Genomic DNA, 48,570 nt, shown 5'->3' with positions numbered 1-48,570 from the left:
GAAATCATACAAATTTTATCAGCATCATTACTTGATAAAACACCTGTAAATGAATTACTTATGAAATCAGATTACAATAATGTCAAAGAACTAAATACTAATCAACTGGTTTTCAACTTGTTTTAAGTGGACACTAGTGATAATTTATTTGTAATTAAAAACTTTGACGAAGATTTTGACCCACAAATTCAGGGTTCAGATCAAGGTTGGGTATACCCACAAACAAAATCGATAACCTTTGGTATTAACGTAACACTTTAAAAAAATGCTTACTATGAAACATATAAATTTAATATTAGCGCTTATAACGCTTACACTATTTAGCTGTGGTGACGATTTTTTGAATGAACCACCATTAGACAGAATAACAGATGCCGATGTATGGAGTGATAAGGCTTTAACAGATGCTTATCTCTTTCAAATTTATGAGAACATGCCTTGGGATTATTTAAAAGATTTTGGTGGGGGCGCTGGAGGTGGTGCACATCGTGATGTGTTATCAGATTTAGCTATGAGCACCTATTCTTGGACGCCAGCAACCAATCAATTTAGACCAGGTATCTGGGGTACAGCAAACAATTCTTGGCCCATGGATTGGTGGGGTTATGGTAATTTATGGAAAATAAATTATGCCATTGAAAACATTGAGAGTGCTGGCAGTGATGTGTTTACTGATGAAGAACGAAATAATAGATTAGGCGAGCTTCATTTTTTAAGAGCTTTTAGTTATTTTGAGATGGCTAAGCGTTATGGAGGTGTTCCAATTATTTTGGAAGCACAAGACCCTGATACGACACCAGAAGCTGAACTTTTTCCTCCAAGAAATACAGAGAAAGAAGTGTACGATCAGGTTCTTTCAGATACGCAATTGGCTTTTGATTTATTACCTAATAGATGGACCGACCAAAAGGGTAGAGCAGACCGATGGGCAGCTAAATCTTTAGAATCAAGATCGGCTTTATATGCGGCTAGTATCGCTAAGTATAGTACGGTTCAGTTAAACGGGTTAGTTGGTGTGCCTGCTTCAGATGCTGATAGCTACTACCAAGTATCGCTAAATGCATCAAACAAAATACTTTCAGAAGGGGGATATACCTTGTTTGATAGGTATCCGAACAAATCAGATAACTATGCAAATCTATTTGTTGATGAAACTGAGGATGAAACTATTTTTAGAAAAATTTGGTTGCCTTTTGAAAAAGGACATTCTTATGATTTACGTAATGTACCTTACAGCTACAGAGTGGATTGGGGTGCAAGTATGTCGCCTACTAAGCAACTCGTAGATAGTTACGAAGTTTTAAGTACAGGGTTATTACCAAGCGAACCAGGATCTGGATATGATGAAAATAATCCATGGGAAAATAGAGACCCGCGTTTAAAAGGCACCATACTAACCAATGCAGATCCGTTCCAAGGATCTCGAGTAGAGATTTGGTACGGTACCGATAGAGGAGATGGTATAGATACAGAGAGCGGAACAGGTATTGGTAAAGATGGTATAGGAGTTCATCCTGATGCTACCAAAACAGGGTTTTATGTTAGAAAATATCTTCAAGATGGAGGCGCTCCTCTATTTATAAAACAATATTACTCTGGTCAAGATTGTATCTTATTTAGATTAGGTGAAATATATCTAAACGCCGCAGAAGCAGCTTTTGAACTAGGATTAGAGGATGCTGCAAGAGATTATATTGAACCTATTAGAACGAGAGCTGGTTTACAACAAAACCTGCGTTTACAAGCACAGTCAGGAATTGAGTTAAGAGATAGAATAAGACATGAAAGAAAGTTAGAATTAGCTTTTGAAGATCAAAGATACTGGGATGTAAGAAGATGGCGAATAGCTACAGAGGCTTTAAGTATTCAAGTTGAAGGCGTTAGAACTTTGAGGTCTATTGATGGATTCGGGAACGAAACATTTACTTATGAAACTTTTGATGCCGAAGCTTTACCAATGAATTTTGATGAGCGTCATTATTACATGCCAATTGGTCAAGGAAGAATAAATAATAACACTAAGTTGATTGAGAATCCTTTATACGATTAAACAATAATTTAAAAAAAAAGACATGAAAACAATACAATTTTTAAGCAGATTATTAATGCTGGGAATTATTTTAATTTCTACTGGCTGTGCTGATGATGATAAATTTACAGCGTATGTTCCTACAAGTGAGGACGCAGCATTTTCATTTACATTTGATCAAGAAAACCCAAATAAAGTCATATTCACTGCGAATACAGACGTAGAAACCTGGTATACACATTGGGATTTTGGCGATAATTCTTCTGCAGAAGGTATGGAGGCTAATAAAACTTTTTTAAGAAAGGGTGATTACGATGTAAGATTTAAAATTTTTACGGATGGAGGTGAGGCTGAATCTATTCAAACCATAGTCATTAACGAAGATTTTCAAGGACCTAATATTTTATTAAATGGCGAATTTAATGGTGGTGAGAATTGGACTATTTTACCTATTTCAGGTGGGGTTGAAGTAAACTTTACCGGAGATAAAGCCGTTTGGACTGGCGGAAGCTGGGGACAAGAAGGCATCTATCAACCGGTGCATGTTGAAGCAGGTGTCCCTTATCAAATTGATATGAAAGTGTCAGGAAACGGATTGTCAGATTCTTGGTATGAGGTATATATTGGGGCAGAAATTCCAGTACCAGGTCAAGATTATGTTGATGGAGGCATCCGTATGGGGCTGAATACTTGGGCTGGATGTGGTAGTGAACCTTTCGATGGCTCACTTATTGATATTAGTTGTGTTGGTGAAGGTGGTGGATTGGTTGAATTCGAGACTACAGGTACAGTATATTTTGTTATTAGAGGTGGTGGAAGTAGCTATAACGATGGCCTATCTTTGGATAATGTTACTATGACGCCATTGGTGCCTGGTATCGAAATAACCCCTCCTTCATTCCCTCCTATCGCAGATTTTGCAATTTCAAAATCTGATTTCACAGTAACTTTTACAAATCAATCTCTTCTTGGGGAATCTTATTTGTGGGACTTTGGAGATAATGTAGGGACTTCTACTGATGAAAACCCAACATATACTTATGCTGAAGAAGGTACATATACCGTTAAATTAACGGTTACTAATGGTGATGGTTCTGATGAATTTTTAAAAGATGTAACCATTGGAACTTCTCTTAATCTTATTCAGAATGGAACGTTTAGTGATGCAAGTGGTTGGACCATTATTAACATAGATGCAACTGATAATGGAAAAGGGGCTGTGGCTATTGCAAACGGAGTAGTGAAATTTACAGAATCAGAAACGCCTACGGACCCATGGAAACATTGGGCGGTCTATACTGCCGTAACTTTAGAGGCAGGAACCTATCAATTTGATATGGATATGACTTATACCAATATCAATGATGTTTGGGGCGAAGTCTATATCGGCGCTGCTCAACCTGTAGATAATGCTGGTCAAGATTACAATGGAGACCAACAAGTATTGAGAGCTTATAACGCTTGGGACTGTGGTAATTTAAAAACCTATTCTGGTTCGGCAGTTGCTGGTGGTTGCGATCCAGAGGCTAACCCTGGTGAATTTGAAATTGCAGCAGCTGGGACATACTATCTGTTATTTAGAACAGGGGGTGCTCAATGGGGTGCTGATGGTATTGTTCTAGATAATTGGTCTTTAACAAAATTATAATTAACGGGAACTAGTTGTTAATTAAAAAGGCGTAGATAGTCTTATTTTGTAGTTTATTTAGTTAGAGTTGTTTTTTTGTCTTTATCGTGTTTTACTGGTAATACTAGTAAAACACTTTAAGGCAATTTTGCCCAGTTACTTTTTAGCTATGGTATAACAATACGCATCTTTTTAAATCCTGCTATAATAAAGCTGTTATACAGATTTATTTAGGTGTTATATCTAAATAATATTCCAGACGACGCCTAGATCTGTACATATAAAATAAAAAAACAAATGGATGAAAAATGCATATTTTTTACCGGCCTAACATCCAAATCAAATTGACTGAACCTAGCGTTTAAAAGCGAATGAAAAATAGATAGTTAGTTAAAAACAAATCATAATTACAAATAAAATCGTATTTGATGAATTCTTTACGATTAAATAAATAAATGACAATGGATTTACACGTCAAAGAAACACAAGGTTGCTTAAAAGTATTACTATTATTGGGATTGTTAAGTTTTGTGCAGTTACCGGCATATTGTCAAATTTTCAATCAGGCCGAAGATTTTGTTGAAATGAATGGTGTTCAAACTGAAAACTGTATAGACTATGATAGAGGATTAAACGTAGGCTTTATAGATAATGAAGATTGGATGGAATATGATATTAATATACCCGTAGCAGGTAATTATATTATTAGTGTTCGTGCCTCTAGTCTAGAAGGTGGTGGTGTTTTAAGTGTTATAAATAATGATAATTTAATAGGTAGCATAAATATTTCAGCAACAGGAGGATGGCAAAACTGGGAAACAATTGAAGGAGACGAAATTACTTTGGTAGAGGGAACACAAAGAATTAGATTGCTGGCTACAACGGGTGGATTTAATTTAAACTGGTTTGAAATTAAGTTATCAAATCCAGTTGACAATGATTTGCCTACAACCCCAACTATTGTAAATAATTATTCAAATGAACGTTCAGTATCGTTATACTGGAATAGTAGTAGCGACGCTACAACATTAGTTACAGGTTATAAAATATACAACAACGGTAATTTTATAGCATTTACAAGCGATAATAGTATTAAACTAAATAATCTTCTTCCTGAGACCGAGTATATTTTCGAAATACATGCCTGCGATTTGGCAGGTAATCAATCTCTTTCAAATCAGTTAGTTGTATTTACCACCACAACAAAACGAGAATTAGTATGGTCAGATGAGTTTGAAGGAACAGAGGTCGATCAAAGTAAATGGAATTTCCAAGTCGGTGGTGATGGTTGGGGAAATGGTGAAGCTCAATATTACACAGATGGAGCAAACTCTCGTGTTGCAAACGGCAACCTAATAATTGAAGCTAGACAAGAAACTGTTGGAAGTAATAATTATACGTCGTCTCGTATGAATACATCTGGCAAAGGTGATTTTTTATATGGTAGAATTGAAGTAAAGGCCAAATTGCCAAGTACTGGGGGAACTTGGCCAGCAATCTGGACATTACCTACCGAATGGGTTTATGGTAATTGGCCAGATGCCGGTGAAATTGATATTATGGAGCACAGGGGGAATCATTTAAATTATGTTTTTGGTACAATTCATACTGGCGCATATAACCATATTGAAGACACGCAACAAAGTGGAGGTAAGGTTTTTAATGATGTTGTTAATACATATCACACCTATGCTTTAGAATGGTACCCCGATCATTTGGATTGGTATTATGATGATGAACTTATATTTACATTTAACAATGAATATAAAACCTTTGCAGAGTGGCCTTTTGATGTTCCTCATCACCTACTTCTTAATGTAGCTATAGGTGGAGGTTTAGGTGGAGTGATAGACCACAATGGAGTTTGGCCACAACAAATGATGGTTGATTATGTAAGAATCTATGATTTTAATTTTGGTCAGGGCGATATAATAGCACCTTCAAATCCAACTAATTTGCAAGCTGAAGTAGATGGCGTAAATGTTCAACTTTCTTGGAACAAATCAGTCGATAATGAGTTTATAGATAAATATTATATTTTTAAAAATGAAAACTTAATTGACTCGACATCAACATTACAGTATATTCCAAAAAATCTAGATCCGTCAACAGCATATAACTTTAGCATTCAAGCTAAAGATTTTGGGGGAAATTATTCCGACCAAGTTAGTATAGTAGTAACTACTGAAGATGTTCAACCTATTACTATTCCAGGTAAAATTGAAGCAGAGAATTTTATTTATATGGAAGGAATGGAGATTGAAACCTGTACTGACCAAGGAGGCGGACTCAATATGGCTTACATAGATGATGGCGATTTTTTAGAATACTTCATAAATGTTCCAAATGATGGCACTTATTATTTGTTTACAAGGGCAGCATCTCAATTGAATGAAGGCAATTTTGAGTTGATAAATGAAAATGAAGAGGTTCTGGTTACTGTTGAAACCCCCATAACTGGAGGATGGCAAACTTGGCGTACAATAGTTTCAGAAGGATTTAATCTAACGGCTGGAGTCCAACGTATTAAAATTAAGTCTCTCACGAATGAATTCAATCTTAACTGGTTTGAAATAAGTAATGAATCTATACAAGCTCCCTTAGGTCAAGGACTTAAAACCGAAGGTAAAAAGATAATCAACTCAAATGGAGAAGAAGTACTCTTGCGAGGAGTAGGCCCTGGAGGTTGGCAAGTTATGGAAGGCTATATGATGAACACTTCCGGAGTTGCAGGGGCTCAACATGAGATTAAAGAAAAGTTAATTGACTTAATGGGAGAAGCAAATACTGAGACTTTTTTTAGCAAATGGAGAGAAAACCACTTTACCAAGCGCGATGTCGATTCTTTAGCTGCTTGGGGATATAACAGTATTCGTATTCCTATGCATTATAATTTGTTTACGCTTCCTATTGAAGACGAACCTATTGCAGGTGAAAACACCTGGATAGAAACAGGTTTTGAGTTAATTGATGATGTGCTTGAGTGGTCTGCACCACATAATATCTATGTTATTTTAGATATGCATGCTACACCAGGTGGTCAAGGTCGAGGTTCAGAGATAAACGATTACGATCCTGATAAGCCTTCGTTGTGGGAAAGTCAGGAAAACCGAGATAAACTAGTTGCTTTATGGACAAGAATAGCAGATAGATACAAAGATAATGAATGGATTGGTGGTTATGATCTCATAAATGAAACCCATTGGGATTTGGGACCTCAGAATACGCTTTTAAGAGAGATCTACGAAGATATTACTGACGGTATTAGAGATGTTGGAGATAATCATATTTTATTTATTGAAGGTAACTGGTACGCAAATGATTTCAGTGGGTTAACACCTGCATGGGATGATAATATAGTGTATAGTTTTCATAAATATTGGAGTTATAATGATATTGCTTCAATTCAATGGGTGTTAGACTTACGAGAAGAACACAATGTGCCTTTATGGATGGGAGAATCCGGCGAAAACTCGAATACATGGTTTACAGATGCGATATCTCTTTTTGAAAATAATAACATAGGATGGGCCTGGTGGACCATGCGTAAAATAGGCGATATAGATAGTCCTTATGCTGTTGATATTAATCCGGGTTATCAAAAAATACTAGATTACTGGAAAGGAGAAGGTCCTAGACCAACATCGCAAGAAACCTTTGATGGAATGATGCAACTTTGCGAAAATTTATTGGTTGAAAATAGCAGTTATAGAAAAGATGTCCCAGATGCATGCGTCAGACAAGTACAAACCGATGAAACCATACCTTATCATGGAACGCCATCCGCAATCCCTGGAGTTGTGCACATGGCAGATTATGACTTAGGGAAAAATAATTTTGCATACTTTGATACTGTTGTTGCAGACTACAACCTATCAACTGGAAACTTTACAGCTTGGAACAGTGGTTGGTCGTACCGAAACGATGGTGTTGATATTGAAAAGAATTCCGATGATATCAATAGTAATGGCTTTCACGTAGGCTTTGTAAATAAAGGCGAATGGATTAAATATACAGTACAAGTTGATGAAACGGCAGTTTACAAAGCAAATGTAAGGGTAGCTACACAGGAAAATGGAGGGGAATTTTATCTTTCATTGGATAACCAGGAAGTTACCACGATACAAACCGTAAGTTCAACAGGAGGTTGGTCTACATTTAGCACCATTGAAGTTTCAGATATAATACTTGAAGAAGGTAAACATGGCCTAAAATTGCACTTTAGTAATGATATCCCATTTAATATAAGTAGTATTGAATTTGAAAAAACAGGCGCTGTTGATGCACTCGAACTAAATGCATTAAACGGTAACACAGGAGAAAATGAAAAGTCTATTGAAATTGCCATTAGTGAAACGTTATTGGCAGCATCTTTAGACGGGACTTTAGGTCAGTTTACAGTTAATGTAAATGGTGAAGAACGAGTTATAACATCGGTTGATAAAAATCCTTTAGAGAATAGAACTTTCGTCCTCACTTTAGATAAATATTTGATTAAAAGCGATGATATTACAGTAAGCTACTCGGGCACGACAATTCAATCTCAGTCAGCTAAAATACTGAATGCATTTACAGATTTACCCATTAATAATGAATCTCCAGATCGTGTTGTAATTCCTAACTTAATAGAAGTAGAAGACTATGATTACATGATTGGAATGGGAATTGAAGATTCGTCGGATGAAGGCGAGGGTAAAAACTTCGGATTTACAGATCCTGGAGACTATGCTGACTATTCCATTTATGTTCCTGAATCGGCAGATTATGGTATAAAATTTAGAGTTGCAGGATTTAGTGAAGGACGTATAGGGCTGTATTCAGTAGATGAAAACGACGTTGAAACTGAATTAGTAGTTGTTTCAACAGTAATTACTAACGGATGGCAAACCTGGGAAACCGTTTCTGATAATTTATTTATTGAAGAAGGTATTCATAAATTACGAATGCGCATTTTATCAGGTGGATTCAATTTTAATTGGATGGAGTTTGATTATCCCGACAGTGATAAAGATGGCATTTTAGATAATAATGATTTGTGTCCAAATACGCCAGCAAATACCATTGTGGATGTTACAGGTTGTGAGTTATTTTCTTTAGCTGCAGATAATTATTTATTAACCGTATCAAGTGAAACCTGTAGGTCTCAAAATAATGGAAGTATTATTTTATCGGCTTCAGAAAATTATGATTATTCAGTAACACTAACTGGCGATGGTTTTTCAGAAACAAAATCATTTACGTCAGAAGTTGAATTTGATGATTTATCTGCAGGAACATACACGCTTTGTATAACGATTGATGGCAATTCTAACTATGAACAATGTTTTACGGTTGTTGTGGTTGAGCCAGATGAATTAACTGTATCTACATCAGGTAGGAGTAGTGGCACCAAAGCAGGTAAAAGTAGTAGTTCAGAAAAGATAACCGTATCCTTAGCAGGAGGCGATTCATACTACGTAACCTTAAATAATAAAGTCACTATTACTAGTGAAAGTGAAATTGAGTTGGAACTATCACAAGGTGTAAATAATTTAAGTGTTAAAACCAATAAAGATTGCCAAGGGGTATACAACGAAACTATAATGTTTAATAGTCAACCTGTTGTGTTTCCCAATCCTATAAAAAATAATACGATACATGTTAATTCGGTTGATTTTTATGAAAACGAAATACCTGTTGAAATTTATGATTTAACAGGAAAATTATTGTTTTCTAAAACATATCAGCCTGCTACAAATCAATTAAAAATTGATGTGTCTAGCATGCCTAAGGGGATTTACGTATTGAAAGTAGCATCAAAAGAAAATACATTTAACTATAAAATTATAAAATAATGAATAGGTTCATAAAAATAATTCCAATATGCTTATTAATCCTATTTATTGGGATATCATGTAGTAGTGATGATGAGCAAGGAGCTGTGGTTAATGCAGTGATACCAGCTGCTGCAAATCTTGTATTTCCCAATAATAATACGGAGTGTAATGAAGGGATAGTAGTTTCAGAGACCGAAACGGATGTTTTATTTGAATGGCAAGAAGCAACAAATGCAAGTTCGTATGTTTTAACCATTACGAATTTGAATGCAGGCACATCCAGAGAGATTAAAACCATTTCGAATAAAGTCTTGATTCGCATTTTAAGAGGTACACCATATTCTTGGGTAGTAAAATCTAAGGGTATTGGTAATGAGACCGCCGATAGCGACACTTGGAAATTTTATAACGCAGGTCTTCCAGAAGAAAGCCATCCACCATTTCCTGCGGATGCTGTAAGTCCAAAAATAGGTTCAAGTGTAGACGAAGGTGCCATCACGTTACAATGGGAAACCACTGATGTTGATAATGATATCGCATCCTATACCGTTTTACTAGATACAACGAATCAACCAGTTACAGAAGCTGGAAATTCAAGTGTTAATAGTTTAAATGTAACAGTAACTTCCGGACAAGTATATTATTGGAAAGTTATAACAACAGATGAAATTGGAAATGCATCGCACTCGCCGGTATTTCAATTTAGAGTAAATTAAATAGTGCTAATGGTAGGCTATAAATAAAAACAGCTAGTGCAATTCAATGCGAAGAATACAATGAAAACACTTAAAGAACAAGTGAGAGACTATTTGGAAGCACAACGACCAGATTATGGAGATGAAGAAGTCGCAGAGAATTTAAAGGTTTTAGAAGAGTTAAATGATGATTTATCAAGTATGGATTCATTGAGAAAAACATTGGTTCTAAGACTTATAGATGATACTGAGTTATATATAGCTATTGAATCTGCATATGTAGAAAAGTAAAAACCAAACTTTATAAAAATAACTAATTATGAAAAAAGCACATTACTTCTATTTGTTAAGTGTTATTTTAGTAGGAACAACTCTGCTATCATGTAAAACAAAAAATAAAGAGAATTCAAATGAAACGGAAATAGCTGAAGTCTGGAAAGTAGATTTCTTGGATGAATTCGATACCTTTAATCCAGACAATTGGCAAGACCAGCGCATATGGGTAAACAACGAAACTCACTGTTATGTGCCAGATAATGAGTACGGCACTAGAGAAGTGAGTGATGGTACAATAAAATTAAAGGTCGTTAAGATTGATGAAAAACAAAGCTGTGATAATTTAGATAAGCACGGTAATCAACATCCCGATACAGAATATGTTGCAGGCCGAATAGCCTCTAAAAACAGAAAAGAGTTCATAAAAGGTAAATGGACCGCGAGATTGAAATTATGGAGCAACGGAGAACCTAGTATGTTCCCTGCTTGGTGGCTATTAGGTGCTCAAAATAACGAACCTCCAGTGCAGGAAGCTGATGAAAATATCTGCTGGCCTTTAACCGGGTCTGGTGAAATTGATATCTTTGAACATCATGGGGATCACCAAAAAGATCATTTTACAACCGGTGCTATAAAAAGTCTTGGAGAATGTGATAAAGGAGACTGGTGGAGTTATCGCAAAGGTTTTGATGCCACCTTAAATGATTACCATGATTACTCAGTAGAATGGGAAGGGAGTGATCTTGTTTACCGTGTTGATGATAAAGAGGTATATCGTAATGTTGGAGAAGGTGATAATTATCCTGAGCCTATGTTTGCCATTTTAAATTTTGCCAAAATTACTGATTCGCCAATGACAAGTAAAGAGTGGGTCATGGAAGTAGACTGGGTAAAGCATGAGTATCGACAATAATCTTTAATATCATATAATGACTAAAAATTATAAAATCATTGGAATACTAGTGTTATTATGCTCTTGTTCCGATGTTAAAGTTCAAGAAGTGTCTAAAACTGAAGCGATGACTATTTCATCAGTAGAAAATTACAATAATAAAACACTTCAAGTATATACAACTGCCAAGGATACAGAACTCAGATTAACCAAAACTGGTGAGCAAAGGTTTAAAAATAAAGTACAACCTTTAGAGGTGGATGTTGCTGTTTTTGTAAATCCAAAAAAAACATTTCAGGAATATTTAGGAGTAGGTGGGGCTATAACAGATGCATCATCCGAAGTGTTTTCTAAGTTGAATGATGTGCAACAAGATAAACTTTTACAAGCATTATACGGAAAAGATGGTATTGGGTATAACATCATTAGAACGAGTATTCATAGTAGTGATTTTGGTCTAGGTAGCCATACCTATATCGAAGAAGGAGATGCTGAATTGAAGACGTTTTCTATCGAAAAAGATAAAGAAAAAAGACTGCCATTCATAAAAAGAGCCATCAATTTAATTGAAGACGATTTGGTTTTTTATGCCAGTCCTTGGAGTCCTCCTGCTTTCATGAAAAGTAATAATAATATGTTGCAAGGCGGAAAATTATTGCCTGAGTTTCGTCAAGCATGGGCTAATTATTACGTAAAATTTATTAAAGCTTATGAAGAAGAGGGTGTTCCAGTTTGGGGGTTAACCATACAAAATGAACCTATGGCGGTCCAAAGATGGGAATCTTGTATTTATACTGCTGAAGAGGAACGCGACTTTTTAAAAAATTACTTAGGCCCAACATTAGAAAAAGAAGGCTTAGGTGATAAAAATATTGTGGTTTGGGATCATAATAGAGATTTAATTACAGACCGAGCAAATATAATTTTTGAAGACCCAGAAGCGTCAAAATATGCTTGGGGTATTGGTTTTCATTGGTACGAAACGTGGACAGGAGGATTGCCAAAATACGATAACCTAAAAAATATTAATGAGTCTTTTCCTTCTAAAAATCTTTTATTCACGGAAGGTTGTCAAGAAGGTTTTGATACAGAAAAATTGCATTATTGGCCAAATGCAGAACGCTACGGAAATTCAATGATAAATGATTTTAATAGTGGTGTTGTAGGTTGGACAGATTGGAATATTCTATTAGATGAACGTGGAGGTCCAAACCATGTTGAAAACTTCTGTTTTGCACCGGTTCACGCCAATACAAAAACAGGAGAACTGATATATACCCCCACTTATTACTATATTGGTCACTTTTCTAAATTCATTAACTCAGGAGCTAAACGAGTAAGTACAACCACAAGTAGAAGTACTATAGAAAGTACGTCGTTTAAAAATAAAGATGGTAATATTATAACTGTAGTAATGAATAAAACAGATAATCCAATAGCTTATAAACTTATTGTAGGTAATAGTGAGGTGCTTTTAGAAATTGAACCACGTGCTATGCAATCCTTAATATATTAATATTTAAGCTTATAAAACCAACACATTATGAACAAGACATATACTATTTTTATAAGCTTTATAGTTGCATTAGGAGGTTTTCTTTTAGGATTTGACAGTGCTGTAATTTCAGGAGCTGTAGGCGGAATAACAGTGTATTTTGATATGTCTGATTGGGAGCTTGGGTTTTCAGTAGGCTGTGTTGTTTTTGGTGCGATGGCTGGAAATATTACAGCAGGCCCATTAAGTGATAAATTTGGTCGAAAAAAAATACTAATTTTAACAGCAATATTATTTACCGTTTCCGCAACATGGTCGGCTTTAGCAACAGGTTATACCGAATTTATTATTGCTAGAATTATCGGCGGTATTGGTATTGGAGGCGCTATATTAATTGCACCAATCTACATAGCAGAAGTGGCGCCACCAAAATTAAGAGGGAGTTTAGTATCTCTAAATCAGCTTAATATCGTTTTAGGGATATCGGTAGCTTACTTTTCTAATTACTTTTTGAAAGATTTAGAAGGCGAGAGTTGGAGATGGATGCTGGGGGTTGAGGCTATACCTGCATTTCTCTACTTTTTAGCACTATTTACGGTTCCAAGAAGCCCAAGGTGGTTAATACAAAAATTAAATCTTGTTGAAATTGCCGAAAAGATTTTAATCAAAATTGGAGGTAAAGACTATGCGTTATCAACCATAGAAGAAATTCAAAGAGGCGTTGCAAAAAAAGAAAAACGAGGAACAATTTCTGAATTGTTTAGTAGCCGAATGCGAACCATTATTATTATCGCATTTGGGATGGCATTTTTTCAACAAATAACAGGCATTAACGCTATTTTTTACTATGCACCAACCATTTTTGAACAGGCGGGCGGAAGCACGGATTCTTCATTTTTACAAGCCATTGTAGTAGGTCTTACAAATTTAGTATTTACACTTGTAGCCATTAGGCTTATAGATCGATTAGGGAGAAAACCACTTTTAATAATTGGTACGGCAACTATGGCAGTTGCATTGTCTATGGCAACCCTTGCGTTTAATAATGCAACTTACGATTTAAATGATGTGTCTATTGATAAAGTTGGAAATACTAAAATAAAAACAGCTATGACAGCACTTAAAGGTATGTCGTTTAAATCTCAGGATGAATTGTTTGCTAATCTAGAACCCATATTAAATGAAAATCAGTTATATGAGTTTAAACGTAATGAAGTGAAAAATTTTATATCTATCAACGCCAACTTGGTGTTAATTGCAATTCTTTTGTATGTAGCGGCATTTGCCATTTCATTAGGCCCTGTAATGTGGACCTTATTATCAGAAATTTTCCCGGGAAATATAAAAGGTATCGCCATATCAGTAGTCGGGTTTTTTAATTCGTTAGTGAGTTATACAGTAACTCAATTTTTTCCTTGGGAACTCACAAATTTAGGACCTACAATAACGTTCGCAATTTATGCTGGAATGGCCATTTTATCCTTGTTGTTTGTGATGAAATTCGTAATTGAAACAAAAGGTAAGAGTTTAGAAGAAGTGGAAGAATTATTAATTAGAAAATAGTTGCAAACGAGATACCGTTTGAATAGATTTAAGATGAAAAATAGTTATAAAAATTTAAAATTTATCAATGGATTATTAATAGTTGCTTTATGTTTTTATGCTTTAAGTGGATGTAAAAAAGCTATTTCAAAAAAAATAGATAATGATGTTTTAATCGAACAAAAGGTAGATTCCTTGTTATCGTTAATGACATGGGATGAAAAAATTGGTCAAATGTCGCAAGTCAGACATTTTGATGATATTATAGATGATGATATCAGTTCCAAATATATTGGGTCAGTAATACACACTCAAGGACCTACTCCCGGTAAAGATGCAGCCGATTGGCAAGCCAGATTTGTAACATTACAAAATAAAGCATTAGCTACAAGATTAGGTATTCCTTTATTATTCGCGGTGGACGCTGTTCACGGACAAAACACGTTTGAAGGCGCCACCATATTTCCTCATAATATAGGTCTTGGAGCAACTTATAACTCTAAATTGGTTGAAGAGGCTGCTGCAATTACAGCAATAGAAACTCAGGCTACAGGATTTAATTGGACTTTCTCTCCTTGTATTGCGATACCTTATAATGAAAAATGGGGACGCGTTTATGAGGCCTTTTCCGAGAGTACAGCGCTAACAAGCCAACTAGCTAAAGCATCTGTTAGAGGGCATCAAGGCAATTTGTCAGATAAAAAAACAGTCATGGCTACGGCTAAACACTTTATTGGAGATGGTTCAACTGACTTTGGAGTAGAAGGTGGTAATACTACGTTAACTATGAATGAAGTAAGCAAGTACCTGCTTCCACCATATCATGATGCTGTGGCAGAAGGGGTAGGCTCAGTTATGGTATCTTTTAATTCCATTTCAGAGCTTTCCATGCATGCTCATAAAGAATTGGTTACAGACACACTTAAAATTGGGATGGGATTTGATGGGATAGTAGTTACAGATTGGAAAGGCTATTCAAGATTTGGTGCTAATGCTATTATAAACGCTGGAGTGGATATGGTAATGGCTGTTGATGGAGATCTCGATGTTTTTCAAAAAGGATTAAAAGCAGGTATTGTTAGTAAGGAAGTTTCTCAACAACGTATTGATGATGCTGTTAAAAGGATTTTAAGACAAAAGTTTAGATTGGGATTATTTGAAAATCCATTTCCAGATCCTAATCTAATTGATAAAATAGGATGTCAGGATCATAGAGACAAGGCAAGACAAGCTGTTCGAGAGTCTTTAGTTTTGCTTAAAAACGAAAACAATAGTTTGCCTATTGATAAAAAAACAAAAAAAATTGTTGTTGTTGGAGAGCACGCTAATAGCTCAGGTCTTCAATCTGGAGGGTGGACTATATGGTGGCAGGGGACCCAAGAAAATTATAAGGGAGCTACAACAATATTAGAAGGTATTCAAGGCACATCAGAAGGGTTAGTGGTATATGACGAAAGTGCCACCGAAAAACATGCCGATGCTGATATCGCCATTATAGTCGTGGGAGAAACACCTTATGCGGAACTATTTGGAGATATAGGTGATGGGAATGGAACGCATAAATTAACCTTAAGTAAGATCCATCAGAAATATATAAATACCTATGCAGACATGGGCATTAAAACCATTGTTGTTTTAGTTTCTGGACGTCCACTAGTTGTAACAGATCAAATAGATAAGTCCGATGCTTTTATTGCAGCATGGTTGCCTGGATCTGAGGGTGATGGGATTGCTGAGGTGTTGTTTGGAGATTATAATTTTACAGGCAAACTTCCTCATTCTTGGCCTAAATCTGAAGAAGATTTCAAATCAAAATATGGTCCAAATTTCTGGGATACTTCCATAACACCATTATTTGAATTTGGATATGGACTGCATTATTAGTCTTTTTTTTTCTTTTTTCTATCTCTTCCCGTAATTATCGAAAATTCAAAATCGGTTATTAATAATTCAAATAAAGTGTCAGCTTTTAAATGCTATTGCACTTTAAAGGATAAACACACTTTCTTAAAGTTGGTTTTTTTAATTTCCATAATTTTCTTCCGATAAACAGTTCTACTATCGAGATGTTAACACCTGTTATTAAATTAATTTGACATTTAGTAATCTCTAACAACTTAAAGATTATATATTTGCAAAATATGTGTTTTTTGAAAGTTTTATTAACGCTCAAATCGCATGTTTTAAAGCCATTAAATATAAATCATAATTAAAAAAATGAACAAAGACATTAATTTACAAGCAGCAGATAATATTAGAGCATTAGCTGTAGCTATGGTAGAAAAAGCAAAATCAGGTCACCCAGGTGGTCCTATGGGAGGTGCAGATTTTATGCACATCCTTTATTCTGAATTTTTTAATTATGATCCTTCAGATATGACTTGGGCTTTTAGGGATCGTTTTTTTATGGATGCGGGTCACTTGTCTACCTTAATGTATGCACAGTATTACCTTTTAGGAAACTACGCTAAAGATGATATTGCAAATTTCAGACAGTGGGGTTCAATTACACCAGGTCATCCAGAGGTTGATGTAGCTAGAGGTGTCGAAAATACATCTGGACCATTAGGTCAAGGACATACTATGGGTATTGGAGCTGCAATTGCTGCTAAATTTCTTCAGGCACGTTTTGGAGATTGGATGAATCATAAAGTTTACGGGTTTATTTCTGATGGAGGTATTCAAGAGGAAATCTCTCAAGGAGCAGGTAGAATTGCTGGCCATTTAGGACTGAATAACTTTATCATGTTCTTTGATTCAAATGATATTCAATTATCAACCTCTACAGATGAGGTTACAAGTGAAGATACAGCGGCTAAATATGAAGCTTGGGGATGGAAAGTAGTAACTATTGATGGTCACAATCACGATGAAATAAGACAAGCACTAACTGATGCTAACAACGAAACAGAAAAACCAACCTTAATTATTGGGAAAACAATAATGGGTAAAGGTTGTGTAACTGCTGATGGAAGTATGTTTGAAGGATACTGTGAATTACACGGTCAGCCCATTGGAGCAACCGGAGCAGATTACGAAAAAACATTACTGAATTTAGGAGCAAGTGTTGAAAACCCATTTGATATTTTTGATGATGTTAATGATTTTTATAAAAATTTAATTTCTGAAAAAACAGCTCAGGCAGCTAAAAAGAAAGCGGTTATAAATGCTTGGAGAAAAGATAACGGTGCCTTAGCTAGTAAGTTAGATTTCTTCTTATCTGGTGAACTTCCAGAGTTAGATTTTGAATCTATAGAACATAAAGCAGGATTAGCAACACGAGTTGCGTCTTCAAATGTATTAGGATATTTGGCTGAACATGTTGAAAATATGATTGTGTCTTCAGCAGATTTATCTAATAGTGATAAAACGGATGGATTCTTAAAAAAATCTTCAGCATTACAAAAAGGCGATTTTAGCGGGTCATTTTTACAAGCTGGTGTAGCAGAATTAACTATGGCTTGTATTGCAAATGGTATCGCATTACACGGAGGAATTATTCCTGTTGTAGCCACATTCTTTGTGTTTTCAGATTACATGAAACCAGCTATTCGTTTAAGTGGTATTCAAGAATTAGGTGTGAAATACGTTTGGACTCATGATGCTTTTAGAGTTGGTGAAGATGGACCAACACACCAACCCATTGAGCAAGAAGCGCAAATACGCTTATTAGAAAAGCTGAAAAATCATAGTGGTAAAAACAGTTTCTTAGCAATGCGTCCAGCAGATTCAGCTGAAACTAGTGTGGCTTGGAAAATGGCTTTAGAAAACACAAACACACCATCTGGTTTAATCCTTTCTAGACAAGGGATTAAAGATGTTCCAGCACAAGGTGAATCAAGATATAAGGAGGCTTTAGCTGCTCAAAAAGGAGGGTATTTAGTTAAAGAAGTTGAAAACCCTGATGTGGTTTTAGTGGCCAATGGATCTGAAGTTTCAACATTAATTGAGGCTGCTCAAATACTTGAAGAGCGAGAAAACTTAAAAGTGAATATTGCTTCTATAATTTCAGAGGGTGTATTTAGATTACAATCTAAAGCCTATCAAGAAAGTATCATTCCAAAAAACAAACCTTTATATGGTTTAACAGCAGGTTTACCTGTAAACTTAGAAGGCCTTGTAGGTGATAATGGAAAAGTTTTTGGTGTAGATCATTTTGGTTATTCAGCGCCAGCAAGCGTATTAGATGAAAAATTTGGCTTTACAGGAGAACAAGTAAGCCAAAATGTAATGGAATATTTAAATGCAAACGTTTTAATAAAATAAAAACAATCAAATGAAATTTTTTATAGATACAGCAAACCTTGATGATATTGCAGAAGCACAAGCTTTAGGGGTGTTAGATGGCGTAACAACAAACCCATCTTTAATGGCTAAAGAAGGTATTACTGGTGCTGATAATATTTTAGCGCATTACCAAAAAATTTGTGATTTAGTTGACGGAGATGTAAGTGCAGAAGTGATTTCAACAGATTTTGAAGGAATGGTTGATGAAGGTGAAATGCTGGCCAGTTTACATCCTCAAATTGTTGTTAAGTTACCTTTAATTGCAGATGGAATCAAAGCGTGTAAATACTTTTCTGATAAAGGTATTAAAACCAATGTTACTTTAGTTTTTTCTGCTGGTCAAGCACTTTTAGCTGCTAAAGCAGGAGCTACTTATGTGTCTCCTTTTATTGGAAGATTAGATGATATTTCTACGGATGGATTAAATCTAATTGCTGAAATCAGACAGATTTATGATAACTACGGTTTTGAAACTCAAATTTTAGCAGCATCTGTACGTCATACGATGCATGTTATTGACTGTGCTAAATTAGGTTCTGATGTTATGACAGGGCCTTTGTCATCTATCAAAGGCTTATTAAAGCATCCTTTAACGGATATCGGTTTAGCTAAATTTTTAGCAGATTATAAAAAGGGTAATAGTTAATTAAAAGACTTTTTTAGAATAAACAAAAGCTTCTCTTCCAGTAAATCGGATTGAGAAGCTTTTTGTTTTATGCTGATTTTCAGTAACTTTTCATTGATTTAGAATATGTAATATGATTCAAAAGAATAAATCTTTCCTAAAAAAATAGATATTTATTTATATGTTTTTCATTTTTTATGTCCTAATTCTATAAATTATTCAATGTCTTTAATTACGTGTCATTAGTTAATGATATTTTTAGTAATCATGTTATATTTGTGTTGGTTGTTAAAGGATTAAGTTTTAACAACCAGACCTTTAATTTCTCAAAAAAAAGAGGGTGTAGCTTATAGAATTAATAAACAATAAATAGTCCCGCTCTTTTGAAGCGGTTTAAAAAGATAATGAATAAAATAGGAGTCATATTTGATTTAGACGGTGTTATAGTTGATACTGCAAAATATCATTTTTTAGCTTGGAAAGACCTTGCAGACCATTTAGGGTTTGAGTTTACCGAAGCACATAACGAACTTTTAAAAGGTGTTAGTCGTGTAAGATCATTAGAAATCCTTTTAGATATTGGAAAGGTTGAGCTTTCTGAAGAAAAAAAACAAGAATTTTTAATCAGTAAAAATGAACATTACTTAAAGTATATCACCAAAATGGGTGCTGAAGAAATTCTACCAGGAGTCAATGAACTTTTGGATGCATTAGATGCGTTAGGAATTCAATATGTTTTAGGTTCAGCAAGTAAAAACGCACCATTAATTTTAAAGCAAGTTAACTTGTATGAGAGATTTGTTGGTATTGTTGATGGGAATAGTGTTTCAAAAGCAAAACCAGATCCAGAAGTATTTTTAATTGGAGCTGAAAAATTACATTTAAAACCAGAGCAATGTGTTGTTTTTGAAGATGCTATTGCTGGTATAGAAGCTGCTAATGCTGCAAATATGATATCCATAGGCATTGGAGATGAAAAAACACTCCATAAAGCCAATTTTAATTTTAAAAATTTAACCGAAATACCTGATAATTTCATCAAAGAATTGATGGATAAAACAAAGGCGATATAGTATAAATAATAATCAAGACATAGAATTTTAGTTTGTTGAGTTTAAAAACTAAACAGTTTAAAGTCTAAGTGTTATCATCTTAGAAAAATGAATCAAGATTACATAAAACCAGATAATTGGTCTATCATAGAAGAAGGTTTTGATGCCAATCGTATTAAATCCTCAGAAAGTTTATTTAGTATTGGTAACGGTGCCATGGGGCAACGCGCTAATTTTGAAGAACACTATTCAGGCGAAACCTTTCAAGGAAGCTATATTGCAGGGGTATATTACCCAGATAAAACCCGTGTGGGTTGGTGGAAAAATGGTTATCCAGAATATTTCGCTAAAGTATTAAATGCACCAAATTGGATTGGAATTAACGTCATAGTAAATGGTGAGCCATTGGATTTAAACACCTGTAAATCTATTTATAATTTTAAGCGCGAACTTAATATGAAAGAAGGCTGGTTGTCTAGAGCATTTAAAGCCACCTTGCCAAATGGTGTTGAAATTGAAGTCTCTGCTAAACGTTTTTTAAGTTTAGATTTAGATGAAATTGGTGTAATAAACTACGAAGTAAAACCTTTAAATATGGATGCTGAAATTATATTTCAACCGTATTTGGATTCTGGTATTACAAATGAAGATACTAATTGGGATGATAAATTTTGGGACACAACAGATATAAGTCATTTAAATCATCAAGCTTTTATTGAGGCAAAAACAATGAAAACCGATTTCCATACCTGTACATTTATGGAATCTAAATTTTTTATTTCGGGGAAACCAGCTTCTGTGAAGTGTGTTACAAAAATGGATTCAAACCTAGTGTCTTTCAGTTATGCTTCGCTAGTAAAAAAAGGAGAAACGTATAGTATTCAAAAATTCGGAGGTTACATCGTTGATAGAAATCACAATAAATCACAATTAGTTGAAGTTGCAAAACAAGTTTTAAAAACAGCTACCGAAAAAGGATATAGCCTATTACTTGAAGATCAAAAACAAGCTTGGGCAACTATCTGGGATATGGCTGATATTACTATTGAAGGCGATACAAAAGCGCAACAAGGTATTCGTTTTAATATTTTTCAATTAAATCAAACGTATTTAGGTAAAGATTCAAAATTAAATATTGGTCCAAAAGGTTTTACAGGCGAAAAATATGGCGGAAGCACGTATTGGGATACCGAAGCGTATTGTATCCCCTTTTATATGGCTACTAAAGATCAAAAAGTAGCGAGAACCTTATTAGAATATCGCTACTACCATTTAGATAAAGCTATTGAAAATGCTGAAAAATTAGGGTTTAAAAACGGAGCAGCTTTATATCCTATGGTTACGATGAATGGTGAAGAATGCCATAACGAATGGGAAATAACCTTTGAAGAAATTCATAGAAACGGGGCCATTGCATTCGCTATTTATAACTATTACCGTTATACAGGAGATTACAGTTATATTCCTGAAAAAGGATTAGAGGTTTTAATAGCAATCGCTCGTTTTTGGCAACAGCGTGCTACATTTTCTTCAGATAAAAATCAATATGTTATTTTAGGAGTTACTGGGCCAAACGAATATGAAAATAATGTTAATAACAATTGGTATACTAACTATTTGGCTAAATGGTGTATTGATTTTACGCTGGAGCAAATTGAAAAAATAGAGCAAGAATATACTTCGGATTTTTCAAGAATTACTAATAAAGTAAAGCTTTCTAAAGATGAATTAGAGCTATGGAAAGCGGTTGCAGATAATATGTATTTCCCATATTCAGAGAAGCATCAAGTGTATTTACAACAAGATGGGTTTTTAGATAAAGAATTGATTTCGGTTGAAGATTTACCGAAATCAGAAAGACCTATCAATCAGAAATGGAGCTGGGACAGGATTTTGCGTTCACCATACATCAAACAAGCCGATACTTTACAAGGGTTTTACTTTTTTGAAGATCAATTTTCTGATGCCGAATTAGAGCGTCATTTTGATTTTTACGAACCATTTACAGTTCATGAAAGTTCTCTCTCACCTTGTGTTCATAGTATTCAAGCTGCTAAATTAGGTAGGATGGAACAAGCGTATACGTTCTATTTACAAACCTCAAGACTAGACTTAGATGACTATAATCACGAAGTGCACGAAGGCTTACACATTACGTCCATGGCAGGAACTTGGATGAGTATAGTTGAAGGTTTTGGTGGTATGAGAATAATAGATAATAAATTGTCATTCATGCCAAAAATCCCTAAACAATGGGACGGTTATTCATTTAAAGTGAATTTTAGAAATCATATTATAAAAATTCAGATTACACAAAAGCAAACCAATTTTGAATTGGTTTATGGTGAAGATTTAGAAATTTTAGCAAATACTAAGCCCTTATTACTTAAAAATAAAGAGCTGCAATCTGTTAGTTAATTTACTTTAAGTTTATCTTGTGAAAAATAAAGTGATATGGCTGTAGGTGAACGTGATGGAAAATATGATATTAACCGTGTTGAGCCTTTAAATTGGTGGGTGGGTTTTAAAAATAATGCATTACAACTTTTAGTGCATCATCCTAACATATCTGAAAGAGTTCCTGAAATTTCATATCAAGGTGTTTCTATAGAAAAAGTGCATCATGCAGATAGTCCTAATTACCTCTTCATCGACTTAAATATTTCTGAAATCACAAAAGCAGGACGATTCAATATCCTTTTTAAACAAGAAAATAAAGAGGATTTAATTCATACCTATGAGTTGAAATCAAGAGTAAAATCTTCGGAAGATTATGTTGGTTTTAATAGTAGTGATGCTATTTATTTGATTACGCCAGATAGATTTGCTAACGGAAATCCTGAAAATGATATCGTAGAAACCCTTCTTGAGAAAACCATCGATAGATATGATGATTATGCTAGACATGGTGGTGATATTCAGGGCATAACTAAGCATTTAGACTATATTGAAGATTTAGGCTTTACGGCCGTTTGGCCATGTCCGTTATTAACCAATGATATGCCACAAGGCTCTTATCATGGTTATGCTATAACAGATTTTTATGAGATTGATCCTCGCTTTGGAACTTTGGACGACTATAAAATGCTGTCCTACAAAATGGCTGGAAAAGGCATGAAGTTAATCATGGATCAAGTGACTAATCACTGCGGTTTACAACATTGGTGGATGAAAGATTTGCCGTTTAAAGATTGGATAAATCATCAAAATAATTACGTGGATAATTATAAAAATTGGGATAATAGTAAAAGTATTATAACCAATCATAGACGAACCACTAATCAAGATGACTATGCTTCAGAAATAGATAAAACCAGTATGAGTGAAGGCTGGTTTGTTCCAGCAATGCCAGATTTAAATCAGCGCAATCCATTTATTGCTAAATACACGATTCAAAATAGTATTTGGTGGATTGAAACTGCCAATTTAGGAGGAATCCGTCAAGACACATATTCTTATCCTGATAAACATTTTATGAGCCGTTGGGCTGGTGAAATTATGAATGAATATCCGAATTTTAGTATTGTAGGTGAAGAGTGGACTAATAACCCATTGTTAATTGCTTATTGGCAAAGGGGGAACCTTAATAAAGATGGCTATAATTCCAACCTTAAATCGCCAATGGATTTTGCTATGCAAGAAACGATTGTAAACGGTCTTATTGATGAAGATACTTGGAATTCAGGTTTAATTGAAATCTATAAAGGACTAGCCAACGATTTTACTTATGTACAGCCAAAAGACATTATGGTGTTTCCAGACAACCATGATATGAGTCGCATATTTACCCAGCTTAAGGGAGATATTGCCAATACAAAAATGGCAATTAGTTACGTGTTGACTATACCAAGAATTCCACAAATATATTATGGCACGGAAATTTTAATGCACGATTTTGATAACCCCGGAGATCATGGTTTAGTGCGTACAGATTTTCCCGGAGGTTGGCAGGGTGATACTGTTAGTGCCTTTACTGGCGAGGGTTTAAATGACTATCAAAAAGACATGCAATCTTTCATTAAAAAGGTTTTGAATTATAGAAAGGATAGTAAAGCTATTCATGAAGGGAAAACGGTTCATTTTGCTCCTGAAAATGGAGTTTATGCATTGTTTAGAATGTATAAAGACGAAATTGTGATTCATGTTATTAATAAAAACGAATCTCCTTTTGAATTAGATTTAAAAAGGTTTGAAGAGATTGGTTTAAACGGAAAAACAGTTGAAAATATTATTACAAATCAACAATTTTTATGGCAAGATAATTATATTCTAAAAGAAAAAGGAACCACCATCTTAACTACCAAATTATAATATCTGCAATGAAAAGTAAATGTATTATCGAAAAAATATTTTTCAAATGGTTGTTAGAGCTAAACCTTTTATAAATAATAATTTTAAAGTGTTATAGTATAAAATCCATAATAAGGAAATCATAAAAGTATTCAGTAATATTTAAGATTAAGTAGTATGCAAAAGAAGAAAGTAGATAAGAAAACGATAAAGACCTTTAAGAGTGATAAAAAAAAGGAAGTCGTTTATCATGTATTTACAAGATTATTTGGTAACACAAACACGACCAATAAACCATGGGGCACTGTTGAGGAAAATGGTGTTGGTAAATTCAATGATTTTACTTCAAAAGCCTTAAAAGAAATTAAAGATTTAGGTGTAACTCATATTTGGTATACTGGTGTCCCGCACCATGGCGTTATTAGAGATTATCAAGAGTATGGTATTTCAAACGATCATCCAGACATAGTTAAAGGACGAGCAGGCTCACCGTATGCCGTTAAGGATTATTATAATGTAAATCCAGATTTAGCAGTAAATGTTGAAAATAGATTAGAAGAGTTTCAGGCATTAATAAAACGCACACATGATGCTGATTTGAAAGTGATTATTGATATCGTTCCTAATCATGTAGCTCGAAATTATAAAAGTATTACAAAGCCGGAAGGCATAAGAGATTTTGGTGAAGATGATGATAAAACGGTTGTTTATCACGAAAATAATAATTTTTATTATAACCCAGAAGAATCCTTTAAAGTGCCTGTATGGCAGCATAATTACACCCCATTAGGAAATAGCGAAAATCCACTTAAAGAAGGAAGGTTTATAGAAAAACCAGCAAAATGGACTGGGAACGGATCTAGATTATCGCAACCTCATATGAATGATTGGTATGAAACCGTAAAAGTTAACTATGGTGTTTCACCAGAAGGGAAAAAGGATTTTGACGAACTTCCTGAAGGCTTTGAAAATGAAGATTATCAAAAACATTTTGATTTTTGGAAAGATAAAATAGTTCCAAATTCATGGATAAAGTTTAGAGATATTGCGCTGTACTGGTTAGATATGGGTGTTGACGGTTTTCGGTATGATATGGCAGAAATGGTACCTGTAGAATTTTGGAGTTTTATGAATTCCTCTATCAAAATGAAAAATCCTGATGCCTTTTTATTGGCAGAGGTGTATAATCCATCACTGTATAGCGACTATATCAAGAAAGGAAAAATGGATTATCTCTATGATAAAGTGCAACTCTATGATACTATAAAAAGCGTGATGCAAGGGCACGGTAAAACAGATTATATTCCGCCAATTCTTGATGAGTTAAAAGATATTGAACACCATATGTTACACTTTCTTGAAAATCATGATGAACAGCGTTTAGCGAGTCCGGATTTTGCGGGTAAAGCTGAAAAAGGTAAGCCTGCTATGGTGGTTTCTACAACATCTTCAACAGCGCCAACTATGATTTATTTTGGACAGGAAGTAGGAGAAGATGGTTCTGAACATGCAGGATTTGGTTCGCCTACAAGAACCTCAATTTTTGATTATATAGGTGTGCCTGCCCATCAGCGTTGGGTAAATAACAAAAAGTTTGATGGTGGTCAATTAACCGATGAAGAAAAAGAGTTAAGAGATTTTTATAAAAGATTATTAAATTTTTCAATAAACAGTTCTGCTTTAGCTGGGTATTATCAAGACATACACATTCATAATATACAGAATACAGAATGGTATAACGATAAGGTGTTGTCGTTTGTGCGATGGAGTAACGATGAAAAACTTATAATTGTATCAAATTTTAATGCTGAAAACACTTATGGTTTTGAATTAAAAATTCCTGATTATATTATTTCTATTTGGGAGTTTACAGATGGGAATCATCAAACTAAAGATCAATTATACCATCAATACAGTCCTGTTTTAAAAATTGAAAACGGTAACGGCGTTATCAGAATAGATTTAAATCCATTAGAATCTTTCATATTAAAAATTTAGTAAATCTATTTACGACCTGTTAGGTTTTTAAAAGCTTACAGTAATTTAGAAATTGAAAACAGCATATTTCTCTACTTGAAAAGCCATAAGAATCCTATCTTTTAAGTAACAAATTTGCAGTTAGGAAGTCTAGTTAATATCGACTAACCTAATAATTCGTAATTTTGTTATATAAAAATTTTCTAGATATGGATATTAATGACAATGTAGAAACGCCCATGATGCTTAAAGTCGGGTTTAATAAACTACTTGAGCATTATGAAAAATTGGCTAAAAGTGACGATGAGTTTTTATCAGCTAAAGCAAAGCGTGTCTTGAAATCTGCTGAACCCTATCCAGAGTTAAGATTGGGTTTTAGTGATACTAAAGTATTAAAAGATAGAGAAAAGGAGATTAGTCTTATTTTACAAGATTCTTTTGCGCCAGTTTTAACTAGAAATGAAATAAAAACGGCGTCTGTTCCTTTTCATGATTTAATTTTTAACTCTTCTGAACGTTTTAAGAATATTATAGAGATAGCCGGTGAAGGGTTTGAATTGAATATAAAAAATATGCCTGATGATCATAGGTACATTATTGCATGTACTATTGTATTGAATTACTGCTACGGATACAATCTAAATTTTAAACGTCCGTTTTATTATGAAATTCCTGATATTAATGGAGTTCTTAGACATTATAAAATTCTTTACAATGCTGATTTTTGCGAAATATTGCCAACAGAAAAGGCTGTAAATATTACTCGAGAGGATTACAATCAGCTTTTAGATAATTTTGATAACCTTGCACTTTGGAAAGAAAAATTCCCGCCTGATAGTTATATCTTCAAGGGCTTTGTGATTTCGAATATTTTTGATGTTACTGAAGATCAATCTATTTCTAACATAAAATCGAGTTTAATTGGAGACGATAAAAGAAAAACAGAGGGCTTTATTGATGGCTTTCATGAGATATTTAGATCACTTTTAGGTATTAACGATATTAAAGTTGGATTTTCAATTTATAACGAGGAAGAAGATATTTTCGAGCGTGTTTATGGTGTTGGAATGCATAGTTACTTGCTAGGTGATGCGGAAAACAAAAAGTGTTCAGACTCCTTATGCAGTTGGTCTTATAATAAATTACTAAAAGAGAAGGATTATTTCTCTGTTTCTGATGTAGACCGCAATTTCGAAAAATCAAAAGGTAAGGCACCCCACATTTCTAATTTAAAAAAGCAAGGTATTAAGAGTGCTATTTTTGCGCCTATTGCTAATGAAGATGGGTTAATGGGGATTATAGAAATTGTTTCTAGCACACCTCAAACACTTAATAGTATTAACGCTAATAAGTTAACAGATGTCATGCCTTTTATAGTGTCGGCTGTCGAGCGCTCTAAGAACGACGAAGAAAACTTAATTGAAGCCATTATTCAAAAAGAATGTACCTCAATTCACCCCAGCGTACATTGGCTATTTAAAAAGGAAGCTAAAAACTTTATTAAAGCAGAAATGAATGGTGAGCAAACGACTTTCAAAAAGATAGCTTTTGAGAATGTTTACCCACTTTACGGTCAAATAGATATTAAAGGCTCGTCTGAAGCTAGAAATAATGCAACTAGATTAGATTTAACTCTTCAACTTAATGCTGTTAAAAGTATTTTTGAAAAGGTCACCAAAATTGAATCCCTGCCAATTTATGAGCAGTTCATCTATCAGATAGATGAATATCTGGAAGGATTGAATACACATTTTCAAGTGGATAGCGAACAACAAATTTCTGAGTTTTTTAAAGAAGAAATAGAGCCAGCACTTAAGCATATTTATACAATAGATGATTTAAAAGTTCATATTGATGGCTATTTTGATAGTATAGATGAGAAGGTAAATGTCCTTTATAATCATAGGAAGGATTACGATAATACCATTGCCAAGATTAATAAAGAAATGGCGTCGCTTTTAGATAAAAAACAAGTTGAAGCACAGCAAATGTATCCCCATTATTTTGAGCGTTTTAAAACAGATGGTGTAGAACACAATATGTATATAGGCGAATCCATTACTAAAGAAGATTCATTTAACCCTATTTATCTTTACAATTTAAGATTATGGCAGTTGCAAGTCATGTGCGAAATGGAAAACACATACTACCAAATGCAATCTGAATTCCCGGTAGCCCTGGATGTGGCATCCATGATTTTAGTGTTTAATCAGCCATTGTCTATTAGTTTTAGAATGGATGAAAAACAGTTTGATGTAGATGGTACTTATAACGCTCGCTACGAGATTGTTAAGAAAAGAGTCGATAAAGCCTTTATAAAAGGGACTAAAGAGCGTGTTACCCAAAAAGGTAAAATAACAATTATCTATTCTCAAAAACAAGACGAACGCGAGTATTTAAGATATATTAAGTTTTTGCAGTCTAAGAATTATTTAGATAGCGATGTTGAAATAGTTGAACTTCAAGATTTACAAGCTGTAACGGGGCTTAAGGCTATACGTGTAAGTGTACTCTATCATAAAAATGAAGAAGATAAATCTTTCTATACTTATAATGATTTAATGAAGGAAATTAAGGCTTAAGCTATTCCGCCAAAATATTTAAAAGCAATAGCGAAAGAAATAACACTTACTATAATTCCTACCATAAAGACAGAATAGGTAATTCGAAGTATTTTGTATTTTTTGTCTAAAACCAAACCAAGAAAGTATAAATCTTTTTTCATCGAGGAGTACAAGTAATCTCTGTCTTCCATCATTTCTCCCATGGCCCATTCAAAATCATTCAGGCTCATTTTATGAAAATTTCCAAAGAATAAAAGGTTTACTTTTTTATTGGCAACATCATCTTTAGTGAATTTGCCACTGGTTACATTTGGTCGCGTTGCTAAAATGGATAATACAATAGATGCTACAGTAAACAATACAAAAATAACTGTGGGTATAACTAAATAACTATTAGAAGGATTATCCAATTTTGAAACTAAATTAGATAAAACTAAAGACACTATAATCGCATTTACCGAAAGCAAAATATTGGCTTTAGTATCAGCAATATTACTAAGTGTAATATGATTTTTTAAAGTTACTCTAAACATGGTTTCAATTCCACGCTCAGGTAATTCTATCTTATTTTTTTTAAAACTTAGTTCAGCTTTTTTTTGTTTTAGCTTGGTGTTGTTTAGATCTAATTTCTTTTTTGCAAGTAATAAAAGCGATAGGTTTTTACCTTTTCTTTTATCCCAATTAGCAGAAGCTTCATCTGTATAAAAACGATGTTTGGTCGATAGAAAATTAATATTTTCATCAAGCCATTTGCTTTCTGTTAATGTTTTGTCGCAATTAAGTTCCCACTCTTTTCTCAGTAATTCAGATATTTCAATATAGTTTTTGCTACCAATATGAGCACAATCAGCATCTCTTATAATTTTTTCTAATTGATTTTTTGGTTTGTCATACGCCATTTTGGTAGCCAAAATCAAATCACAAACAGCTTTAATATCGGTTTCAGAAACCTTTTGTTGTTTTAAAAAATCTTTAGCTATTACAACACTCTCATCTTCATGATTTTTAATAGTTTTTGTATAACCTGTATCATGTAACCAAGCGGCAGTTATGAGAAGTTGTTTTTGATCCTCACTAAGGTTAGAAAGTTCTGCTAGTTTTTTTGCGTTTTCAACAACACGTTGGGTATGTGTTAAATTATGATATACAAATGAAGTGTCTAAATTTTCATTTAAATAACTAATTACAAATTTTTCGGTTGCTTCAACAATGGTATTCATAAATGTAAATCGTTTATTTAGTAAAAATACTAAACTTTAAGAACTTAAAATAAAGTACTAATAACGTCATATTTTGTCGTAAATTTCATTAATGCTTTCAAATTATTTACAAAAGAATAGTGTTGTAAGTTTTTGAATCTAATTTCGACTTACTATATCTTGAAAGCGTATATTAATTTAACAAAGAAAGGAAAAAACATATGCTAACTTGGAAAGAAGTCATTAACTTCTCCGTAAAAGGAAATCCAACTCCAGATAAAAGAGTTGAAAAATCAGAAGCCGATTGGAAGGCACAATTAACCCCAGAACAATTTAGAATCACCAGACTTAAAGGAACAGAACGCCCGCATAGTGGAGCACTTTGTAGTATTCATGAGTCAGGAAAATACAGTTGCGTGTGTTGTGATACGCCGTTATTTGATTCTACAATTAAGTTTGAGTCGGGTACAGGGTGGCCTAGTTTTACACAACCCATAAAAGAAAATGCCATTAAGTACGAGCGTGATACAGCCTTCGGAATGGTGCGTGTTGAGGTTATGTGCAATACTTGCGATGCGCATTTAGGGCATGTGTTTCCAGATGGGCCAGAACCTAGCGGTTTGCGTTATTGTATTAATTCCGAATCGATGCAATTAGAGACAGAGTAATAATTACTAATTTTAAAAAACGCCTTCCCTTTTTTATGGGAAGGTGGATTTCAATTCATTAAGAATTGAAAGACTCAAGGGTGAGAAATGACAGTAAAAAACATGCAATTGGCCATAATTGGTGGTGGCTGCTTTTGGTGTACAGAAGCCGTGTTTCAAGAAGTAAAAGGTGTTGAAAAAGTAATGTCTGGATATTCTGGCGGAACTGTTCCTGGACATCCAACATATCGCGAAATATGTTCAGGTTTAACAGGTCACGCCGAAGTGGTGCAAGTAACATTTGATGCGAATGTAGTTTCATATAAAGACATTTTAATCATTTTCATGACGACCCACAATCCTACAACTTTAAACAGGCAAGGCGCAGACAAAGGCACGCAATACCGTTCAGTGATTTATTGTCTCAACGAAGCTCAAAAAGAAATTGCTGAAATTGTGGTAAAAGAAGTTACGCCATATTACGAAGACCCCATTGTAACAGAAATAGGCTTATTATCTGTTTTTTATGAAGCCGAAAAAGAGCATCAAGATTATTATAAAAATAATCAAACACAAAGGTATTGCAGTTTTGTAATTGCACCAAAATTGGCGAAGCTTAGGGAATTACATAAATATAAGTTAAAACAGAATTAATGAAAATTAAACTTTATGGCACCAAAAGGTGTCATAAAACTCAGTATTATAAAAAGTATTTAGAGGATTTGAGTTTAGAATATGAGTTCTTGGATGTTGAATTGAATGAAGCCAATGCATTGGCTTTGAGAAGCTTATACGAAAACAGAAAGCTTAATTTCCCAACGGTTACTATTGGAGAAAAGAAACTAAGAAACCCGACGAATAAAGATTTAAAAAAATGGATTGGAACATTAATATGAAGTTAAACATAAAAGATAAATTCAATAAAGTATTACCTGCAGACCCCATTTTGGAAAACACAAGACGACAAGTGTCAAAAGCTTGTTTTTCTTATGTTTTGCCAAAAGAAACTGCAAAACCAGAAGTATTACATGTATCACCAGAAATGCTTGAAAATATTGGGCTTTCTGATGCTGATGCTAAAAGCGACCACTTTCTAAAAGTCTTTACAGGAAATGCGGTATTGGAAAAAACAACTCCTTATGCGATGTGTTATGGTGGACATCAGTTTGGAAATTGGGCGGGCCAACTAGGTGATGGTCGTGCTATAAATTTGTGCGAAGTTGAACATAATAATAAAAGTTGGCAATTACAATTAAAAGGCGCTGGCGAAACACCATATTCAAGAACTGCTGATGGTTTAGCGGTATTGCGGTCTTCTATTCGGGAGTATTTGTGTAGTGAAGCTATGTTTCATTTAGGCGTACCCACAACTCGAGCGTTGTCTTTGGCATTATCAGGAGACAAAGTGTTGAGAGATGTTATGTATGACGGCAATTCAGCATATGAAAAGGGAGCGATTGTTTGTAGAACAGCTGAGTCTTTTTTGCGCTTCGGAAATTATCAAATTTTTGCAGCAAAACAAGATAATGAGACACTTAATGCCTTGGTAGATTATACCATAAAACATCATTTTTCGCACTTAGGTGAGCCATCAAAAGATACTTATATTCAATTTTTTAAAGACGTTTCAAACCGAACATTAGACATGATTATCCATTGGCAGCGTGTTGGTTTTGTTCATGGCGTGATGAATACAGATAATATGTCAATTCTTGGTTTAACTATAGATTATGGGCCTTATGGCTGGTTGGAAGGTTATGAGTATGGTTGGACGCCAAACACTACGGATAGCCAACATAAACGTTACCGTTACGGCAATCAACCTAATATTGGGTTGTGGAATTTACTGCAATTAGCAAATGCCATTTATCCATTAGTTGAAGATGCTGAACCTCTTGAAACGATATTGAATCAATATAAAACTGATTTTGAAACACGTTTGTTGAATATGATGCGTTCCAAGTTAGGATTAAAAGTTGAAGCTGAAAATGATCAGAGGCTTGTTCTAGAATTGGAAGATATTTTGCATTCAACGGAAACAGATATGACAATATTCTTTAGGAATTTAGGCGATTTTGAAAAAGATGAAGCTTCAAAGGGACTAGGAATAATTCAAGATGCATTTTATAAACCAGAGAATGTTGTTGGAAATATTGAAAAACGATGGAACGATTGGTTTGATAAATATGCCATTAGATTAAAACAAGAATCAGGTTCAGATGAAGAAAGAAAAACAGAAATGAGTACTATTAACCCTAAATATGTATTACGAAATTATATGGCACAATTAGCCATTGATGATGCAGATAAAGGGGATTATAAATTAATAGATGAGTTTTTTAAAATGCTAAAAAACCCTTATGATGAGCAACCAGAATATGAAAAATGGTTTGCAAAACGTCCCGATTGGGCAAGGAATAAAGTAGGATGCTCTATGTTGTCCTGTAGTTCGTAACAGGTTACTTTTAAAATATAAATTAATTCGAAAAAAAATAAAAAATATAAAAATTAAAAAATGAGCAATTATAAAAAAGCATATATAGCAGGAGGCTGTTTCTGGGGAATGGAAGATTTATTCAGAACGCGCCTAGGGATTATAGATACAGAAGTAGGATACCAAGGTGGTGAAAACGACAATCCGACGTATAAAAATCATCCTGGTCATGCAGAAGGGATCGAACTAACTTATGATCCAAACGAAACCTCATTCAGAGAAATATTAGATTATTTCTTCAGAATTCATAACCCTACAACAATAGATAGACAGGGAAACGATAGAGGCTCGAGTTATAGATCAGCTATATTTTTTCAGAATGAAGAAGAAAAAAAAGATGCCCAAGATATTATTAAAATTGTTAACGATTCTGGTAAATGGGACGGAGATGTTGTAACAACTTTAGAGCCCTATTCACCCTTTTGGAAAGCAGAGCCAGAGCACCAAGATTATTTAGTAAGAATCCCTAATGGTTACACGTGTCATTTCGAAAGATTTGAAGAGTCTTTTATATAATTTAAAAAAGGAATCTTTAATTTAGAATAATAAACATGTTACAAGCACTAAATAAAATTGCTTTAGGCGGCGGATGCCACTGGTGTGCCGAGGCTATTTTTCAGTCTTTGCTTGGTGTTTCAGAGGTAGAACAAGGTTTTGTGGCTTCAATTGGAAAAAACAATACGTTTTCCGAAGCGATTATAGTTCATTTTAATGCTGAAGAAATTTCACTTAAAACAATTATTGAAATTCATTTGAATACCCACAAAAGTACATCAAATCATTCTATGCGAACCAAGTATCGTTCGGCAGTATATGCATTTTCAGAAGAACAAAAATTGGAGTCAGAAGAAATCCTGAAATCGTTTCAAAATAAATTTCAAAAGGAATTAATAACTCAAGTGTTTTCGTTTGATAGGTTTAAAATCTCGCGAGAACAGATTCAAAATTACTATTTCAGTAATCCAGAAAAACCTTTTTGTGAACGTTTTATTAATCCAAAATTGGAAATATTATTAAAACAATTTTCAAATTACACTAATCAAAATAAATTGAAACATCTAAAAAATGAGTAGTATCAAGCTGAATATTCTAAATAAAAAGGGACATAAGTTACAGGCGTTTTTAGAGCAGCCTGCAGATCAAAAACCACAATATTATGCCGTTTTTGCGCATTGTTTTACTTGCAGCAGTGCTTTAGGTGCTGTGAAAAATATAAGTAGATCTTTAACCAGTCATGGATTTGGAGTGGTGCGTTTTGATTTTACAGGTTTAGGAAGAAGTGAAGGCGAATTTACGGAAAGTTATTTTTCTGCAAATGTGGATGATTTAATTGCTGTAAACGATTATTTAGCTGTAAATTATGGTGTACCAAGTTTATTAGTTGGGCATTCGTTAGGAGGTGCGGCGGTAATTGTCGCAGCATCAAAATTAGAAAACATAAAAGCAGTTGCCACGGTTGGCGCACCTGCAACGGTAAGTCATGTGACGCATTTATTCTCACATGGTATTGATGCCATTAAGGAGAAAGGTGAAGTTGAAGTGAATATTGGAGGCAGACCATTCAAAATTAATGAAGAATTTGTTGAAGATTTTGGAAAGACGAATTTGCCCGAAATCACGAAGAATTTAAGAAAACCATTACTCATCATGCATGCGCCATTTGATGGTATTGTAGGTATTGATAATGCTCATAAATTATATCATGACGCCCATCATCCTAAGAGTTTTGTGAGTTTAGACGATGCAGATCATTTACTAACTAACCCAAAAGATAGTATGTATGTATGTAGGTAATATGATTGGCACATGGGTACAACGTTATTTTGAGCAAAAAGATAATAAGATGTTAGAAACTAAAGGCGAGCAACTCGTGGCGCATTTAAATCTAACTGAAGATAATTTTACCACGGATATTCAAACTAAAAAACATAATTTTATAGCAGATGAACCTGAGAGTATAGGAGGTGATGATTTTGGACCTTCACCTTACGATTATTTAAGCGCAGGATTAGCTGCTTGTACCGTAATGACTCTAAAATTGTATGCCCAACGTAAAAAGTGGGACTTACAAGAAGTTTATGCTTATATCACGTATTCTAAAAAGCATAGCGACGATTTAATGTTGGATATTGATAAGCCAACAAAAATAGATCATCTGCAAAAACGATTAAAATTTGTTGGGAATTTAGATGGAAAACAAAAAACAAGATTAAAAGAAATAGCATCGAAGTGTCCAGTGCATAAAACGTTACAAAGTGAAGTAATAATTGAAACAGAACTTATTGATTGATGAAAAAAAAATCAAAAACTAAAATAGGATTAGGATTAGCCGCTCTTGGTAGGCCAGAATATATAAATATTAGAACGGATAATTCGATTGATAAATCTGAAGAAGCTTTTAAAAGTAATACGTTTTCAGTTTTAGATAAAGCCTATAAATTAGGAATCCGCTATTTTGATACCGCACCATCGTACGGAAAAGGCGAGGCTTTTTTAAAAGAGTGGCATGATAAAAATAGTCATTCTGATGTCGTTTTAGGTACAAAATGGGGGTATACTTATGTGGCTAATTGGGAGTTGGGTTTTGAAGGAAAACATGAAGTAAAAGAACATTCTTTAAAAAAGTTGTTACAACAATGGCAAGTTTCAAAATACATGCTTCCAAAACTAAAATACTATCAAGTGCATTCGGCTACTTTTGAGAGTGGTATTTTAGAAAATGAAGCGGTTTTAAATCAATTGCAACTAATAAAAAAAGAGACAGGATTGCATATTGGAATGACAACGAGTGGTGCCAATCAAAAAGAAGTTATTGAAGCAGCTTTGAAAGTAAAAGTAAATAATGAGCCGTTATTTGAAAGTTTTCAGGTGACTTATAATATTTTCGAACAATCTCCTTTTTCAATTTTAAAAGACGTTTTAAAACAAGGGAAAAAAGTGATTATTAAGGAAGCTTTGGCAAATGGGCGCGTTTTTCAAAACGAAAAATTTCAGCATTACTCTGAAGCATATAAAATCTTAAATCAATTATCAAAAAAGTATGAAGTAGGTTTTGATGCTATTGCTTTACGCTTTGTGATGGATCGTTTAGAGCCTACCTATGTGTTAAGCGGTGCTTCAAATAAAAGGCAATTAACACAAAACCTAAAAGCTTTAAATTTTAACTTTACGATTGAAGAATTAAAATTGTTTGAAACATTAAAAGTAGTTCCAGAAGCCTATTGGAAGGAGCGAAGCGCTTTAAGTTGGAACTAAATAACATTGTAATTATTATCTTTAAAAAATTAATCCGAACCTAATATGAAGTTTCAAAAAATCGCATCTCTATTTATAGTTGTAATTATCTTAAATGCTTGTGCGACTTATAAAGCCCAGTATAAGGACGATTTTAAATATTCTGCTTTTCCAGATAAAGAAATAGCACATTCCTTTTATTTAATTGGTGATGCAGGTATTTCAGGGGTTCCAGAGTCTTCAAAGGCTATAAGCGCGTTTAAAAAGGAACTTTCGGAAGCATCTAAAAATAGCACAGTGATTTTTCTAGGGGATAATATTTATCCAAAAGGTTTGCCAAAAAAAGGAGAGAAAGGACGTGCTTCTGCCGAAAATCAGTTAAATGCTCAGATAGATGCGGTTAAAGATTTTAAAGGCGAAACTATTTTTATTCCTGGAAATCATGATTGGTACAGTAATGGTCTAAAAGGCCTAAAACGACAAGAGAAATACATTGAAGATGCTCTTGGTAAAAATACATTTTTACCAGAAAATGGTTGCCCAATTGAAAAAGTAGATATATCAGACGATATCGTTATGATAGTTGTTGATACGGAATGGTATTTAACAAACTGGGATAAACACCCAACTATAAATGATGATTGCGAAATTAAAACCCGATTTAAGTTTTTTGAAGAATTAGAAGGTTTAATAAAAAAAGCGCGAGGTAAAACAACTATAATTGCTATGCATCATCCTATGTTTACCAATGGGCCTCATGGCGGGCAATATGATTTTGCGTCTCATTTAAAACCTATTCCTGTTTTAGGAACCTTAAAAAATGTACTGCGAAAAACGACCGGCGTATCTCCTGCTGATTTACAAAATAAAAAGTATAATGCCTTTAAAAAACGTGTTGTAACCTTAGCTCAGGAAAACGGTAAAACTCTTTTTGTGTCTGGACATGAGCATAGTTTGCAGTATTTAGTAAAAGATAATTTACCCCAAATAGTAAGTGGTTCGGGATCAAAAGCTACGGCAACACGAAATGTAAATGATGTGTTTTCTTCAAGTGATAATGGATACGCAAGGTTAGATGTATTTACAGATGGGGCATCAATTGTTCGGTTTTATTCAGCAAAAAATGATAAAGTCATTTTTCAAACAGAAGTGTTTTCAGAAGATAAAAAAGAAGTTATTTCTAATTATGATAATTTGTTTCCAGATCATAAATCAGCATCCGTATATTCCGAAGAAGAAGTTGCAAAAAGTGGTTTCCATAAATACATTTGGGGAGAGCGTTACAGAGCTTATTATGGAACAAAAGTAAATGTGCCAACAGTCCATTTAGACACACTGTTTGGTGGGTTAACGCCAACTAGAAAGGGTGGTGGACATCAATCAAAGTCACTCCAATTGGTAAATAAAGAAGGCAAGCGCTATGTGATGCGCGCCATCAGAAAAAGTGCTACGATATATTTACAGGCCATGGCTTTTAAAGACCAGTATATCGAAGGTCAGTTTGATGGAACGGCTACCGAAAGTTTATTACAAGATTTTTATACAGGATCACACCCGTATGCGCCGTTTGTAACCGGAGATTTATCTGATGCTGTTAATTTATATCATACCAATCCGGTATTATATTTTGTACCAAAACAAAATGCTTTAGCGGCTTTTAATACAGATTTTGGAGATGAATTATATATGATTGAAGAGCACGTGTCTGATGGTCATGGAAACCTAAAAAGCTTTGGGAACTCAAATAAAATTGAAAGTACAGGCGATTTGATGAAGAAGCTTCGTAAAGATGAAAAATATGTAGTTGATGATGTTATGTTTTTAAGAGCTCGATTATTTGATATGGCAATTGGAGATTGGGATAGACATACAGACCAATGGCGTTGGGCAGAGTTTAAGGAATCTGATAAAGTGGTTTATAGACCAATTCCTAGAGATAGAGATCAGGCCTTTTCGATAATGGGCGATGGTGCTTTAATGAATTTAGCATCTCGTATTGTGCCACCTTTAAAGCTAATGGAAGGGTTTAATGATGCTATTAGAAATGTAAAAGGGTTTAACTCTAGTCCGTTTTCATTAGATATGATGTTGCTTAATGAAACCACAAAAAAGCAATGGGAAGAACAAGTGGCGTTCATTCAAAAAAACTTGACCGATGTTGTTATGGATAATGCCTTTAAAGCGTTTCCAAAAGAAGTTCAAGACGAAACTATTTCAGAGATTAAGCGAGTGCTTAAATCACGACTTAAAAACCTACCAGAAATAGCGAACCAATATTATAAAGCACTAAATAGAACACCTTTAATAAGAGGGACCGATAAAGACGATTTGTTTGAAATTGAGCGAATGCCTAATGGCAATACCAAACTAACAGCATATCGCATTAAAGATGGTAAAAAAGGAATCACTTTACATCAAAAGACATACAATAAAGTGGATACAAAAGAAATTTGGATCTATGGTCTTGACGATGACGACGTTTTTAAAGTAGCAGGAGATGGTGATGATTTAATAAAAATAAGGCTTATTGGAGGGCAAAATAATGATACATACACTATTGAAAACGGTAATAAAGTTAAAATATATGATTACAAGTCTAAGAAAAATGAGTTTACTACCAATAAAGGCAGTAAAAACTTGACAGACGATTATGAAACTAATATTTATGACTATGCAAAGCCTAAAAACAGCGCCAACCAATTTATGCCGGTTTTAGGGGCAAATCCAGATGATGGTTTTAAAATAGGTTTTGTAAATACACTTACCAATTATGGTTTTGAGCGCAATCCGTTTAGTTCTCAACATACTTTTTCTGGAGCTTATTATTTTGCAACTAGTGGATTCGATTTTCAATATAACGGAGAGTTTGCCAATGTTTTAGGGTCATGGAATTTGGGCTTAAATGCTAAATATACAAGTCCAAATTATGCTATTAATTTCTTTGGTTTTGGGAATAGTACACCCAACTTAAACAGTGATAATGAGGATATTTATGATTTAGATTATAATCGTGTAAAATTAAGTATAATAAAATTTGCACCTTCATTAAATTGGAGAGGCGAGTTAGGAGCGCATTTTAAATTAGGTTTAAGTTATGAGTCTATTGAAGTTGAAGAAACTAACGATCGATTTATAAACACCTTTTATGTTGCAAACGGCATAGAAAATCAAAAAGATTTTGTAGGTGCAGACGCGATTTATACCTATCAAAATAAAGATAACGATGCATTTCCTACTTTAGGTATGCAAACCAGTTTGCAAATTGGTTATAAGTCTAATTTAGAGGAGTCAAAAGGCTTTGCCTACTTTATACCAGAACTTGGTTTCGATTATAAGTTAGTGGCTAGTGGGCAGCTTGTTTTTGCAACACATGCCAAAGCACATTTTATTTTTGGTGATGATTTCGAGTTTTATCAATCAGCAAATTTGGGAGCAAATAATGGACTGCGTGGGTATAGAAATGAGCGCTTTTCTGGTAAAAATTCATTTTATCAAAGTTCCGATTTACGCTTAAATTTACGTAAAGTAAGAACAGGGCTTTTACCCTTAAATATTGGAGTTTATGGAGGTTTTGATTACGGAAAAGTCTGGCTTGAAGACGCATTAATTTTAGACGGAAACCCAAACAATAATTCAAATAACTGGAATACCTCAATTGGCGGTGGAATATTTGCTAATGCAGCTGATATTTTAACGTTAAATCTATCTGCTTTTAATAGCGACGACGGGTTGCGTTTAGCGTTTAGGGTTGGGTTTGGATTTTAATTTATTTTAAAAGTATAGAGGTTGCCACCTTCACTTTTATTTTTTTCGTCAGTAATATAAACGCTTGTATTATCTTTAAAACAGATACCTTCTTTTTGTGAATCATGTTCAAACTTTAATTCTTTTATTGTACCATCCAAGAAATTATCACCTTTGAAGTTCGTAATCTTCCAAAGTTTGTTATGATTTAAGAGTACTATAGTTTTTCCATTTTCGCTAATGGCAGCCGAGGTAATTCTGTGATTCTTGCCATCTAAATTAAATGTCTTAATTAATTTGGCAGTATGTAATCCCATTTTATTAGGAACCTTAAACAGCATGCTTGATTTGTTTTCCTTACTAAACAGGTAAAAGTAGCTCTCCGAAAGAAAAAATGCCTCAAAATCTTTCGGTTTCACTTTTTTTGGTAATATAAAATTGATGCGTTCTGCAGTAGTTTTATCAGCTTTTAAATTAGATACTTTATAAATCGTAAAATCATCACGGTTTTTACTGTTATTTCCAAAATCACCTATATAGAGATTACCTTGTTTGTCAGAGGTTAAATCTTCCCAATCAATATTACTAGAGTTTGTAATATCAATGTCTTTGATGATATTTCCTTTTAAGTCTAATCCATAAATGTTATTTTTGTTTCCAGAATCTTCAATAGTCCATAATAAATCAGAGTCAGAGACAGTTTCTATTGCAGAGGCTTCTTTTAGACTATTTGGTAAATCAGCAATAATATCAAGCTTGCCTGAGTTACAGGATAATAAGAGGAATGTAAAAAGTAATACGGATTTTAAAGTAAAAGTCATAAATTGTATTTTTATCTTTGCCTAAAGATAATATAGGAATGTTCTACAAGAAATAAAAACGGGAATTCTTAAAGTATTTATAAAATTAAAAAAAAAGCTATATAATTTAGTAGTTTTATATCAGGAAAAAATTTATGACCACAGTTAACGACTTATTAAAACTTCTAGTTCTAGAGCAAATAAGTGATAACGAATTTAATGGTGTTAGCAAAACTGTAGGAAGTCCTATAGTTTTTGGTGGTCAAGTATTGGCACAAGCATTAAATGCTGCTAGTAGAACGATTACCAATCACAGGGTATTACATTCTATGCATGCTTACTTTTTAGAAGCAGGAGATTTAGAGTTGCCAATAACCTACAATGTTAGTGTGGTTAGAGATGGTGGTAGTTTTTCTGTAAGACGAGTTACAGCACATCAAAAAGAAACAACTATTTTTATCTTATCTGCTTCTTTTCATAAAAAAGAAGAAGGCTATGATCATCAAATTCAGATGAATTCAAATGTAAAACAGCCAGAAGCGTTGTTGAGCTGGACAGATATATATAAAGATTATGGTGGGTTTTTACCTAAAGGGCTAAAATCTTTTTTAGCTATTGAGCGCCCCATAGAATTTAAACCAACTACATTTGTAAATCCTATGGATAAAAAAGATTTATCACCAAATTACGATGTATGGTTTAGGTTGAAAGGCGATGTGAAAGATTTAGATTTGGGAACTAAACAACAAATTTTAACTTATATATCAGATTATAATATTTTAACATCAACATTAAATCCTCATGCCAGTAAAGCGCATTGGGAAAATACAATAACAGCAAGTTTAGACCACTCGATGTGGTTTTTTAGAGATTTCGATTTTTCAGATTGGTTACTCTATGCAATGGAATCTCCAAGTGCTTTTGGTGCTAGAGGGTTCGCAAAAGGAAATATTTTTACTAGAAACGGAAAATTAATAGCCACTGTGGCTCAAGAAGGATTAATAAGACCTATTAAAAATGGAAAGTAAAATTTTAAAAATTGGACATAGAGGTGCCAAAGGGCACTTAACCGAAAATACTTTAGAATCTATTAAAAAAGCTTTAAGCTTAAAAGTTGGCGGTATCGAGATAGATGTCCATAGATGTGCATCGGGTCAATTAGTTGTGTTTCATGATTTCACAGTCGATAGAATTACAAATGGCACAGGAGAGGTTTGTAAACACACACTTAATGCGTTAAAAAAACTTAAAACAAAAGGCACCTACCAAATTCCATCTCTAGCAGAGGTTTTAGCTTTTGTTGATAATAAGTGCTTATTAAACATAGAACTTAAAGGTCAAGATACTGCAAAAGAAGCAGCTAGAATTATTTCTTTTTATGTTGATAAAAAAGGTTGGGAATACGATAATATTTTAGTGTCTAGCTTTCAAGAAGAATTATTAGAAACTGTTTATAAGCTAAACGATAAAATCCCTTTAGGTGTGCTTACAGATAGAAATTTAAATAGAGCTGTTGCTTTTGCTAAAACAATAAAAGCAGTTGGTATTCACGTAGATTATACCATGTTAACTGAAGAAATTGTTACAGAGCTAAAGGCAGATTTTAAAGTTTTTGCGTTTACTGTAAATAATCTAAATCCTTTAGCGCGTATAAAATCTTATGGCGTTGATGGTATAATATCAGATTATCCAGATAGAATATGACATCACAAGATGTTGTCGTAATTGGTGGTGGGGCAGCAGGGTTCTTTGCTGCTATAAATATTGCAGAACAAAATCCAAACTTAAAAGTAATTATTCTAGAGCGAAGTTCAGCAGGTTTATCTAAAGTGAAAGTTTCTGGTGGCGGACGTTGTAATGTAACACATGCCGAATTTATTCCTCAAGAATTAGTGCTAAATTACCCAAGAGGGGAAAAGGAATTATTAGGTCCTTTTCATCAATTTATGACGGGTGATACCATAGAATGGTTCGAAAAAAGAGGCGTTGAATTAAAAATTGAAGACGATGGGCGCATGTTTCCTGTTTCCAATTCATCACAAACTATAATCGATTGTTTTTTAAATGAAGCTGAAAAGCACCAGGTTACCATTTTATATAATCATTCTGTAAAATCAATAGAAAAGCATGGTGAATTATTCAACATCGAAACATCTCAAGGTAACTTTTCTTCTGAAAAAGTTTTAATAGCTACAGGGAGTAACCCAAAAATCTGGAATCTTTTAGAAAACCTTGGACATACCATTTTGCAACCTGTACCTTCGTTATTTACTTTTAATATAAAAGATGAACGCATACATGATATTCCAGGAGTTGTAGCACAAAATGTAGAAGTAAAAGTTTTAGGAACCGATTTATGGAACGAAGGCCCTTTGTTAATTACGCATTGGGGCTTGAGCGCACCATCTATTTTGAAGTTATCTGCTTTTGGAGCTTTAGAGTTAGCGAAACGAAATTATAAATTTAAAATAGAATTGAATTTTATAAAACAATCTTTTGAGGATTGTTTGGATATTTTAAAAACATTAAAGCAAGATTTAGCTAAAAAGACGGTTTTTAAATCAACACAATTTGATTTGCCAAAACGCCTTTGGCATAAACTGGTTTTAGCATCCAATATGGATATAGAAACACGATGGGCAGATTTAAATAAATCACAATTAGAAGCGTTGGCGAGTCAGCTTACTCAAGCTGTTTTTAATGTTGATGGAAAAAGTACTTTTAAGGAAGAGTTTGTTACTGCTGGTGGCGTTAATCTTAAAGAGGTGAATTTTAAAACCTTTGAAAGTAAGCGAATCAAAAATTTATATTTAGCAGGAGAAGTCATTAATGTTGATGCTGTTACAGGCGGTTTTAACTTTCAAAATGCTTGGACTGGAGCTTATATTGCAGCAAAATCTATTGCGAAATAGCGAAAATGAAATTCAGGAATTTACAATTAAATATTATTTTTATATATTTGATATATAAAATATATATACAATGAGCAAAACAAAAAAACTTATTGAATTAGACGATAAAGCTATTGAGATCCTAGAAAAACAAGCAAAACTTCAAAAACGCTCTTTAAAAAACTACATTGAGTATACTTTGGAAGAGCAAGCCATTCGGTTTAGTGAACCTTCAGAAGCATATAAAGCTATGATGGATGATATGATTGAACGGGATGAGAACGGTGTTTTGAAAACACATTCATGGGAAGATATTAAAGCTAAATATGGTAAATAATCATATTGAGTTTACTGAAGAGGCACGAATTGAATTTCATAAAATTAAGTGCTTTATGGATTTCAATGGAAAAATAGATGAATTCTGGCAAGATTTAGAAAGACAACTAAAAATGGTAGCCGGTTTTCCAGAAGCATTTCAAGTACGATATCGAAATGTTAGAATTATTCCTTTAGAAAAATTCAATTATTCTATTCATTATGTTATTAAGCCCAAAGGCTTACTAATCTATCATTTCCTCAATCAAAAACAAAATTTTTAAATGCACCCATACATCGCGCTTCTAAGAGGTGTAAACGTTAGTGGGCAAAAGAAAATACCTATGGCCGATCTTGGAGATTTACTTTCAAAGGAGAAGCTAGAAAACGTCCAAACATACATTCAAAGCGGAAATGTGGTTTTTCAATCTTTAGAAAAGAAAAAAGAAATATTAGAAACCAAAATTCATAAAGCTATTAAATCTTATTTCGGATTTGATGTGCCAGTTCTAGTAAAATCTCCAATGGAATTGCAACAAATATTTAATGATTGTCCGTTTCCTGAAGAGCAAAAAATAAATAGTTATTTTATAATGCTGTATTCAGTTGCAGATATTGGTTTAGTTGATAAAATATCAAAACTAACGTATCCAAATGAAGTTTTTAAAATTACTGATAACTGTGTTTATTTCTATTATTCAATAGGGTACGGAAAAGCAAAATTTAGTAATAATTTCTTCGAACGAAAATTAAAAGTCACTGCTACGGCAAGAAATTATAATACAATGGTAAAGTTATTATCTTTGTCAAGTTAAAAAAGAAAGATGATAGAAAAAGAATTTATTCCTAAATCGTATTCAAATTCCATCGAAAGCGGAAGTTTTACATGGTCATCTCCAAGTAATATTGCTTTAGTCAAATACTGGGGAAAAAAAGAACATCAAATTCCAGAAAATCCATCTATTAGTTTCACATTAGATAATTGTAAAACAACAACAACTTTGAGTTTTTCAAAAAAGGAAAATAGTGATAGTTTTTCTTTTGAAGTATTTTTAGATGGTGAGAAAAAAGACGATTTCAAACCAAAAATTGAAACCTTTTTTAAACGTGTTGAAGCTTATTTACCCTTTTTAAAAGATTATCATTTCAAAATAGAAACATCAAACACATTTCCGCATAGTTCAGGTATTGCATCATCCGCATCAGGGATGAGTGCTTTGGCTTTATGTTTAATGAGTATTGACAAGAGTTTAGGTGAACATATATCCCAAGAAAATTTCATCCAGAAAGCATCATTCTTAGCACGTTTAGGGTCAGGAAGTGCATGTAGAAGTTTAGAGGGCGATTTAGTAGTTTGGGGAAAGCATAATAAAATTGATGGAAGTTCAGACGTATTCGGTGTAAAATACCCTTATGAAGTTCATCAAAATTTCAAAAATTATCAAGACACTATCTTATTGGTAGATAAAGGCGAAAAGCAAGTAAGTAGTACTGTTGGTCATAACTTAATGCATGGACATCCATTTGCTAAAGAGCGTTTTAAGCAAGCAAATAAAAATCTTTCAGATATGATTTCAATTTTGAAGGATGGTGATTTAGATAAATTTATTGCACTAGTTGAAAGCGAAGCCTTAACGCTTCATGCAATGATGATGACAAGCATGCCATATTTTATTTTAATGAAACCAAATACGCTGGAAATCATAAATAAAATATGGGCATACAGACAATCATCGGGCTCTAAAGTATGTTTTACCCTAGATGCTGGAGCAAATGTTCATGTTTTATATCCTGAAAATGAGGCGTTTCAAGTTTTAGAGTTCATTAAAAATGAATTAGTTGCATTTTGTCAAAAAGGACAGTATATTAACGATAAAATTGGTTTTGGAGCAAAACTGTTGTAATTTTGCTTAACCAAGTCACAAATTGCTTATGAAAGGACCGCTCTTTTATTCAAAAATTTTACTCTTCGGAGAGTACGGAATCATCAAGGATTCTAAAGGTTTATCAATCCCTTATAATTTTTATAATGGGGCGCTAAAGAAAGACGAAAACCCCTCAGTTGAAGCTATTAAATCGAACGAAAGTTTAAAGCAATTTGCTAACCATATTCAAAGTATAGATGTTACTATTGTGCGTTTTGATAATGAGCGATTACAAGAAGATGTAAATTCAGGAATGTATTTTGATTCGTCAATTCCACAAGGATATGGTGTAGGTAGTAGCGGTGCATTAGTTGCTGCCCTTTATGATAAATATGCTTTTGATAAAATTACGGTTCTTGAAAATTTAACCCGAGAGAAACTTTTAAAATTAAAATCTATTTTTTCTGCAATGGAATCTTTTTTCCATGGAAAATCTTCAGGTTTAGATCCTTTAAATAGTTATCTAAGTATTCCAATACTAATAAATTCTAAAGATAATATTGAAGCTACTGGTATTCCTGCACAACAAAGTAATGGGAAAGGTGCTGTTTTTTTATTAGATAGCGGAATTATTGGTGAAACTGCACCAATGGTAACCTTGTTCATGGAAAGTATGAAGCAAGAAGGTTTTAGAAAAATGCTTAAAAACCAGTTTATAAAACATACCGATGCTTGTGTAGATGATTTCTTAAAAGGCGATGTAAAGTCGCTATTCAGTAACACAAAAAAGCTTTCTAAAATTGTTTTAAATAACTTTAAACCTATGATTCCTCACCAATTTCATGAGCTTTGGAAAAAAGGTTTAGATACAAATGACTACTACTTAAAGCTTTGTGGTTCTGGTGGTGGCGGTTATATTCTTGGTTTTACTGAAGATATTCAAAAAGCAAAACAATCATTGTCTGATTATAATTTAGAGGTCGTTTACAACTTCTAAATTTTTTCTCACCCAGAGCGCAGTCAATGGGTCTTACCTAAATACTTTCAAAATGTTAAGTCGCAGACAGAAACATATTATACTTAAATTTTTTAGTATGTTTTCTGTAGTTAGAGGCTACAATATTTTAGTTGTTGTTATTGCCCAATACCTTACAGCAGTTTATATTTTGGCACATGATAAGCCTCTTAAGCGTGTTATATTCGATTTAAATTTATTGATGTTAGTTTTGGCATCTGCTGCAACCATTGCAGGAGGCTATATCATCAATAGTTTCTATGATTCAGAGAAAGATTTAATAAATCGACCCCTAAAATCTAAGTTAGACAGGCTAGTAAGCCAAAACACAAAGCTCTCTTTTTATTTTGTACTTAATTTCATAGCGGCAGTCATGGCAAGTTATGTCTCATTTAAAGCGGTCATATTTTTTTCAATCTATATTTTTGGTATTTGGTTTTATTCACATAAGCTAAAAAAAATGCCTTTTATTGGTAATCTAACCTCCGCAATTTTAACCATTACACCTTTTTTTGCCATTTTCATGTATTACAAAAATTTTGAAACCGTAATTTTTGTACATGCAGTTTTTTTGTTTTTAGTGCTTTCTATGCGGGAAATCACAAAAGATTTAGAAAATATAAAAGGCGATATCGCACAAAATTATGTCACAATTCCAGTAGCTTACGGAGAAAAAACCTCTAAAATAATGTTGACTATTTTGGCAGCTTTAACTTTAATACCAACCTACTTGCTTTTATTTAATTTCCAAATAGGTTATATGTATTTCTTCTTCTATTTAAGTTTATTACTACTCGTTGTATTCCTATTATTACTATGGATGTCCAAAACTAAAATACAGTATTTAATATTGCACAATATTCTAAAATTCATCATTCTCGCAGGTGTATTTAGTATACTTTTAATAGATGTAAGTGTTATTTTAAATCGTATTTAATTCATTTTGGCGTTACCACAAGGGTCAGGCTTTCGGCAGTCGCTTTTTTGTGTTGCATAGGTGCAACAACACAAAAAGAGCTTCAACAAATGCCTCAATCCTTAACGCACTAGCAACAAAATTTTTTTGAATATCCGTTATAAGTCATAATCCTGTGATATTAGCAATAACAAGCCTATCGAAGAGTTGGTCTCCAAAATATCTACGATTTAGTTTATAGACGAATTCATTTAAGTATAATTGGAGATATTTTCCTTTAATT

At 33.6% G+C, this 48,570-nt stretch carries 37 protein-coding genes and 1 pseudogene; 35 read left to right on the top strand and 3 right to left on the bottom strand.

Annotated elements, in window-relative coordinates; genetic code table 11:
• Positions 1-274: 274 nt before the first annotated feature.
• The 16 genes from P8K68_RS12510 to P8K68_RS12435 all read left to right on the top strand — a co-directional run bounded on the left by P8K68_RS12510 (position 275) and on the right by P8K68_RS12435 (position 29,185).
• Positions 275-2,050: a RagB/SusD family nutrient uptake outer membrane protein gene (locus P8K68_RS12510; RefSeq protein WP_300251500.1), complete on the top strand. Its 1,776-nt coding sequence runs from the start codon at positions 275-277 to the stop codon at positions 2,048-2,050.
• A gap of 22 nt (positions 2,051-2,072) precedes the next feature.
• Entirely contained in the window at positions 2,073-3,677 is a 1,605-nt protein-coding gene (locus tag P8K68_RS12505) for a PKD domain-containing protein (protein WP_300251497.1), read from the top strand.
• Positions 3,678-4,117: 440 nt separating this feature from the next.
• Positions 4,118-9,490, top strand: a complete 5,373-nt coding sequence (locus P8K68_RS12500; RefSeq protein WP_300251495.1) for a carbohydrate-binding protein — start codon at positions 4,118-4,120, stop codon at positions 9,488-9,490.
• Positions 9,490-10,188, top strand: a complete 699-nt coding sequence (locus tag P8K68_RS12495) for a hypothetical protein (protein ID WP_300251492.1) — start codon at positions 9,490-9,492, stop codon at positions 10,186-10,188. Before P8K68_RS12500 ends, P8K68_RS12495 begins: the two co-directional genes overlap by 1 nt.
• A gap of 36 nt (positions 10,189-10,224) precedes the next feature.
• Positions 10,225-10,458 (top strand): hypothetical protein, encoded by a 234-nt coding sequence (locus P8K68_RS12490; protein ID WP_300251489.1) that lies wholly within the window; start codon positions 10,225-10,227, stop codon positions 10,456-10,458.
• 28 nt (positions 10,459-10,486) lie between these two features.
• A complete protein-coding gene (locus tag P8K68_RS12485) occupies positions 10,487-11,356 on the top strand; it encodes a glycoside hydrolase family 16 protein (protein ID WP_300251486.1) in 870 nt (289 codons plus the stop codon).
• 16 nt (positions 11,357-11,372) lie between these two features.
• Positions 11,373-12,851, top strand: a complete 1,479-nt coding sequence (locus tag P8K68_RS12480; RefSeq protein ID WP_300251484.1) for a glycoside hydrolase family 30 protein — start codon at positions 11,373-11,375, stop codon at positions 12,849-12,851.
• 27 nt (positions 12,852-12,878) lie between these two features.
• Positions 12,879-14,393 (top strand): sugar porter family MFS transporter, encoded by a 1,515-nt coding sequence (locus P8K68_RS12475; protein WP_300251481.1) that lies wholly within the window; start codon positions 12,879-12,881, stop codon positions 14,391-14,393.
• A 33-nt stretch (positions 14,394-14,426) separates the two neighbouring features.
• Positions 14,427-16,256 carry a glycoside hydrolase family 3 N-terminal domain-containing protein gene (locus P8K68_RS12470; protein ID WP_300251478.1) on the top strand — a complete coding sequence of 610 codons (1,830 nt, stop codon included), beginning with the start codon at positions 14,427-14,429 and terminating at the stop codon, positions 16,254-16,256.
• A gap of 333 nt (positions 16,257-16,589) precedes the next feature.
• Complete coding sequence (locus P8K68_RS12465) at positions 16,590-18,638, top strand: transketolase (protein ID WP_300251474.1); 2,049 nt, start codon at positions 16,590-16,592, stop codon at positions 18,636-18,638.
• Between the two features lie 10 nt (positions 18,639-18,648).
• Positions 18,649-19,305, top strand: a complete 657-nt coding sequence (gene fsa, locus P8K68_RS12460) for a fructose-6-phosphate aldolase (RefSeq protein WP_300251473.1) — start codon at positions 18,649-18,651, stop codon at positions 19,303-19,305.
• 383 nt (positions 19,306-19,688) lie between these two features.
• Positions 19,689-20,357: a beta-phosphoglucomutase gene (gene pgmB, locus P8K68_RS12455; protein WP_300251470.1), complete on the top strand. Its 669-nt coding sequence runs from the start codon at positions 19,689-19,691 to the stop codon at positions 20,355-20,357.
• A gap of 87 nt (positions 20,358-20,444) precedes the next feature.
• Positions 20,445-22,754: a glycoside hydrolase family 65 protein gene (locus P8K68_RS12450; RefSeq protein WP_300251468.1), complete on the top strand. Its 2,310-nt coding sequence runs from the start codon at positions 20,445-20,447 to the stop codon at positions 22,752-22,754.
• A 36-nt stretch (positions 22,755-22,790) separates the two neighbouring features.
• Complete coding sequence (locus P8K68_RS12445; protein ID WP_300251465.1) at positions 22,791-24,647, top strand: glycoside hydrolase family 13 protein; 1,857 nt, start codon at positions 22,791-22,793, stop codon at positions 24,645-24,647.
• Between the two features lie 156 nt (positions 24,648-24,803).
• A complete protein-coding gene (locus P8K68_RS12440) occupies positions 24,804-26,624 on the top strand; it encodes an alpha-amylase family glycosyl hydrolase (RefSeq protein WP_300251463.1) in 1,821 nt (606 codons plus the stop codon).
• 188 nt (positions 26,625-26,812) lie between these two features.
• The gene (locus P8K68_RS12435) at positions 26,813-29,185 is read left to right on the top strand and encodes a GAF domain-containing protein (protein WP_300251460.1); all 2,373 of its coding nucleotides are present in this window, start codon (positions 26,813-26,815) and stop codon (positions 29,183-29,185) included.
• On the opposite strand, the gene P8K68_RS12430 is transcribed toward P8K68_RS12435, so the two are convergent.
• Positions 29,182-30,387: a Pycsar system effector family protein gene (locus P8K68_RS12430; protein ID WP_300251458.1), complete on the bottom strand. Its 1,206-nt coding sequence runs from the start codon at positions 30,385-30,387 to the stop codon at positions 29,182-29,184. The genes P8K68_RS12435 and P8K68_RS12430 overlap by 4 nt on opposite strands.
• Positions 30,388-30,587: 200 nt before the next feature.
• Between P8K68_RS12430 and msrB the strand changes: the two genes are divergently transcribed.
• The 10 genes from msrB (at position 30,588) to P8K68_RS12385 (ending at position 40,506) form a co-directional block, all read left to right on the top strand.
• Positions 30,588-31,034: a peptide-methionine (R)-S-oxide reductase MsrB gene (gene msrB, locus P8K68_RS12425; RefSeq protein WP_300251457.1), complete on the top strand. Its 447-nt coding sequence runs from the start codon at positions 30,588-30,590 to the stop codon at positions 31,032-31,034.
• A gap of 87 nt (positions 31,035-31,121) precedes the next feature.
• Positions 31,122-31,667 (top strand): peptide-methionine (S)-S-oxide reductase MsrA, encoded by a 546-nt coding sequence (msrA, locus tag P8K68_RS12420; RefSeq protein ID WP_300251454.1) that lies wholly within the window; start codon positions 31,122-31,124, stop codon positions 31,665-31,667.
• Entirely contained in the window at positions 31,667-31,909 is a 243-nt protein-coding gene (locus P8K68_RS12415) for a glutaredoxin family protein (RefSeq protein WP_300251451.1), read from the top strand. The genes msrA (P8K68_RS12420) and P8K68_RS12415 overlap by 1 nt, the downstream gene beginning before the upstream one ends.
• The gene (locus P8K68_RS12410; RefSeq protein WP_300251503.1) at positions 31,906-33,468 is read left to right on the top strand and encodes a protein adenylyltransferase SelO; all 1,563 of its coding nucleotides are present in this window, start codon (positions 31,906-31,908) and stop codon (positions 33,466-33,468) included. Before P8K68_RS12415 ends, P8K68_RS12410 begins: the two co-directional genes overlap by 4 nt.
• A gap of 60 nt (positions 33,469-33,528) precedes the next feature.
• Positions 33,529-34,023: a peptide-methionine (S)-S-oxide reductase MsrA gene (msrA, locus tag P8K68_RS12405; protein WP_300251449.1), complete on the top strand. Its 495-nt coding sequence runs from the start codon at positions 33,529-33,531 to the stop codon at positions 34,021-34,023.
• A 35-nt stretch (positions 34,024-34,058) separates the two neighbouring features.
• Positions 34,059-34,580 (top strand): peptide-methionine (S)-S-oxide reductase, encoded by a 522-nt coding sequence (locus P8K68_RS12400; RefSeq protein ID WP_300251447.1) that lies wholly within the window; start codon positions 34,059-34,061, stop codon positions 34,578-34,580.
• A complete protein-coding gene (locus P8K68_RS14955) occupies positions 34,573-35,301 on the top strand; it encodes an alpha/beta hydrolase (RefSeq protein WP_366143755.1) in 729 nt (242 codons plus the stop codon). Before P8K68_RS12400 ends, P8K68_RS14955 begins: the two co-directional genes overlap by 8 nt.
• A complete protein-coding gene (locus P8K68_RS14950; protein WP_366143754.1) occupies positions 35,288-35,797 on the top strand; it encodes an OsmC family protein in 510 nt (169 codons plus the stop codon). Before P8K68_RS14955 ends, P8K68_RS14950 begins: the two co-directional genes overlap by 14 nt.
• Complete coding sequence (locus tag P8K68_RS12390; protein ID WP_300251445.1) at positions 35,797-36,762, top strand: aldo/keto reductase; 966 nt, start codon at positions 35,797-35,799, stop codon at positions 36,760-36,762. The genes P8K68_RS14950 and P8K68_RS12390 overlap by 1 nt, the downstream gene beginning before the upstream one ends.
• A gap of 45 nt (positions 36,763-36,807) precedes the next feature.
• Positions 36,808-40,506: a metallophosphoesterase gene (locus tag P8K68_RS12385; protein WP_300251442.1), complete on the top strand. Its 3,699-nt coding sequence runs from the start codon at positions 36,808-36,810 to the stop codon at positions 40,504-40,506.
• On the opposite strand, the gene P8K68_RS12380 is transcribed toward P8K68_RS12385, so the two are convergent.
• Positions 40,503-41,306: an SdiA-regulated domain-containing protein gene (locus P8K68_RS12380; RefSeq protein ID WP_300251438.1), complete on the bottom strand. Its 804-nt coding sequence runs from the start codon at positions 41,304-41,306 to the stop codon at positions 40,503-40,505. The two genes, P8K68_RS12385 and P8K68_RS12380, sit on opposite strands and share 4 nt — an antisense overlap.
• A gap of 134 nt (positions 41,307-41,440) precedes the next feature.
• Between P8K68_RS12380 and P8K68_RS12375 the strand changes: the two genes are divergently transcribed.
• From P8K68_RS12375 to P8K68_RS12335, 9 genes are all read left to right on the top strand, one after another.
• Complete coding sequence (locus P8K68_RS12375) at positions 41,441-42,313, top strand: acyl-CoA thioesterase II (RefSeq protein WP_300251435.1); 873 nt, start codon at positions 41,441-41,443, stop codon at positions 42,311-42,313.
• Complete coding sequence (locus tag P8K68_RS12370; RefSeq protein WP_300251432.1) at positions 42,303-42,989, top strand: glycerophosphodiester phosphodiesterase family protein; 687 nt, start codon at positions 42,303-42,305, stop codon at positions 42,987-42,989. Before P8K68_RS12375 ends, P8K68_RS12370 begins: the two co-directional genes overlap by 11 nt.
• Positions 42,986-44,197 carry an NAD(P)/FAD-dependent oxidoreductase gene (locus tag P8K68_RS12365; RefSeq protein ID WP_300251429.1) on the top strand — a complete coding sequence of 404 codons (1,212 nt, stop codon included), beginning with the start codon at positions 42,986-42,988 and terminating at the stop codon, positions 44,195-44,197. Before P8K68_RS12370 ends, P8K68_RS12365 begins: the two co-directional genes overlap by 4 nt.
• Positions 44,198-44,267: 70 nt before the next feature.
• Positions 44,268-44,513 (top strand): hypothetical protein, encoded by a 246-nt coding sequence (locus tag P8K68_RS12360; protein WP_300251426.1) that lies wholly within the window; start codon positions 44,268-44,270, stop codon positions 44,511-44,513.
• On the top strand, positions 44,503-44,775 hold the full coding sequence (locus tag P8K68_RS12355) for a hypothetical protein (protein ID WP_300251423.1): 273 nt from the start codon (positions 44,503-44,505) through the stop codon (positions 44,773-44,775). Before P8K68_RS12360 ends, P8K68_RS12355 begins: the two co-directional genes overlap by 11 nt.
• Complete coding sequence (locus P8K68_RS12350) at positions 44,776-45,306, top strand: DUF1697 domain-containing protein (RefSeq protein ID WP_300251420.1); 531 nt, start codon at positions 44,776-44,778, stop codon at positions 45,304-45,306.
• A 9-nt stretch (positions 45,307-45,315) separates the two neighbouring features.
• Entirely contained in the window at positions 45,316-46,395 is a 1,080-nt protein-coding gene (gene mvaD / locus P8K68_RS12345) for a diphosphomevalonate decarboxylase (RefSeq protein WP_300251418.1), read from the top strand.
• 28 nt (positions 46,396-46,423) lie between these two features.
• Complete coding sequence (locus tag P8K68_RS12340) at positions 46,424-47,353, top strand: mevalonate kinase (protein WP_300251416.1); 930 nt, start codon at positions 46,424-46,426, stop codon at positions 47,351-47,353.
• Positions 47,354-47,405: 52 nt separating this feature from the next.
• Positions 47,406-48,308: a geranylgeranylglycerol-phosphate geranylgeranyltransferase gene (locus P8K68_RS12335; RefSeq protein WP_300251414.1), complete on the top strand. Its 903-nt coding sequence runs from the start codon at positions 47,406-47,408 to the stop codon at positions 48,306-48,308.
• Positions 48,309-48,452: 144 nt separating this feature from the next.
• Here P8K68_RS12335 and P8K68_RS12330 read toward each other — a convergent pair.
• A pseudogene (locus P8K68_RS12330) lies at positions 48,453-48,570 on the bottom strand (IS1595 family transposase); the annotation flags it as partial.

It is taken from the genome of Algibacter sp. (assembly GCF_029245835.1).
GTDB lineage: Bacteria > Bacteroidota > Bacteroidia > Flavobacteriales > Flavobacteriaceae > Algibacter_B.
The sequence above is the reverse complement of the archived record's forward strand: the minus strand, read 5'-3'. Positions and strand labels throughout refer to the sequence as shown.

Coding starts and splice junctions, on each gene's coding strand:
- P8K68_RS12510 (WP_300251500.1), top strand. CDS start 275: ATGAAACATATAAATTTAATATTAGCGCTTATAACGCTTACACTATTT.
- P8K68_RS12505 (WP_300251497.1), top strand. CDS start 2,073: ATGAAAACAATACAATTTTTAAGCAGATTATTAATGCTGGGAATTATT.
- P8K68_RS12500 (WP_300251495.1), top strand. CDS start 4,118: ATGGATTTACACGTCAAAGAAACACAAGGTTGCTTAAAAGTATTACTA.
- P8K68_RS12495 (WP_300251492.1), top strand. CDS start 9,490: ATGAATAGGTTCATAAAAATAATTCCAATATGCTTATTAATCCTATTT.
- P8K68_RS12485 (WP_300251486.1), top strand. CDS start 10,487: ATGAAAAAAGCACATTACTTCTATTTGTTAAGTGTTATTTTAGTAGGA.
- P8K68_RS12480 (WP_300251484.1), top strand. CDS start 11,373: ATGACTAAAAATTATAAAATCATTGGAATACTAGTGTTATTATGCTCT.
- P8K68_RS12475 (WP_300251481.1), top strand. CDS start 12,879: ATGAACAAGACATATACTATTTTTATAAGCTTTATAGTTGCATTAGGA.
- P8K68_RS12470 (WP_300251478.1), top strand. CDS start 14,427: ATGAAAAATAGTTATAAAAATTTAAAATTTATCAATGGATTATTAATA.
- P8K68_RS12465 (WP_300251474.1), top strand. CDS start 16,590: ATGAACAAAGACATTAATTTACAAGCAGCAGATAATATTAGAGCATTA.
- fsa (WP_300251473.1), top strand. CDS start 18,649: ATGAAATTTTTTATAGATACAGCAAACCTTGATGATATTGCAGAAGCA.
- pgmB (WP_300251470.1), top strand. CDS start 19,689: ATGAATAAAATAGGAGTCATATTTGATTTAGACGGTGTTATAGTTGAT.
- P8K68_RS12450 (WP_300251468.1), top strand. CDS start 20,445: ATGAATCAAGATTACATAAAACCAGATAATTGGTCTATCATAGAAGAA.
- P8K68_RS12445 (WP_300251465.1), top strand. CDS start 22,791: ATGGCTGTAGGTGAACGTGATGGAAAATATGATATTAACCGTGTTGAG.
- P8K68_RS12440 (WP_300251463.1), top strand. CDS start 24,804: ATGCAAAAGAAGAAAGTAGATAAGAAAACGATAAAGACCTTTAAGAGT.
- P8K68_RS12435 (WP_300251460.1), top strand. CDS start 26,813: ATGGATATTAATGACAATGTAGAAACGCCCATGATGCTTAAAGTCGGG.
- P8K68_RS12430 (WP_300251458.1), bottom strand. CDS start 30,387: ATGAATACCATTGTTGAAGCAACCGAAAAATTTGTAATTAGTTATTTA.
- msrB (WP_300251457.1), top strand. CDS start 30,588: ATGCTAACTTGGAAAGAAGTCATTAACTTCTCCGTAAAAGGAAATCCA.
- msrA (WP_300251454.1), top strand. CDS start 31,122: ATGACAGTAAAAAACATGCAATTGGCCATAATTGGTGGTGGCTGCTTT.
- P8K68_RS12415 (WP_300251451.1), top strand. CDS start 31,667: ATGAAAATTAAACTTTATGGCACCAAAAGGTGTCATAAAACTCAGTAT.
- P8K68_RS12410 (WP_300251503.1), top strand. CDS start 31,906: ATGAAGTTAAACATAAAAGATAAATTCAATAAAGTATTACCTGCAGAC.
- msrA (WP_300251449.1), top strand. CDS start 33,529: ATGAGCAATTATAAAAAAGCATATATAGCAGGAGGCTGTTTCTGGGGA.
- P8K68_RS12400 (WP_300251447.1), top strand. CDS start 34,059: ATGTTACAAGCACTAAATAAAATTGCTTTAGGCGGCGGATGCCACTGG.
- P8K68_RS14955 (WP_366143755.1), top strand. CDS start 34,573: ATGAGTAGTATCAAGCTGAATATTCTAAATAAAAAGGGACATAAGTTA.
- P8K68_RS14950 (WP_366143754.1), top strand. CDS start 35,288: ATGTATGTAGGTAATATGATTGGCACATGGGTACAACGTTATTTTGAG.
- P8K68_RS12390 (WP_300251445.1), top strand. CDS start 35,797: ATGAAAAAAAAATCAAAAACTAAAATAGGATTAGGATTAGCCGCTCTT.
- P8K68_RS12385 (WP_300251442.1), top strand. CDS start 36,808: ATGAAGTTTCAAAAAATCGCATCTCTATTTATAGTTGTAATTATCTTA.
- P8K68_RS12380 (WP_300251438.1), bottom strand. CDS start 41,306: ATGACTTTTACTTTAAAATCCGTATTACTTTTTACATTCCTCTTATTA.
- P8K68_RS12375 (WP_300251435.1), top strand. CDS start 41,441: ATGACCACAGTTAACGACTTATTAAAACTTCTAGTTCTAGAGCAAATA.
- P8K68_RS12370 (WP_300251432.1), top strand. CDS start 42,303: ATGGAAAGTAAAATTTTAAAAATTGGACATAGAGGTGCCAAAGGGCAC.
- P8K68_RS12365 (WP_300251429.1), top strand. CDS start 42,986: ATGACATCACAAGATGTTGTCGTAATTGGTGGTGGGGCAGCAGGGTTC.
- P8K68_RS12360 (WP_300251426.1), top strand. CDS start 44,268: ATGAGCAAAACAAAAAAACTTATTGAATTAGACGATAAAGCTATTGAG.
- P8K68_RS12355 (WP_300251423.1), top strand. CDS start 44,503: ATGGTAAATAATCATATTGAGTTTACTGAAGAGGCACGAATTGAATTT.
- P8K68_RS12350 (WP_300251420.1), top strand. CDS start 44,776: ATGCACCCATACATCGCGCTTCTAAGAGGTGTAAACGTTAGTGGGCAA.
- mvaD (WP_300251418.1), top strand. CDS start 45,316: ATGATAGAAAAAGAATTTATTCCTAAATCGTATTCAAATTCCATCGAA.
- P8K68_RS12340 (WP_300251416.1), top strand. CDS start 46,424: ATGAAAGGACCGCTCTTTTATTCAAAAATTTTACTCTTCGGAGAGTAC.
- P8K68_RS12335 (WP_300251414.1), top strand. CDS start 47,406: ATGTTAAGTCGCAGACAGAAACATATTATACTTAAATTTTTTAGTATG.